The organism is Coprococcus sp. AF99-45 (assembly GCF_027663865.1).
In the GTDB taxonomy this organism is placed as follows: Bacteria; Bacillota; Clostridia; order Lachnospirales; family Lachnospiraceae; genus Allocoprococcus; species Allocoprococcus comes.
The window spans coordinates 1-57,671 of sequence record NZ_JAQDGZ010000018.1; the positions used below are offsets into that span (position 1 = coordinate 1).

A 57,671-nucleotide genomic window follows, 5' to 3' on the forward strand; every position below is an offset into this window, starting at 1 on the left:
GCCAGTGAACCGGCTCCGATCATACCGCTGATTGTTCGTTTCATCGTCATGTTCCTCACCTCGCTTTCTAAAACCTGTGCCAGATATGGCAAATAAATTTGTATATTTGTCAGCAATAGCATAAAAAGGAATCTTCGCCGGATACGGCGGTTTTGTTACTTTTGTCAAAAGTAACGCAAAAGCACTTTCGACAGCGTACCGTCCATCAAAAGTCACCCTTGCGCCCTACCGGGGGCTATTCCTCCCGTTGGTCGGTTCACTCCTGCGTTACTTGTATGGCTGAATTATCCCGGTATCCTTGCCCGGATATATTCCAGATCACCACAATACGGTGTTCCTACAAGATACCATTCTCTTGCAGGATTCATTTCCATTCTAGTCTGAACCCATTCATCATCAAGCAACACTTCCAGGCATTCTCCACAGTGAAATCCTGTATCAATCCATAAGTCTGATGATAATAATCCATATCTTTTGTTATAACTGTTATATCCTAATCTTCCTTCTCGCATTATGCCATTCTCCTTTCATTTAGCGTTTCCGCAGGGACGCCCTGAATCAGGGCTCCCTTTTGAAAATTCTCTTCTCCACCAACAAACTCCCGGCTACATCTTACCAGCTTTCTACTTGTCTGCTATCTACAGGTGCGTGACACGCTCCTGTAATAAAGTAGTCAGAAAGAACCTTTACCATCGAAAGTTCTCCGGTATTCCCCGTCTGTCCAGATATTCCTGCCGGAACTTTTCCCTTTCTTCTTCCGTTGGTGCTGTTTTGGATTTGCTGTATACTTCACGATTCACCATTGCATCCAGTTTTTTCTCCAATCCCAACCGGATTATTTCTTCGCCATCGTAGTTATCCATCAAAAAATATTGCAGGAGTTGAAAAAATAACTCGTATGGAATCTGTATATTTTTATTTTGCATCTGTTCTCCTTTCAAGGTGGCAAGATTCCCTCTTCTTAAGAAATGGTAATCTTGCCATCTTCCATTTTTATTCTGGCAGCATCCAATACCATTGCTTTCCACGTTTTACAGAATCAATTTCAAGTTCCCGTTTGGCATTCCATAACGTTTTACTTTTTATTCCTCTGGTTTCGGCTTCTTCTGCAATTTTCTTTTGAGTCATTCCTCCATTTGCCAGTATTTCAAGGAGAAATTCTTTTGCTTTCCGACTTTTCTGCCCTCTGCCGTCTCCATTAAGAAGTTCATCGGCACTGATATCATATTCTCCAATCCATTCAAAGCCATTATTCTTATCCAGTCTGAATGCAATGGACGTTCCTTCCGGTGCAAGAGAACTCTTCGTATGACATACCACTCTTACTTCTGGTTCATCTTTCACTCGCCCGACAATCAGGACACTTCTTGCAGCAGCCTGAAAATCAATGGAGCCAAGTCCTCGATAAGAAGATTTGCCGTTACTGTTTTTGTTCATATGACCGATTAAAATGACTGCACAGTAATATTTTTCTGCCAGCACTGCGACACGCTTCATCAATGGCCTGATCTCATTTGCCCTGTGCATGTCTACCTCTGCTCCCAGGAATCCCTGAATCGGATCAAGAACAACCATTTTGGCTTTTGTCTGCACGATTGCTTCTTCTAATCTGGCATCTGCCATTGTCAGTGGCTGGTCACTGTCATCAATCACCAGCACCCTCGAACAATCTGCACCTGCAGCAAGTAATCTGGGTTTGATAGTATCTCCTAGACCATCTTCCGCTGTCTGATAAATCACATTTACAGGTGACATAGAAGACTGTTCCTGAATATTATCTTTGGCATCTAGATCTTCATTCTCACTACCGACTTCATCACTTCGTTTTTCTTTTGTTGTATCAGTAACAGGAAGAATCGGCTCTCCTCTGGTCAGTTTTGCAATAATCTGAAGTACCATTGTTGTCTTTCCTTCTCCTGGATCTCCCTGTATAATGGTCACTTTTCCATAAGGAATAAACGGATAAAGTAGCCATTCTACCTGTTCCACCTCTACTGAATCCATATTGATCAGTTTCAGTTTTGGTTCTATTCTGCAATTCTTAATTTTGTTTTTTTCATTCATATTCATTCCATCATCTCCTCCTGCCCTTCCGGGCAAGTCTCTGATGAACAGATATTCGGGAATTGTCGTATTTCTCGATTCGTGATATACTGAATCTGCCAAGATGGTATATCAGTTAATCTGATTATCAGAGAACTTGCTCAGATTATTTATCTGGGCTTTTTCTTTTGCCTTTTCAACATTCATCTCTTTCTTCTCCCAATCCGGTAACTACATTTTCATTATCCAACAGATTTGCAATCTTCCTCTGCTGATTTGGATAAAGATGTCCATAGATGTTCAATGTGATACGAATATCTTTATGACCTAATCTGTCCCGGATCAGTAACGGTTCTACACCTTTCTCAATGAGATAAGCCACATGGCTATGCCTGAGATCATGCACTCGAATTTTCTTCACTCCTGCCAGCTCAATCTGCCGTTTCATCTTATGCTGTACCGCTTCCTGAACAACCGGAAATAATCTTTCGGTATCCGGCATTCCGTAATGGCCATCTACAAATTCCTTAATTTCCTCTTTCAAAAATTCCGGAATTTCGATTGTCCGAAAAGACTGTTTTGTTTTCGGTTCTGTAATAATATCCTGCATTCCTGTCCGGTAATAAGTCTTATTGATACTAAGCTGATTCTTTTCAAAATTGATGTCAGCCTTTGTAAGCGCAAGCAGCTCCCCAATCCTGCATCCAGTCCAGAACAGCATCTCAAACATAAGATAATATCTTGCTCCCGGCTCCATTGTCTGTATAAACTGTTTGTACTCGTCCAGTGTCCAGAAGTTCAAACTTCTCGAATCCGAATTTCCCATTCGTTTCACTTTCTTGCATGGATTAACCGGCAAATCATAGATTTTAGCTGCATGTGTAAACAGACTGGTCAACTGGTTCTGAATCATTCTCAGATAAGAATCTGAATATCCTTTTTTCTGAATTTCATTCTGCCATTGAATAATCTGCGAAGCCTTGATCTCACTCATCATCTGATTTCCAAAATATGGAACTATATGCTGTTGCATCATATATCTTTTATTTTTGATTGTTCGATCTTTCAGTTCATTCTGTTTGTCTGAAAAATAAATCTCAATAAAATCGCTCAGCTTCATATCCATACTTCGCTCATTGCTCAACTTTTTGCTTCGTTCAAACTCCAATGCTTCTCGCTTTGTTTCAAATCCACGCTTTCTGCGTTTTTTCTTCTCACCCATAACATTTGTCTCAAACCACTGGGCTGTCCATTTTTTTGTGTCTTTTTCTCTGTAAGCCATATTGATCCTCCCTAATTTCCTACTATTTCATAGCCATACATCTTTTTTGCCCAAAACGCCTTTGGTATTCTTCCAGCCATCGTAATATATCCCTGTGCAGATAGTTCTTTATTCATAGCTTTCACCAGTTTATAGGCATGAGACTTTGAGCAGTTTAATTCCTGTGCCACTTCATCAGCACTCATCATATAATTGTAACTTGCCATATTGCCTCCTCCTTTCCTCTCCAGATATAGAATACGTTCACTGTATTTCCATGTCTGTACGATTTTCGTAAATTGATAATATCATGTATTTCAATTGTTGTCAATATTTCGTAAACATATTTTTACGAACTTCGTACATAATTTTTTCTTTATTTTATACCACGTCTGTGCTATGATATTTTATAGATTTATGTTTTTCGTAATTTTCTAATATATGAAAAAGGAGGATTCTATGGGTGACGGTAAAAATTTAAAGAAATATCTTGATGAAAAAGGCACAAATGTCCGCAAAATTGCAAAGGCAACCGGAATCAGTGCCACAACCTTATATTCTATTATTCAGAAAGATTCCAATATTCGATTTGATTTTGCATTAAGACTTGCGAATGAATTACAAATTGATGTGAATGAGATATGTTCTGCCAGTCCATTTTCTGGCACAATTAAGGAAGAAGAGATTTATCCTACACTTCCAGACGGTTTAAATGGAGCATTAGATGCAAGCCGTGTAAAGACTTACTTAAAAAATTCCATGTACCCGTTGATGTATCTTTTCGGTAAGAACAGTATGCCTGATGTAGATAATCTGCTTACATCGTTCTATCAGCTTGATGATGAAGCCAGACAGGAAGTTGTGGAAACTATCCGTTTGAAACTGCAATATCATCGTGATCCGGAACGTGCTGAACAGATCAAACAGATCAAAGGCTGGTAAAAAAATTACCCCTGTGAATAGCAAACATTCGCAGGAATTTCTTTTTGGCACCGTTTTGGCACCGCTGGTCTTATTTTTCAATTATAAATTTATCTGTATTTCATCTTGCTGATAAGTGTTTCACTATTACTAACCTGATAAATTTACGAATAATTCTTTTCTTAGAGTACAGAAAAACCCCGGAAACCTTGCGGTTCCGGGGTATCTTACGTTTGGACACAATGTACCTTGCGGTACTCAATATATATTAGTCAGTGATTACTCGATGATTGTAGCAACACGTCCTGATCCTACAGTACGTCCACCTTCACGGATAGCGAAACGAAGTCCCTGTTCCATAGCTACTGGATGGATCAGTTCGATTGTCATTTCTACGTTATCACCAGGCATGCACATTTCTGTTCCTTCTGGAAGTTCGCAAACACCTGTTACGTCTGTTGTACGGAAGTAGAACTGTGGTCTGTAGTTGTTGAAGAATGGAGTATGACGTCCACCTTCATCTTTTGTAAGAACGTATACCTGTGCAGTAAACTTGTGGTGGCAAGTTACTGAACCTGGTTTACAAAGAACCTGTCCTCTTTCGATTTCGTCTCTCTGAACACCACGAAGAAGAGCACCGATGTTGTCACCAGCCTGAGCTTCATCAAGAAGTTTACGGAACATTTCAACACCTGTTACAACTACTTTACGTGTTTCTTCTTTAATACCAACGATTTCTACTTCATCAGATACGTGAAGTACACCACGTTCTACTCTACCAGTAGCAACTGTACCACGTCCTGTGATAGAGAATACGTCTTCTACAGGCATAAGGAATGGTTTGTCTGTATCACGTTCTGGATCCGGAATGTATGAATCAACTGCATCCATAAGTTCCATGATCTTGTCTCCCCATGGTCCGTTCGGATCTTCAAGAGCTTTAAGAGCTGATCCCTGGATGATCGGAGTGTCATCTCCTGGGAATTCATACTCGTCAAGGAGTTCACGGATTTCCATTTCTACTAATTCAAGAAGTTCGTCATCGTCAACCATATCACATTTGTTCATGAATACAACGATGTAAGGAACACCTACCTGACGAGAAAGCAGGATGTGCTCTCTTGTCTGAGCCATAACACCATCAGTAGCAGCTACAACAAGGATAGCACCATCCATCTGAGCAGCACCTGTGATCATGTTCTTAACGTAGTCAGCATGTCCTGGGCAGTCTACGTGAGCGTAGTGACGTTTCTCTGTCTGGTACTCAACGTGAGCTGTAGAAATTGTGATACCACGTTCTCTCTCTTCTGGAGCTTTATCGATATCTTCAAAGTTCTCTGCTGTGTTTCCTGGTACTCTTGCTGCAAGTGTCTTTGTGATAGCAGCTGTAAGAGTTGTTTTACCATGGTCAACGTGACCGATAGTACCGATATTACAATGCGGTTTTGTTCTTTCAAATTTAGCTTTAGCCATTTTGAATATCCTCCTTAAATATACCACCCAATAGGGCATTTTAGTTTACGATGTTTTAACTCGGCTAATACTGATTATATTTCATAAAGTACAGTTTTTCAAGCCTTTTTCGTATTTTTTATGCGTTTTTGTTAGATAAAATCTTTTCCTGAACAGACTTCGGAACTGGCTCATATTTTTCGAAGAACATTGAGTAGTTTCCACGTCCCTGAGTTCTGGAACGAAGGTCTGTAGAGTATCCGAACATTTCTGAAAGCGGAACATATCCTCTAACGATCTTTCCACCGCCGAGGTCATCCATACCTTCGATACGTCCACGACGAGAGTTGATATCACCGATAACATCTCCCATGTACTCTTCCGGCATAGTAACTTCAACTTTCATAATAGGCTCAAGGAGTACCGGGTCAGATTTCTTCATAGCATCTTTGAATGCAAGAGAACCTGCAATGTGGAATGCCATTTCTGAAGAATCGACTTCATGGTAAGAACCATCATATACGGTTGCATGAATACCTACTACAGGGAATCCACCAAGAATACCAGCTTTCATGGCTTCTTCAATACCTTCGCCTACAGCCGGAATGTATTCCTTCGGAATTGCACCACCGACAACAGTAGAATCGAATTTGTATGTTTCTTCACCATTGACATCCATTGGTTCAAATTTAACTTTACAGTGTCCGTACTGTCCACGTCCACCTGACTGTTTAGCATACTTGCTGTCAACATCAACTGCTTTTGTGAAGGACTCTTTGTATGCAACCTGCGGAGCACCTACGTTAGCTTCTACCTTGAATTCACGAAGAAGTCTGTCTACGATGATTTCAAGATGAAGTTCTCCCATTCCGGCGATGATTGTCTGACCTGTTTCCTGATCAGTATGAGCACGGAATGTCGGGTCTTCTTCTGCAAGTTTTGCAAGAGATTCACCAAGTTTACCCTGAGAAGCTTTTGTCTTAGGCTCGATAGCGAGCTCGATAACTGGTTCTGGGAATTCCATAGATTCAAGGATTACCGGATGCTGTTCATCACAGATTGTATCACCTGTAGTTGTGAACTTGAATCCGATCGCTGCTGCGATATCTCCTGAATATACTTTATCCAATTCCATTCTCTTGTTAGCATGCATCTGAAGGATACGTCCAACACGTTCTTTTTTATTCTTTGTAGCGTTCAATACATAAGAACCTGAATTCATAGTTCCTGAATATACACGGAAGTATGCAAGCTTACCTACGAACGGGTCTGTCATGATCTTGAATGCAAGTGCTGAGAAAGGTTCTTCATCTGAAGAATGTCTTACTACTTCATTACCATCTTCGTCAACACCCTGGATTGGCGGGATGTCTGTCGGAGCCGGCATATATTCAACGATTGCATCCAGAAGCTTCTGAACACCCTTGTTTCTGTAAGCAGATCCACAGCAAACCGGTACTGCTGTACATTCACAAGTAGCTTTTCTAAGAACTGCTTTGAGCTGATCTACTGTCGGGATTTCGTCCTCAAGATACATCATCATAAGTTCGTCATCCAATTCACAGATCTTTTCAACCAGTTCTGTATGGTAAAGCTCAGCATCTTCTTTCATGTCATCCGGGATTTCACATACTGTGATGTCATCACCCTTGTCATCATTGTAGATGTAAGCTTCCATTTCCATAAGGTCGATGATTCCCTTGAAATCATCTTCTTTACCGATTGGTAACTGAAGAACGATAGCGTTCTTACCCAATCTTGTCTTAATCTGTTCTACAGCGTTGTAGAAGTTTGCACCTAAGATGTCCATCTTGTTAATGAAGGCCATTCTTGGTACGTTGTATGTGTCTGCCTGACGCCATACGTTTTCTGACTGAGGCTCAACACCACCCTTAGCACAGAATACACCTACAGCACCATCCAGTACACGAAGTGAACGTTCAACCTCTACAGTGAAGTCAACGTGTCCCGGAGTATCAATGATATTGATACGATGCTCAAGAGCACCTTTTTTCGGTTTTGTATGATCTTCAAGTGTCCAATGACATGTTGTAGCTGCTGAAGTGATCGTGATACCTCTTTCCTGCTCCTGTTCCATCCAGTCCATGGTAGCAGTTCCTTCATGAGTATCACCAATCTTATAGTTAACACCGGTATAGTATAAGATACGCTCTGTAAGAGTGGTCTTACCAGCATCAATATGCGCCATAATACCGATATTTCTGGTTCTCTCTAATGGATATTCTCTTCCAGCCAAGATTTTTTCCTCCTATAATTAGAAACGATAGTGAGCAAATGCTTTGTTTGCTTCTGCCATCTTGTGCATGTCTTCTTTCTTCTTTACAGATGCGCCAGTGTTGTTAGCCGCATCAAGAATTTCATTTGCAAGTCTTTCTTCCATTGTCTTCTCGCCTCTGTTACGAGAGTACAGTGTAAGCCAGCGAAGTGCAAGAGCCTGTCTTCTGTCTGCTCTTACCTCGATCGGTACCTGATAAGTAGCTCCACCGATACGTCTTGCCTTTACTTCAAGTACAGGCATGATGTTGTTCATTGCTTCTTCAAATACTTCGATAGCTGGTTTTTCAGCTTTCTCTGCGACTTTGTCAAATGCTCCGTATACAATTTTCTGAGCTACACCTTTCTTACCGTCAAGCATGATGTTGTTGATAAGCTTTGTAACTACCTTGTTGTTGTATAACGGATCCGCTAATACGTCTCTTTTCTGAGTATGTCCTTTACGTGCCACGGTTCTTCCCTCCTTATACATATTGGCAAAGCTTTGCTTTGCGTGAATAATTCATCGGTACTCACATGTGTCTTTCTATGTGTATCGTTGGCGGGACAATCTCCGATGCCTGCCACGTGGCAGGCGATATCTGAATTAAACCCGCAACCAACTATTCTCATAGTTCTGTTTGTGATACGATTTAGTTTCGTTTTACACTAAAATCAAGTGCTTATTTCTTTGCGTCTTTTGGTCTCTTTGCTCCGTATTTAGAACGAGCCTGACGTCTCTTTGCAACACCTGCTGTATCAAGTGTTCCACGAACGATATGGTATCTTGTACCCGGAAGGTCCTTTACTCTTCCTCCACGGATAAGAACAACGCTATGTTCCTGAAGGTTGTGACCTTCTCCTGGGATGTAGCTTGTTACTTCGATTCCGTTTGAAAGACGTACTCTGGCGATCTTTCTAAGAGCTGAGTTCGGTTTCTTCGGTGTAGCTGTCTTAACTGCTGTACACACACCTCTCTTCTGTGGTGCAGATGTGTCTGTAGCTCTTTTCTTCAAAGAATTGTATCCTTTCTGGAGAGCCGGTGCAGTAGATTTCTTTACAGCTGTCTGACGACCTTTTCTTACTAACTGGTTAAATGTTGGCATCTCTTTCACCTCCTATGAAGTAATAATTGGTTACGATTTTAAACAAGTTCTGTTTAAAATGCGCAGAAAAACAGTGCATCGTTTTTCGCACGCTTGTTTATTGTAGTATATCGCAAAAAAAAAGTCAAGGTATTCTGAAAAATATTTTCCAAATCATACCTTGACTTTTTCTTCATTTTTATTCTGTACTTACGGATCCTTCGATTATTTCTCCGTTTTTTACTTTTTTGATCAATCCAATGATCTCAGCCACTGAATTTTCATCCGGATACGTTACATAAAGCTCTTCATCTCCTGAAGAATAGCAGATATCTGTTCCCCCGGTTCCATCCGCTGCCACGGAATAAATATTCCATTTTGCATTGGTTCTGAGCTGAGTCTTGATCAGCGACTGGATCTGGCTGGAAGTAAAGTTCGTATCCACACCATCGCTGACGCTTTCAATAATATCGCTTGCCCCACGGAGCATTGCCGGTGACATCATCTTTTTAATGATTGCAGTGATAACTGCCTGCTGATGGACTCCTCTTCCGTTGTCCCCGTCTGGCAGTGCCTGACGTTCACGGCAAAAAGCAAGTGCACTAATACCATCAAAATGATTCATTCCTTCATTTACATGAATCTCTGCACCCGACTCCCATCCTGTATCAAATTCGAGATCTGATTCAACATCCAGTCCGCCAAGTGCATCAACCACACTGGTCATAGATGTAAAATTAACTCTTCCGAAAAATTCGATATCTGTATCATAAAGTTCTTCCAGCGTCTGCATAGACACATCCACACCATAGATTCCTGCATGTGTCAGTTTGTCGTCCTGTCCTCCGGATACTCCCGGGATTGGTACATAATAATCTCTAGGGGTCGTAATCAGTAATACCTGATGGCTCGTCGGATTGACAACCGCTACGATATTGACATCGCTTCGTCCCTGTTCTGTGATATCACCATTTGTATCAATACCACTCAAATAAACCGCAAATGGCTTTGTAACGCTTTCATCAGATGTATCGCTTTCAATTTCAACAACAATATTGTGCTTATAAATAACCTTTGTATCCTTTGTAAAGGTTGAATACTGTTCCTTGATAATATTACTGTAAGCTGAGTTGTAGATAATCGCATCTACTTCTCCGTCATATAATGCCTGTGCTTCTTCTCCCAGATTACTGTATTCCTGAAGAGTAATGTTCTGTCCCAGTTCCTTTTCAATCTGTTTGACTGCCGACTTCGTCTGGTCTCCACCAGTCGCATACTGAACACCAAATGTATATTCGGCTGCTGCTGATAAAGTATCTGCATTATCATCCGCCTTTACCGCAACTACCATGGAACTTGTTTTCTTATTGCTTCCGGTAATCTTCTGGAATGCATTATTTACTTTTCCTATATAGAAAGAACCCACTCCCAGAATGATGCAGATCAGTATACAGAATATCTTTCCGCCAATTCCTTTTCCTTTTGCCGCTATCTGTGTCAGCAAGGTAATTCCAAGCAGGATCAGCAGCACTCCGATCAGTACCAGGAAATAAGTAGAAGTAAGTACATTGAACAGCATCACATTCACTGCAAGTACTACAGACAGGATAAACTGGATAATTGCAAGTATAATTCCAATCGTTCTGCTTACCCGATTTTTCTTTCTTCCTCTGCGCCGTTTATTTTTACGATTCTTATTATTCTCCGGGTCAGACATCTTTCTTATATTCTGATAGTCTTCTTCCGGTCTTCTTTTCTTCTTATCATTCGAAGATGATTTCTTTTTCGGTCGTTCTCTGTAGTAATCTTCCTCATCATCATAATATCGGGCAGATCTTCGGTCTTCTTCATAAGCATACCGGTTCTTCCCCTTAGCCCGTCTGCTTACTTCTCTGCTGTTATTGATACTTCGCATATTTCTATTAGAAGTTCCATCAGACGATCTTCTCCTTGCTGATTTTCTCTGTTCCATATACACTCACTTTCATTTGTTACATAACTATTACACGATATGACGCTTTAATTACAATTACATCTCTATATAATATCGTTTTTACCTTATATTGTCAATGTTTTCGTGTCAATCCGTATTTTGTGATTCTGCACAATTTTTCTGGAAATTTTTTAATCCGCCAAGGCATATAGTGTTTTTTCACAGAAAGTTCCATCGGAATTTCTCATAAAACAAAAAGAAAACGAAGAACTCTTCTTAAGTCCTTCGCCTTCTTTATTATATTACTACTTTTTATTTATCTTCTACAAGATGGCATGCCACCTTATGTCCAGGAGCAATCTCTTTCATCTGCGGCATTTCCTTAAAGCAGCGTTCTGTCGCATGCTGACATCTCTCAGCGAAACGACAGCAGTTCTTCGGATTGATCGGGCTTGGGATCTCACCCTTGATCGGAATACGCTGGTTCGCTTTTGCTTTATTCGGATCTGCTTCCGGGATTGCAGAAAGCAGTGCCTGTGTATATGGATGCATCGGATGAGCATAAAGTTCATCTGTCTCAGCAGTCTCGACCATTGTTCCGAGGTACATAACAACTACACGGTCAGAAATATATTTTACGACACTAAGGTCATGCGCGATAAACAGGTAAGTCAGTCCTCTTTCTTCCTGCAGTTCTTTCAGCATATTGATAACCTGTGCCTGGATAGACACATCAAGAGCTGAAATCGGCTCATCACAGATGATGAATTCCGGATCAACAGAAAGAGCACGTGCGATACCGATACGCTGTCTCTGTCCACCTGAGAATTCGTGTGGGAAACGTGACATATGATCTTTATTAAGGCCAACTGTAGCAAGCAGCTGCTCTACTTTTGCATCTGCATCCTTTGTTGACATTCCATGCTGTTTCAGACCTTCTCCAACGATATCCTTAACAGTCATACGTGGGTTCAGTGATGAATACGGGTTCTGGAAAATCATCTGTACCTTCTTACAGAATTCTTTCTGCTCTGCATGATTGTATTTGAAAATATCTTTTCCATCATAATATACATTTCCCGAAGTCGGATTGTATAACTTGATCATGGTACGTCCTGTTGTAGATTTACCACAGCCGGACTCACCTACCAGGCTGACTGTCTCGCCTTTATAAATATCAAATGTAAGATCATCAACCGCTTTTAAGGTTTCTTTACGGCTGATTTCAAAATATTTACATAAGTTTTTCACCTGTACGAGAGGCTGTTTTTTTTCTGTATTTTCCATTTTACACCTCTCCTTTCTCAGTTACTTTTCTTCTCATGTCTGTATCCGGTGCATATTCATGCTGCAGCCAGCAACAGGTTTCATGTTCTTTTGAAAGCTCATAAGTCTGTGGCGGCATATCTTTACAGATTTCCATGCAGTATTCACATCTTGCTGCGAACGGACATCCTTTCGGAGGTGCAAACAGATCCGGAGGGGTTCCTTCGATTGGCTGCAATTTGTGGCCTTTTGCTGTATCCAGTTTGGCAATTGAATGCATAAGTCCTTTTGTGTAAGGATGTGCTGTATCATAGAAAATCTCATCTACAGATCCACGTTCTACGATCTTTCCTCCATACATAACCAGTACACGGTCGCAAAGCTTTGCGATAACACCAAGGTCATGTGTAATCAGGATAATAGATGTCCCAAGTGTTTTCTGAAGATTTTTCAGTACATCAAGAATCTGCGCTTCAATTGTAACATCCAAAGAAGTAGTCGGCTCATCGGCAATAACGATGCTCGGGCTTCCTACCAGAGCGATCGCGATCATAACACGCTGTTTCATACCACCTGAAAGTTCATGTGGATACTGTTTGTAACGGCGTTCTCCATCAGAGATACCTACCATTTTAAGGATTTCAAGTGCTTTTGCTTTTTTCTCAGCTGCATTCATACCTTTTCTTCCGACGAATACTTCCTCAATCTGTTTTCCGATACGCATTGTCGGGTTCAATGAGGTCATAGGATCCTGAAAAATATAACTGATCTCTTTTCCACGGAACTGACGAAGTTCTTTTTTGTTCATTTTCAGAACATCTTTTCCTTTATAAAGAATCTCTCCGCCTTCAAAGAATCCAGGCGGTTCCGGATTCAGTCTCATCAGGCACTGAGAGGTAACACTCTTTCCACATCCGGATTCTCCAACTATACCAAGAATTTCTCCCGGACGGACTTCAAAGCTGACATCACGAACAGCTTTTACAACTCCACCGTATGTACGGAAAGAGAATTGCAGATTTTTTACTTCCAATAAATTTTCCATCTTCTATACTCCTTCCTACTCGGTTCCTCTAAGTTTCGGGTCAAATGCATCACGAAGTCCATCACCAAGAAGATTCAGCGCAAGCATTGTTGTACAAATCAGGAATGCCGGTACAAATACCTGGTACGGATGAATTCTCAGCTGTGCGATTCCGTCTTTTGCAAGTACACCCCAGCTGCAGTTCGGTGGTTTGATACCCAGACCGATATAGCTCAGGAATGCCTCCTGGAAAATAGCTCCCGGAATAGCCATTGTCAGGTTTGTAATGATAAGTCCCATGATATTCGGTAAAATATGTTTTACAATGATTACGATATCCGGCACACCAAGGATCTTGGCTGCAGATACGAAATCAGATTCTCTCAGTTTTAATACTTCACCACGAACGAAACGACATCCACCGATCCATCCGACGCAACACATAGCAAGAATCAAACAGTGTACACCGTTACCAACAACTACCATAAGAAGAATGGTAACGATCAGACTTGGGATTCCGTATAATACGTCAACGACACGCTGGATAACCATATCGATCTTGCCACCGTAGAATCCTGAGATACCACCCATGATAGATCCAACGATTGCATTGATGATGCTGGCTGCAAAACCAATTGTCAGAGATACTCTCGCACCAGACCATGCACGAACCCAGAGATCACGTCCAAGAGAGTCTGTTCCAAACCAATGTGCTTTTGAAAAACTCTGGTTCATCTCTGCCACACTCTGTGTTGCAATGTCATATTTGCTGAACATTGGAACAAAGATCGCCATAAGTACATAAAGTCCAATCAGGCACAATGAGAAGAATGCAATCTTATTCTTGCGGATTCGTCTCCATGCATCCTGCCAGTAACCAATATTCGGACGGGAAATAGACTCCATTGTCTTTGTATTTTTTCCTACAACTTTAAACTGTTCTTTTGTAATTTCTGCCATTTCTCGTCACCTACCTTTTTTTACCACTCAGACGGATTCTCGGATCTACAATACCGTATAAGATATCTACAATCAGGATTGACACGATCAGGAATGCTCCGTAGAAGATCGTCATACCAAGAACCAGTGTATAATCTGCCATGTTAATACTGTCTACATAATGTTTTCCCATTCCAGGGATTGCGAAAAGGGCTTCGATTACGAATGTTCCTGTTAATACAGATGCAACTGTCGGTCCCATAATGGTAATGATCGGTGTGATCGCATTACGGATCTGATGTTTAACTGTAATTCGGAAATCCGATAAACCTTTCGCACGTGCTGTCTTTGTATAATCTGAAGATACAACTTCCAGCATACTGGAACGCATCAGACGGGAAATGGATGCCAGTGTATAGAATCCAACCGCGATTGACGGTAAAATTGTGTGCTTAAAGCTTGTGTACTGCGCAACCGGAAGAATCTGCCATTTGATTCCGAAGAAATACTGAAGTACAGATCCCATGATGAAGTCAGGAATCGATGTACCAATGATCGCAATCAAAATACAGACAAAGTCCAGTTTCTTTCCTCGATTCAGTGCTGCTACAATTCCAAGGATCAGTCCGAAGAACAGTGCAAAGCACAGTGAACGGACTCCCAGGTCTGCTGAGTATGGGAATGAGTCAGCAATAATACGGTTAACTGTCTGACTTTCATACTTCATAGAATACCCCAGATCACCATGAAGCACATTCTTCATATAAGTTATATACTGCTCTGCAAGCGGTTTATCCAAACCATAGTAAGCTTCCAGATTCGCTTTGATCTCCGGTGTCATCTTGTCACTTGAGAACGGATCTCCCGGCATCAGACGAACCAGGACGAATACAACACTTGTAAGTACCAAAAGTGTTACGATGGCTAATGCAACTCGTTTAGCTATATATTTTGCCATTCTTTTGTCTCCCTTCATTTTTCTTTATTTGATAGCTTTGATTATTTCACATACTTTCTATTGGCTGATACATACCAAATCTACCCCTCGAAATAATCAAAACCCTCAAATAAGCAGCCGGTGCGGACCAGTAAGTCCGCGCCGACCGCAAGGTATGTTACCATCCAACTGTATTATTCGCTGATGTCTGCATATACCAGATCGAAGTCATATCCGACAAAGTATACATTGAAGTTAGAAATCTTCGGATTGATCAGATACTGGTCTCTACGTAACTGAAGCGGTACAAGAGCGGAATCTTCTCCAAGGAAGATCTGTTCTGCCTGGAAGAGCATATCCTGTCTCGTCTTAGCATCTGTCTCTGTCTGAGAATCTTTAAGAAGCTTGTCGTATTCAGCGTTCGCATATCCAGAGTGGTTATACTGACCATCGCTGATCCACAGTTCCAGATAAGAGTATGCGTCAGAGTAGTCCGGAACCCATCCTGTTACTACCATATCGTAATCTTTTTCAGTTTCCATCTGAAGTCTCTGTTTGTAAGTTACCTGGTTGATTTCTACTTTAATACCAAGGTTCTTCTGATACTGTTCCTGAAGAACTTCAGCCTGCTTCTTAGCACCATCTGTATCAGTTGTAAGAAGAGTAATCTTGATGTCTGCCGGATTAGAAACGCCCATTTCTTTCATTGCTGCATCCAGATATTCTTTTGCTTTATCATTATCATTTTCTGCTGGGAATGGTGTATATGGATAAGCTTCTCCGTATGTCTGGTCATCTGCCGCCTGCACGTTTGGAAGTACAAGTCTCTGTGCAACGTCATATACGTCATTGTTAACCAGCTTGTTGTATTCTGTTCTGTTGATTGCATAGTTCAAAGCAAATCTCAGGTTCTTGTTAGCAAGCGGTCTGTCTTCTGACATGTTGAGCATGATGTAATCATCTGCACCTGTATAGTAAAATTCAGTATTTTCTGTATACTGATCTGTCATTTCAGTAGGTACAATTGTGATATCAACTTCGCCCTGTTCCCACATAGCAACCGCTGTCTTAGCATCTGCAACTGTCTTTACACAGATTTCATCAAGCTTGATGCTGTCTGCATCCCAGTAATTTTCATTCTTAGAAAGGATCATTTCATCGCCGTGTTTCCACTCTGTCATCTTGAACGGTCCGTTATAAACAGATTTTTCCGGATCTGCTGCGTATTCTTTTCCGTATTTTTCTACATAATCCTGTCTTGTAGGACCAAATGTAGCCATAGCTGCCATGCTCAGGAAGTATGTAGCCGGATGTGCCAGTTCGATTACAACTGTCTTATCATCTGGTGCAGATACACCGAGCTGATCAACCGGTACAGAACCATTGTTTACTTCTGCACCGTTTTTGAGGATGTATCCGATGAATGCGTAATCGCTTGCCATTTCTGGATCCATAAGTCTCTGGATACCATAAACATAATCGCCTGCTTTTACATCTTCGCCATCAGACCATTTCAGTCCATCACGAAGGTGGAATGTGTAAGTAAGTCCGTCATCTGAGATATCCCAGCTTTCAGCTGCATCTGGTTTGACTTCGCCTTCCACGTTACGTGTCAGCATCGCATAGGTGCAGATTTCTGCTGTTGCACATGAGATAGAGTTACTGTTCTGTGGATCCATAGAAGGAAGGTCTTCACGAAGTGTGTAAGTAATTCTCTTCTTTCCTGATGAAGCACTGCTGTCATCTTTCTTGGAATCTTTGGATCCCGGTGTACCACAGCCAGCAAACAGTGTTACTGTCATTGCTGTAGCAAGTAAAGCCGCTAATAATTTCTTTTTCATAAATGTTGTCCTCCTTTTTCATTTATAATTCTATTAGCTCATGTGTAGCACTGATCAGGTTTTCATATCCGTCTTTTGTGATGATGCCCTGATCCTCAAGTCTGACACCACCCCAACCCGGAATATAAAGTCCTGGTTCTACTGTCATTATGCTGTTCTCCTGTAAGATATTCTCACAGTTCAGTCCGATATTCGGAAGTTCATGGACGAACAGCCCAACTCCATGACCGATTCCTGTATAATTATACGGAAGGTATTCTGTATCTTTGATTGCTTCAAGTGAAGCTTCATAGCAGGAAGTTCCTGTCACACCGGCTCTTACAGATGCTTCTGTATCTTCTGTCATACGACGGCAGAGATCATACACTTCTCTCTGTTTGGCGTCTGCCTTGCCGACAACTACTGTTCTTGTCATATCTGAAAGATAGCCTTTGTACTGGCATCCATAATCCATCAATACGAAATCTCCGTATTCGATTGGCTTACTGTCAGGAATCCCGTGAAGCAGAGAGCTCTTTGCTCCTGAAATAACGATTCCACCGTACGGTTTGGTATCTGCACCTTCCATTACCATGTAATGTGCAAGTCTGGATGCGATTTCTTTTTCTGTCACACCCGGACGGATGTCTTTTATAATTTTTTCAAATGCTCTGGATGCGATATCGCAGGCAACGGTAAGGTTCTTGATCTCTTCCGGCGTCTTGATCGCGCGGAAGCCTTCGATTACGTTCAGCGTCGGAACCATCTCAGCACTGAGTTCAGCCTGCATAGAGTTCCATTTTTCAAATGTCAGATGATCCTGTTCAAATCCAATTGTTTTAACTCCATCTTTGTCTGCGCAATATGCAACAGCTTTCCCCATGCTGCAGCCAAAATTGATTCGCCAGTTTACAAGTTCGTAATCCGGACATTCATAAGATGCCTGCTCTGTGTATCTTGCATCAGTGATAAAATACTGATTCGCCTTTGTGATAAAAAGGAATGAGTCTTCCCCCGTAAATCCGCTGATACAACGTACATTCGCCGGCTTTGCAATATAAAACGCATCCAGTCTTTCTTTTTCCATGTACTCTCGCAATTGAGTTAATCTGTCCATTTTTGTTCTCCTCTCATGTACTTTTGTTCTTCTGATACGGTATATTTACCAGATATGTCCGTCCCTCTGCGACAATGTAATACTTTACTAGACCACAGTCTAGTAGTGTAAACAAAAGAACGCCATGATTTGCATCATGACGTCCTTGTCTTCTTTCAAAGGTCATAGTTTCACGCTATGACGTCTATGTTTAATTATTAGATTGTCCGTATTGTATGTATAAAATCAGTCTTTATACACTTTCGTAAATAACACTGTCTTCAGAGTTGCGTGAATTTCGAAGAAACTCCGTTTTAACAGTTCAATTTTGTAAATTCACTTAGATGAATATTTATTCATATGTGTAATTTTCCTTATTATAGAACCATACTCTAAGATTGTCAAGAGGAATGCTATTTATTTCACAATTTTATTTTCATTCCTTTCAAACCGTCTTGGTACATCCCGGTGATATACCCATATACTGACACAAGGTTCTTTTCCGGGATTGGAAATACTATGACGCTCTCTGCTCTTTATATATACACTGTCTCCCGGATGTAAACTGCAAATTTTTCCTTCCACCTCTACATTCAGAGTTCCTTTTATCACCATACACATTTCCGAAAAGACATGACGATATTCTTCTTTTTTCGCAGATTCTCCCGGTTCAATCGTAATATATTCAAAAATCGATTCTCCCTGACCAAAGTCTGCAACCTCAACCGTCATATTTTCTTCCGGATAAAGATGCTTACTCATTTCTTCTCTGTGTATAACCGTCTTTCCCGGCATTTCCCCTTCCAGTGCATACTGTATATCAATATCCAGTGCTTCACAAATTCGCGCAAGACTGTCCACATTCGGAGATGTCTTATTCTGTTCCAGCATACTCAGATAGCCCGCTGAAAGTCCTGTATATTCTCCCAAAACCCGGATTGTCATCATTTTCTTTTTTCTGCATTCTCTGATCCGTTCACCAATATGAGCTAAATCCAGCATATCACACCCCCTGATTTTCGATTGATTATTTATATGCTACTGTATTTTTTCATATTTTGCAACCCTTTATTTTTGTAAAGTGTTAAAGAATCGGAATTATTTTTCAAATATTTTTGTTTTTCGTGTCTTTAAAGCAAGAAAAGCAGACACGCCATTCAACGTATCTGCCTCTCTTAGCATATAAAGCCTATTCTTCAACTGTAACTGTTTCGTCAGCATTTTCTTCGGTTTCAACAGTTTCTGCTGTCTCTGCCGATACTTCAGACTCAGTATCATCATCCATATCAAAATCATCAAAACTGATTTCGTCGTCCATATCCATACCAAGACCTGTATCAAGTTTAACGTCACGGTATTTTCTCATACCTGTTCCTGCCGGAATCAGTTTACCGATAATGACGTTCTCTTTCAGACCGATCAGGTGGTCAACCTTACCTTTGATAGCAGCCTCAGTCAGAACCTTGGTTGTCTCCTGGAAAGATGCAGCTGACAGGAAGGAATCTGTTGCCAGGGATGCCTTGGTAATACCAAGCATGATCTGTTCTCCTGTTGCAGGTTCTTTACCTTCTGTTACCATCTGTTCATTTACATCGTTGAACTCAAGGACATCCACCATTGTTCCCGGAAGGAATTCAGTATCCCCTCTTTCTTCGATGCGGATCTTCTTCAGCATCTGACGAACGATAACTTCGATATGCTTATCATTGATTTCTACACCCTGCAAACGGTATACTCTCTGTACTTCCTGAAGCATGTAGTCCTGTGCAGCACGAAGACCTTTGATCTTAAGAAGGTCATGTGGGTTCACGCTACCTTCTGTAAGCTCGTCACCGGCTTCCAGAACAGCTCCATCCTGTACTTTAATACGTGATCCATAAGGAATCAGATAAGTCTTTGTCTCACCTGTCTGCTGATTGGTAACGATGATTTCACGCTTCTTCTTTGTATCGTTCAGGTTTGCAACACCTGCGATTTCTGTGATGATAGCAAGACCTTTCGGCTTTCTTGCTTCAAAAAGTTCTTCGACACGAGGAAGACCCTGTGTGATATCTCCACCGGCTACACCACCACTATGGAAAGTACGCATGGTCAGCTGTGTACCAGGTTCACCGATTGACTGAGCTGCGATAATACCGACAGCTTCACCAACCTGTACCGGTTCACCTGTTGCCATATTGGCACCATAACATTTCGCACAGATACCAATGTGTGATTTACAGGTCAGGATTGTACGGACTTTCACTTTCTTAAGCGGTGAATTTCCATTTTCATCCACACCATATTTCATAATCTTTTCTGCACGTTTTGGTGTGATCATGTGGTTTGCCTTTACAAGAACATTGCCATCTTTGTCACAGATTGTATAGCATGAATATCTTCCTGTAATACGTTCCTGAAGACTTTCGATTTCTTCATTTCCATCCATAAATGCATGCAGATACATTCCCGGAATTTCGGCATCTTTGCTTACACAGTCAACCTCACGGATGATCAGATCCTGTGATACGTCAACAAGACGTCTTGTCAGGTATCCTGAATCGGCTGTACGAAGGGCAGTATCTGACATACCTTTTCGAGCTCCATGCGCAGACATGAAGTATTCCAGTACGTCCAGACCTTCACGGAAGTTTGACTTGATTGGCAGTTCGATCGTATGACCGGTTGTATCCGCCATAAGTCCACGCATACCTGCAAGCTGTTTGATCTGTTTGTCAGATCCACGGGCTCCGGAATCTGCCATCATGAAGATATTGTTGTATTTATCAAGTCCTGTAAGAAGGGCTTCTGTAAGCTCATCATCTGTTTCTTTCCAGGTTTCTACAACCTCTTTGTAACGCTCTTCTTCTGTAATAAGACCACGTTTGAAGTTACGTGTGATCTTATCAACCGTTGACTGTGCTCTTGCGATCAGTTCCGGTTTCTGTGGCGGTACAGTCATATCTGAAATAGATACAGTCATAGCTGCTCTTGTAGAGAGCTTGTATCCCATTGATTTTACATGGTCAAGTACTTCAGCTGTAGCTGACGCACCATGTGTGTTAATAACTTTTTCAAGAATCTGTTTCAGCTGTTTCTTTCCTACATGGAAATCCACTTCAAGAACCAGTTCATTTCCTTCTTTTTCACGATCAACAAAACCAAGATCCTGCGGAATGATTTCGTTGAAAATGAAACGTCCAAGTGTAGACTCTACTGTACCGGTCTTCTTTGTTCCATCCGGCATCGTCTTTGTCACACGTACTTTGATTCTTGAGTGAAGAGTTACAACTCCGTTTTCATAAGCAAGGATCGCTTCATTCACACTCTTGAATACTTTTCCTTCTCCCTTGGCTCCCGGTCTTTCCTGCGTCAGATAGTAGATACCAAGAACCATATCCTGTGAAGGAACAGCTACCGGACCACCATCAGACGGTTTCAGAAGGTTGTTTGGTGAAAGCAGAAGGAAACGGCACTCAGCCTGAGCTTCTACAGAAAGCGGAAGATGAACCGCCATCTGGTCACCATCGAAATCGGCATTGAATGCGGTACATACCAGTGGATGAAGCTTAATTGCTTTACCTTCTACCAGAATCGGTTCAAATGCCTGGATACCAAGACGGTGAAGTGTAGGAGCACGGTTCAGCATAACCGGATGCTCTTTGATTACATCTTCAAGCACATCCCATACTTCCGGCTGAAGACGCTCTACCATTTTCTTAGCATTCTTAATATTGTGAGCAGCTCCGCTCTCAACAAGTTCTTTCATAACAAACGGCTTGAACAGCTCGATTGCCATTTCTTTCGGAAGACCGCACTGATAGATCTTCAATTCCGGTCCTACAACGATAACGGAACGTCCTGAGTAGTCAACACGTTTTCCGAGCAGGTTCTGACGGAAACGTCCTGATTTACCTTTCAGCATATCAGAAAGGGATTTCAGTGCTCTGTTTCCAGGACCTGTTACCGGACGTCCACGACGTCCATTGTCGATCAGAGCATCTACAGCTTCCTGCAGCATTCTCTTTTCGTTTCTAACGATAATGTCCGGAGCTCCCAGTTCAAGGAGTCTTCTCAGACGGTTATTTCTGTTGATAATTCTTCTGTACAGATCATTCAGGTCAGATGTTGCAAAACGTCCACCATCCAACTGTACCATCGGACGCAGATCCGGCGGAATTACCGGGATTGCAGTCATGATCATCCATTCCGGTTTGTTTCCTGATTCGCGGAAAGCTTCTACTACTTCAAGTCTCTTAACGATTCTTGCTCTCTTCTGTCCGGTAGCACCCTCAAGTCCTGCCTGCAGTTCAGCATAATCTTTTTCAAGATCGATCGCTTCAAGAAGTTCTTTGATCGCTTCTGCTCCCATTCCTACGCGGAAGCCATTGCCCCAGTTTTCTCTTGCTTCCTGGTATTCAGCTTCTGAAAGAACCTGCTTGTAAGAGAGATCTGTCTCTCCCTTATCAAGTACGATATAAGAAGCGAAATACAGTACTTTTTCCAGAGTTCTCGGTGAAAGATCCAGGATCAGTCCCATACGGCTCGGAATACCTTTGAAATACCAGATATGAGAAACCGGTGCTGCAAGTGCGATGTGACCCATACGTTCACGTCGCACAGTTGCTTTTGTTACTTCTACACCACAGCGGTCGCATACAACACCTTTATAACGGATCTTTTTGTATTTACCACAGTGGCATTCCCAGTCTTTGCTAGGTCCGAAGATTTTCTCACAGAACAGACCGTCTCTTTCCGGCTTCAGTGTTCTGTAGTTGATTGTCTCCGGCTTTGTAACTTCACCTCTTGACCATTCCAGAATCTTTTCCGGAGATGCCAGACCTATTTTAATCGCATCAAATGAAATCGGTTGATACGTTGGTTCTTTTTTTGTTTCTGTCATTCTCGGCATCCTCCTATTCTAAATCCATGTCGTCATCAAAATCATCGTTCATATCGCCATCAAAATCGTCGAAGCTGTCATCTTCCTCCGGCTCATCTTCTACATCAACCAGTTCTCCTTCTGAGAATTCCTGCTTGCTGTATCCGTGTTTGCCGTAATCTTCGTCGTTATTGTAGCGTCTGTCTCCTTCAATAATGTGATTCAGGTTTGTATCACCGTAATCTACACTTTCCATGATCTGAACTTCTTCATTGTTCTCATCCAGGACACGTACATCCAGACCGAGTGACTGAAGTTCTTTAAGAAGTACCTTGAAGGATTCCGGAATTCCCGGTTCAGGAATATTTTCACCTTTGATGATTGCTTCGTATGTCTTCACACGGCCAACCACATCATCGGATTTAACTGTCAGGATTTCCTGCAGAGTATAAGATGCACCGTAAGCTTCCAGTGCCCAAACCTCCATCTCTCCGAAACGCTGTCCACCGAACTGTGCTTTACCACCAAGTGGCTGCTGTGTTACCAGTGAGTAAGGACCGGTTGAACGTGCATGGATCTTATCATCAACCAGGTGATGCAGTTTCAGATAATGCATGTGTCCGATTGTTACCGGGCTGTCGAAATATTCTCCGGTACGACCGTCTCTCAGTCTTACTTTACCGTCTCTTGAAAGCGGAACGCCTTTCCACAGTGCTCTGTGGTCTCTGTTCTCATACAGATAATCCATAACTTCCGGAAGAAGTTCTTCTTTATGTCTTGCTTCAAATTCTTCCCAGGACAGGTTAACATAATCGTTCGCCAGATCCAGGGTATCCATAATATCAACCTCGTTTGCACCATCAAATACTGGTGTTGCGATGTTGAATCCAAGTGCTTTGGCAGCCAGAGAAAGGTGGATCTCCAGTACCTGTCCGATGTTCATACGTGATGGTACACCCAGTGGGTTCAGCACGATGTCAAGCGGACGTCCGTTCGGAAGGAACGGCATATCTTCTACTGGAAGTACACGGGAAACAACACCCTTGTTACCATGACGTCCGGCCATCTTATCACCTACAGAGATCTTTCTCTTCTGTGCGATGTAGATACGGACTGCCTGGTTAACTCCCGGTGAAAGTTCATCTCCATTTTCTCTTGTAAATACTTTTGCATCTACAACGATACCGTATTCACCATGAGGTACTTTCAGAGAAGTATCTCTTACTTCACGAGCTTTTTCTCCAAAGATTGCACGAAGAAGTCTTTCCTCTGCTGTCAGTTCTGTCTCTCCCTTCGGAGTAACTTTGCCGACAAGAATATCTCCTGCACGAACCTCAGCACCGATACGGATAATACCTCTCTCATCCAGATCTTTCAGTGCATCATCACCTACGCCTGGAATATCACGTGTAATTTCTTCTGGTCCGAGCTTTGTATCACGGGCTTCTGCTTCATATTCTTCGATATGAACAGATGTGTAAACATCATTCTGTACAAGACGTTCACTAAGAAGTACAGCATCCTCGTAGTTGTAACCTTCCCAGGTCATGAATCCGATCAACGGGTTCTTACCAAGAGCCATCTCACCATTGGATGTAGAAGGTCCGTCTGCGATCACCTGTCCCTTTTCCACTCTTTCACCTTTGACAACGATCGGTCTCTGGTTGTAGCAGTTGCTCTGGTTGCTTCGCAGGAATTTGGTCAGCTTATAAGTCTTTTTTGTCTTGTCATCCTGTTTAATTGTGATTTCGGTAGATGTTGATCTCTCAACAATACCTCCTTCTTCTGCAACGACACATACACCTGAGTCGACAGCAGATTTTACTTCCATACCTGTTCCGACTACCGGAGCTTCTGTAGTAAGAAGCGGTACGGCCTGACGCTGCATGTTGGACCCCATCAGCGCACGGTTCGCATCATCGTTCTGCAGGAACGGAATCAGTGCTGTAGCAACAGAGAATACCATCTTCGGAGATACGTCCATGTAATCAAACATTCTTTTCTCGTATTCCTGAGTCTCATCACGGTAACGACCAGATACATTCTTATGAATGAAATGTCCTTCCTCATCCAGAGGCTCATTCGCCTGTGCTACATGATAATTATCTTCTTCATCCGCAGTCATATATACTACCTCTTCGGTTACAACCGGATTCTGCGGATCTGTTTTGTCAATCTTACGGTACGGTGCTTCTATAAATCCGTACTCATTGATTCTTGCATAACATGCGAGAGAGTTGATCAGACCGATGTTCGGTCCTTCAGGTGTCTCGATCGGACACATTCTTCCGTAATGTGAGTAGTGAACGTCACGAACCTCGAATCCGGCACGGTCACGGGAAAGTCCACCAGGACCAAGTGCAGAAAGACGTCTCTTGTGAGTCAGCTCACCAAGCGGGTTATTCTGATCCATGAACTGTGACAGCTGTGATGATCCGAAGAACTCTTTAACAGCAGCAGTTACAGGCTTGATATTGATCAGTGACTGCGGAGAAATGCCCTCCAGATCCTGTGTTGTCATTCTTTCACGAACAACTCTTTCCAGTCTTGAAAGACCGATTCTGTACTGATTCTGGAGAAGTTCTCCAACCGCACGGATACGTCTGTTACCCAAGTGGTCAATATCATCATCTTTACCGATTCCATATTCAAGATGCATATTGTAATTGATAGACGCCATAATGTCTTCTTTTGTAATATGCTTCGGAATCAGTTCATGAATATTCTTATGAATTGCTTCTTTCAGCTCATCGATATCTCCGGCTGTCTCTTCCAGGAGTTCAGCAAGTACCGGATAGTATACCAGTTCAGTTACGCCAACTTCTTCCGGATCGATTCCACATACAGCTTTGAGATCTACCATCATATTAGAAAGTACTTTGATATTACGGTCACTTTCTTCTCTTGCGATCCACACATATGGAACAGCTGCATTCTGGATGGCATCTGCAAGTTCTCTGTCAACGACAGCTCCTGCTTCTGCAATTACTTCACCTGTCATCGGGCTTACTACGTCTTCAGCCAGCGTATGTCCTGTGATACGGTTCTTGAGCATAAGCTTCTTATTAAATTTATAACGTCCAACCTTTGCAAGGTCATAACGTCTCGGGTCAAAGAACATGCTGGTGATCAGACTTTCTGCACTGTCTACAGCAAGCGGTTCACCCGGACGGATCTTCTTATATAATTCGAGAAGACCTTCCTGATAGTTCTCTGAAGTATCCTTTGTGAAACTTGCAAGAATCTTTGGCTCTTCACCAAAAAGATCGATAATCTCAGCATTCGTTCCAATACCAAGTGCACGGATCAGGACTGTGATCGGCACCTTACGGGTTCTGTCCACACGGACATAGAAAACGTCATTGGAGTCCGTCTCATATTCAAGCCATGCACCCCTGTTCGGGATAACGGTGCAAGAGTATAATTCTTTACCAAGTTTATCATGCGCAATTCCATAATAAATACCAGGTGAACGCACCAGCTGGCTGACAATAACACGTTCCGCACCATTGATTACAAAGGTACCGGTTCTTGTCATAATCGGTAAATCACCCATAAAGATCTCATGTTCATTGATCTCATCTGTCTCTTTGTTGTGAAGTCTTACCTTCACTTTAAGCGGTGCAGCATAAGTAGCATCGCGTTCTTTACATTCCTCGATTGTGTACTTGGTTTCATCTGTGCACAATGTAAAGTCGACAAATTCCAGGCTCAGATGTCCGCTGTAATCGGTAATCGGAGAAATATCATCAAATACTTCTTTTAATCCTTCATCCAGGAACCATTTGTAAGAGTCGGTCTGAACTTCGATCAAATTAGGCATTTGGAGTACTTCTTTTTGCCGGGAATAGCTCATGCGCATACTTTTTCCGTTTGTGATGGGACGAATTCTGTTTTTCTCCATTTGACGTTTCACTCCTTATATGATAAATTTTCGGGTTATTTCCGCCTTATTCAGGGCGCACTTATGGCATACGTTTCCACAATAGCGCATTTTTTACTTTACCACAGGTTTTTCCCGATTGTCAAGTCTAACTTTTCAAAGAATTGTATTTTTATTGTATTATATAATGTAAGTGACAAAATTTACTTTCGGTCTCTTTGATACCAGATTGCTCCGTGCTTTGCACTCTCGCAATCCTCATCATCATTGTATGCATACCGCAGAAAAGTACAAAAAATCAAAAGAGCGTATCACTGCAGGAAATCCTGCGCGATACGCTCTTGTCATTCACAGTGCGATAACCAAAATTACTTAAGGTTAACTTCTGCTCCTTCAGCTTCAAGTTTTGTTTTGATTTCTTCAGCTTCAGCTTTAGAAACGCCTTCTTTAACTACCTTCGGTGCTCCGTCAACTAATTCTTTAGCTTCTTTAAGTCCAAGTCCTGTGATTTCACGAACAACTTTGATAACTTTAACTTTAGATGCTCCAGCAGAAACAAGTTCTACGTCGAACTCATCTTTTTCTTCTGCTGCTGCTCCACCTTCTGCAGCTGCTGCTACTACAACACCTGCTGCTGCGGATACACCAAATTCTTCTTCACATGCTTTAACTAAGTCATTTAATTCAAGTACAGATAATTCTTTGATAGCTTCAATAAATTCTGCTGTTGTTAATTTTGCCATTTTATTTTCCTCCATTTGATTTTAATGATTGGCTCTTTCGCCTCTTACTGTTCCCACACTCGGATGGGATTCCGGTACAGCTTACTCTGCTGCCGGTGCTTCTGCTTCAGCTTCTGCCGGAGCATCACCCTGTTCTGCGATCTGATTAAGAACACGAGCAAGGTTTGTAATAGGTGACTGTAAGCTTCCAAGTAATTTGGACAGCAGTACTTCTCTTGACGGAATCTTAGAAAGTTCCTGAATACCAGCTGCATCATATACTGAGCCTTCAACTACACCTGCTTTTACTTCAAGAGCTTCTGCTTTCTTAGCGAAATCGCAGATGATTCTTGCCGGTGCTGTTGCATCTTCTTTAGAAATTGCAATAGCGTTCGGTCCTTCCAGATATTCGTCAAGCTGTGCGAAATCTGTTCCTTCAAAAGCTCTCTTCATCATTGTGTTCTTGCAAACTTTGTAGATAACACCTGCTTCTCTCAGCTGTTTACGAAGTTCAGTATCCTGAGCTACTGTAAGTCCACAGTAGTTAACGATAACTGCTGACTGAGCATCTGTGAGATCTTCAACGATTGCCTGTACGATAGGTTGTTTTAATTCAACTTTTGCCACGAATGGTGCACCTCCTTGTAGTATTTTCAACTGCCAGAAAGTCTCGGTCCCAGCGGGGACTTTCATATCACGCAATCATGCGCTAAAAAACCTCCGCGCCAAAGCACAGAGGTTTACAAATTCAAATCTAATGAATCTTGTCTTCCTCGGTAGGCGTTTTGACCCTTATGCCTTACGGCACCTACTGTCTTCGGCAGTTACTTCGTAAATATAGCATACGTTTACCAGAAAGTCAAGTGTATTTTTTCATTTTTTCAATTTCATCCAGTTTCTTCTATTATAAGTCCAAACCATCCAGAACTTCCTTCAATTCTTTTGCAGATGAAAGCAATTTTTCTTTTTCTTCATCGCTCAGTGGAATCTCAAGAACTTTTTCTGCACCTTTCTGCGAAACTATGGTCGGAACACTGATACAGAGTCCTTCCAGTCCGTATTCTCCCTCCATCAGACTCGTGACAGGAAGAACCGCATTTTCATTCATAACAATGCTTTCTGCAATTCTCGCAACCGCCATTGCCACACCATAATAGGTTGCACCCTTTTTCTGGATAATATCATAAGCACTGTCCCGTACAGTCTTATAAATTCTTTCCATAGATTCCTGATGCTGATAATGTCCGCGAAGTTCGCAGAAATCATTGATTGGAATTCCCGCTACATTTGCCCCGCTCCATACAGCAAGCTCACTGTCTCCATGCTCTCCGATGATATTGGCATGTACGCTCCGGCTCGCAACCTGAAGATGTTCACTTAACAGATAGCGGAATCTTGCAGTATCCAGAACGGTTCCGCTTCCGAATACTCTTTCCTTCGGATATCCGGAAATCTTAAGTGCCGCATAAGTCAGAATATCCACCGGATTTGCTACAACAAGCAGGATTCCTTCAAATCCGCGTTTTGTGATTTCCGGAATAATCGATTTGAAAATTGCTACATTTTTGTGTACCAGATCCAGTCTTGTCTCTCCCGGTTTTTGATTTGCTCCAGCTGTAATGATGATTAGTGAACAATCACTGATATCATCATAAGATCCCGCATATATTTTCATCGGGTGCGCATATGGTCTACCGTGGCTTATGTCCATTGCCTCCCCTTCTGCTTTTTCTTTATTCGCATCGATCAGTACCAGTTCGGAAAAGATCCCTTTCTGAAGTAAACTGAACGCAGAGGACGCTCCTACAAACCCACATCCGATAATTGCTGCCTTTTGAATATTAACCATGACAAAGTGCCTCCTTTTAATTACTTGATATTTTTTTCACAGGCATAGGTTATCATTATTTTCCCCGATTTTCAATGTTTTCATGCATTGTTCGTCAAAAAATGCACAATGTATACAGAATACTGTTTGTTAGATTTCATGCTGCACAAAAAGACACCGTAACGGATCACTCCGCATACGGTGTCTCTATTATTTACATTTATTCAATACTGATTAAGCAAGCTTCATTGGGTTGATTTTTACACCAGGTCCCATTGTAGAAGTAAGTGTCACACTCTTAAGATACTGACCCTTTACTGCTGCCGGTTTAGCTTTGTTAATCGCATCGATAAGCGTCTGGAAGTTGTCAGCAAGCTGTTCTTCAGTGAAAGAAGCTTTTCCTACCGGTACATGGATGATATTTGTCTTGTCCAATCTGTACTCAATCTTACCAGCTTTGATTTCGTTGATAGCTTTTGTAACGTCCATTGTTACTGTACCAGCCTTCGGGTTTGGCATTAAACCTTTTGGTCCAAGTACACGTCCGAGACGTCCAACAACACCCATCATATCCGGTGTAGCTACAACTACATCGAATTCGAACCAGTTTTCATTCTGGATCTTCGGAATGAGTTCATCTCCACCTACGTAATCTGCTCCGGCAGCTTTAGCTTCTTCAGCTTTAGCGTCTTTGGCAAATACAAGGATACGAACCTTTTTACCAGTTCCATGCGGAAGAACTACAGCGCCACGGATCTGCTGATCTGCATGACGTCCGTCACATCCTGTTCTGATATGAGCTTCGATTGTTTCATCAAATTTAGCTGTCGCGCTCTTCTTAACAAGTGCGATCGCTTCATCTCTATCATAGAGAGTTGCTCTGTCGATTAACTTTGCAGCTTCTACGTATTTCTTTCCTCTTTTCATTCTAAATACCTCCTAGTGGTGATTACGGGAATTCCCTCCCACGTATTTTTTCAGTTTCCTTACATTCTGCTTATGCAGTCTGAATTAGTCCTCTACTACAGTTACACCCATGCTGCGGCATGTTCCTTCGATCATGCTCATAGCTGTTTCTACGGATGCAGCGTTCAGGTCTGGCATCTTAAGTTCTGCGATTTCCTTTACCTGAGCTTTTGTAATCTTAGCAACTTTTGTCTTGTTCGGAACACCTGAACCAGATTTAAGGTTGCAGGCTTTCTTAATAAGAACTGCTGCCGGAGGAGTCTTTGTAACGAAGCTGAAACTTCTGTCACTGTAAACTGTAATTACTACAGGAATGATCAGATCTCCCTGATCAGCTGTCTTTGCGTTGAACTGTTTTGTAAATTCAACGATATTTACACCGTGCTGTCCAAGAGCAGGACCAACCGGTGGAGCCGGAGTAGCCTTTCCAGCTGGAATCTGTAATTTGATATAACCTGAAACTTTTTTTGCCATTTTAAAGTACCTCCTTGTGGTATTTGCGGGGATTTCCCTCCCACGTGTTCATTATGCACTGCACATAAAGTTACATTTTTTTGACTTCTGCGAAACTGATTTCTACCGGCGTTTCGCGACCGAATAAATCAACATTGATCGTCAGGCTCTGTTTAGCCATATTGATAGTCTGAATCATGCCGACTGTTCCTTCCCAGGCTCCGCCTGTTACTGTCACAGTATCTCCTTCTTCAAAATCTACCACGATGTCTTCTTTCTGGATACCAAGCGGTGCCATCTCTTCATCTGTAAGCGGAACCGGTTTGGATCCAGGACCTACAAATCCTGTAACACCTCTTGTGTTTCGTACCACATACCAGGTATCATCGTTCATGATCATGTGGATCAGAACATATCCCGGAAACATCTTTTTCTGAGACGCTTTCTGTACGCCGTTCTTCAATTCGACAACTTCCTGCATCGGAACACGGACCTCAAGGATCTCATCTTCCAGATGACGGTTCTCGATCGTTTTGTCAATGTTGGCTTTTACCTTGTTTTCATACCCTGAATAGGTATGCACAACATACCATTTTGCTTCTGCCATAAACTCACCTTTCCTGCATTACCATTTATCAGTATCTTATCTAACTAATAAATCTACCCCGAATTTTACCAGGATATCACAGATCGTGATAATCGCTCCTAAGATAACGGAAACAACTACGACCGCAGCTGTCTGTTTGGTAAGTGTGGTTTTGTCTGGCCAGATAATCTTATTAAACTCAGCTTTCAGACCTTTGAAGAAAGGAGTTTTCTTCTCTTTTGTCTTCGCTTTGTCTTTAGATTCGCCCATAACATTCACTTCCCTTCAACGACTATTTCGTCTCTTTGTGTAATGTGTGTGATTTGCAGAATCTACAGTATTTCTTTGTTTCCATGCGTTCCGGATGAGACTTCTTATCCTTTGTCATGTTGTAGTTACGATGCTTGCATTCTGTACATTCCAGTGTAATTCTTGTACGCACAACTTCCACCTCGCTTTTTATGTTCTAATTTTTAGTTGCATGACAGCTTGCGAGGCTGTCGTGAAAGCTTCACGCCTGAAACTTTCTTTGTTAAAAATAGGCATAAAAAAAAGACCTATACTTCCATTCGCTAGGTTAGTGTACCATACCGAAAGTATAAAGTCAAGAAATTAAATAATTTTTTACGAAAGCCTTTGGACTGTCCAGGTGCATCCGGAATCTGCTCTCATCTAGGCATATTCCCGGCACACAGGCTAAAATTTCAGCCGCAGAATGAAATCCGCGGCTGAAACTTTTTATTTATCTGTCACTTTTTCCAATGTGATATTCTACCTTCATACCACGCATGATAGTTCTTGATGCAATATCTACAAAGTTAAATCCAAATGCAATTGCAACGCAGGTTGCAAAAAGTGTGATCGTCTGTTCCAGGAGCATATGCATATTCCCGCTTACGCATGCGTACATTACATAGTACAGATTCGGTCCAGGAATCAGAGGGAATACAGACGCTGTCAGGAAAATTGTTGATGGTGCTTTATTTATCCGCGACATAATAAATGCATAGAATGCAACGAATGTCGCCGCAATTGTAGTTGCAAGGAAGTTACTTGGACGCGCCTCATAAACAAGTGCATAAATCAGCCATGTAAAAAATGCTCCGATTCCACAGTAAACCACCTGCATGCCCCGGATCTTAAACCACAGTGCAAATCCCACGCAGGCTGCGGTACAGGAAATCAGCTGTACGATCAGATTCGGGGTAAGGATAAATCCTTCCGCCTCTACACCGCCAAAAAGAATCATCGGTATCGCCGTACCAAATGCGATTCCGGAAGCACCAAGCATGGAATTCATGATATTGATCGATCCGGAGATAAAGTCTTTCTGAAGCAGATCACGGATTCCGTTCGTCGTACTCAGTCCACTGATCAGGAGCATGACAATTCCGATCATGATCCGCTCCTCATGATCCGCAAATCCAAATTTAACAGATAACAGAATGATCATCTCTGCAATAAACGATAAGATCAGGTTATATGCCAGCAGGTTCTTCTCACGTTCGGCCAGCCAGTTCCCTGCTGCAACGATCACAATTGATACGATCACCGCAATGATCGCATCCCTTATATCACATCCAAAGAATACCGCAAATCCGGTACCACCTAAAATACCGGCCGCATAATGGGTGTACCACTTCTGTTCCGGTCTTCCCATCACCTCTTCAAACTGTCTTCTCATTTCTTTTGCATCCGGCTTTTCTTTACAGATTTTACGGCACAGATTATTCAGATAATCCAGCTTGTCAAAGTCACATTCCCCTATTTCTACCAGTCGGATCTGTGTAATAATCTGCCCTTCCGGTGTCTCTGCCGTAATCTGGATATTGCTTGGTATAACAAAAATATCATACTTTACAAATCCATAACTTCTGCAAATACGGTACAGACTGTCCTGCAGACGGAAGTTCTCCGCTCCACATCTAATCATAGCTTCCCCAATGTCCAGGATCCCCTGCACAATTCTCTCGTAATCGTATTTCACATTCATTTTCCTTTTCCCAAAACCTCTCTCTTTTGTTCTTCTTACAAAGCCAGTTGTTCCACCCTCCCGAACACTTCAGCCATACGAAGTAATGATATCATGATGTATCAAAAAGTCAACTAAATTCGGAGAATTTCTTCTAATATGTTATTTTTCTCCAGCCTTTTTCAGTCCTTCTTCTTCCCGGAATGCCCCTGGTGTCATCCCATACATTTTCTTAAATATTCTTACAAAATAACTTGTATTATCTATTCCCACATCTGCGGCAACCCGAATAATCGTATCATTCGTCTTACACAATAATTCTTTTGCCCTCTCCAGCCTGTAATCGATCAAATATTTCACCGGAGTCGTCCCTATTCCACGCTTAAAGCATCGAAGGGCTTCACTTTTACTAATGTTCGCTTCCGCTGCCAGCCTTTCCAAAGAAATTCGTTCTTTATAATGGTTTTCTATAAACTGCATCATCTCTCTGAGCCGCGACTGTAAAAGGAGATTCTTATTCCGGGACTCTCTCTGTACAATATCCGGAACTTCTTCAAACAATTCATCCCATAATCTGCTGATCTTGTTCTGTATAATCAGTTCTTTTCTAAGCATTTCCTTTCCGGCATCTTTGTATATCTCATCCAGCAGACTTAATATACCACTATTTTTTTCTTTTTCCAAAATCACATATTCTTTACCATATGTAATTACAGGACTAACATATTTTTGATAAATTGCACTTTCCCGCGCAGCAAGCAGCTCTGGAGCGTGCAGGATATTTGGCATAAGCGCACCACCCGGTGTTTCAAAGCGGTGGATCACTCTGCTGTTTATAAAAATACCCTCCCCCGCTTCAAGGATAATCTTTTCATTTCCAATCCTGCAGATTACTTTTCCAGATTCAACCCATGCCCATTCAATCTCATTATGCCAGTGCCATTCAACATAACCCTGACCAATTTCATCGATATCATCCAGATAATATTCAAAAGGAAACTCCGGCGTTCCGTGTTCACGTATTTCCCTCAGTGTTTCATCTGTTATTATCTCTGTTATTTGCATTTTCATTATACCTTTTGTGTTTTGGAGATATTGTACTATGTTTCTGCGATATTCGTCAAGACATCCACCCCTCCAATATGATATAGTACTATTTTGAAAGGAGCTTTTAAGAAATGAAAAAAAACACAAATTGTATGCAGACCATCTACGCTTGTTTTATTGGTTACATCGTTCAGGCTATCGTAAATAATTTTGTTCCCCTTCTTTTTGTCACTTTCCAAAATAATTACCATATTTCACTAGAACGAATTACCTTTTTGATCACACTCAACTTTATCATTCAGCTGTTTGTCGATCTTCTATCCGCATTCTTCATCGACAGGATCGGATACCGCATTTCGATTTTAATTGCGCATATCCTTTCTGCGGCAGGACTGATATTACTCACCGTTCTTCCGGAAGTTTTTTCCTCCCCTTATACCGGACTTGTAATCGCAGTTATCATTTATGCGATCGGCGGTGGACTTCTCGAAGTACTGGTAAGCCCGATCATCGAAGCCTGCCCTACTGATAACAAAGAAAAAGCAATGAGTCTCCTGCATTCCTTTTACTGTTGGGGGCATGTGGGCGTTGTTCTGTTATCAACCGCATTTTTCTGGTTTTTCGGAATATCGCACTGGAAAATCCTCGCACTTATGTGGGCTGTCATCCCAATATTTAACACTTTCCTCTTCAGAAGTGCACCAATCTACTCCCTTCACAAAGAAGGTGAACAAGGACTTTCTCTCAGAGAATTGTGCACATCTAAAATCTTCTGGATGTTAATGCTTATGATGACCTGTGCCGGTGCCAGCGAACAGGCAGTCAGCCAATGGGCATCCACTTTTGCCGAGACAAGCCTGCACATTTCCAAAACACTCGGCGATCTTGCCGGTCCTCTTACCTTTGCAGCCTGCATGGGGGCTTCCCGGCTGCTTTATGGGAAATACGGAGACAGGATCCGGCTGGATCTGTTCATGAGAGGAAGCTGCATTCTTTGCATCCTTTCCTATTTATGTATTTCCATCCTTCCATTTCCTGCGCTGAACCTTTTTGGATGTGCGCTTTGCGGATTCTCCGTTGGAATTATGTGGCCGGGACTTTTCAGCACTGCATCCGTCTCTATTCCACGTGGCGGCACAACAATGTTTGCCCTCCTTGCACTTGCCGGAGATCTGGGATGTTCCGGTGGCCCGACGCTTGCAGGTCTGGTATCTTCCTACGCCGGCGGCAGTCTGAAAACCGGGATTTTCGCAGCCATTATTTTTCCGGCCGTCCTGCTCCTTGGTCTGATAAAATCAAAAAAATCTGAATAAAAACTAACGGGTTCCTCTTTTCATTGAGTTACCCGTTATTTTTCTTTTTAGTTTATCGTTTTTTCAAATCGGTCCTCTTCCGGAGCTGTATCCTGTCCGAACCATTTTACTCAGTTTCGTAAGTGTTCCGTCTTCTTTCAATTCTTTTTACACATTCTTTACAGGCAGAATAAAAAGATGAGCACCTTTTACAGCACTCATCTTCCCCACTACTTCAACAATTTTTCTTCCCATTCTTTTTCTTTAAACCCGGTCAGTACAAATCCGTCCCCAACTACAAACGGTCTTTTCACCAACATACCATCTGTCGCCAACAGCTTTATCTGCTCATCTTCCGTCATCGTCGGAAGCTTGTCTTTCAGCTGCATCTGCTTATAAAGCATCCCACTTGTATTAAAAAACTTTTTCAGCGGGCCCCCACTCATCGCATGCCATTCCTTCAGCTCTTCATAGGTTGGATTTTCCTCCACGATTGCCCGTTCCTCAAATGCAATCTCATGCGCCTCCAGCCATTTCAGCGCCTTCTGACAGGTGCTGCATTTTCTGTATACCAATACTTTCATCTATCTGATCCACTCCTTTTTTATTCTCCAGAGTCCTGCTTGTACATCCCTTACAAGCTCTGTATTTCCATGTACCAATTCTTCATGATACCGTGTCAGACGTTGCCAGCTTTTCAGGATCTGCTGCTTCTGTAACGGATAAAAATTACTCAACACCGCATCCATCTCTTTGATCCCATACATCTCCAGCTGCTCCTGGAACTGCTCCTCATCTTTTTCATCTTCCCCAATATATTTGAGACAGAGAATCTTATTCCAGTCATACATATCAAAAAGCAGAACTTCATCCAATGGTACTTCCAGTGTCAGGAAGTTGCCGCCCATCGACTGATCCACATTATAGGCTTCACGGAATGCCCAGTACGGATACTCCGCACCATCCGGCTTCTTCACATATTTCTCCATCTCACGCACAAACCAGGAATAGGCTGTTGTGAAAATCTTTGCACTCTCCTGATATTTTTTCCGCACATACGCCTCTTTGGAATAGCACACGCCATTCCGCTCAATTGCTTCGATTACCGGGTCTGCCTGTGATGCATATAAGGTTATTGTATTACATTTTTCACCCATTCTCTTCGCACCTCCCAGATGTTTCCATAACATCCATCACTTCCGATCTGGATGTCATCATCAAAAAGCCTCTTCCAGCTCTCCCGGATCTCCCGTTTGATCTCCGGATAGAACTGCGACATATACGCCTGCGTGTCGCTGACTCCATAGGCTTCCAGAAGCTCTTTGTGCCGCTTTTCATCCGCCTTGTCTGCCGGAATATAGGAATAGTTGAGGATCATTCCCCATTTTGTGAAATTCACTCTGGTAATCAGGGATTCTTCGATCTCCAGTTCCAAGATCACTCTTCCTTTTTCCGGAAGCATCGTTGCATCCTGCCTGAAGGATACCCATACCGGAAATTCCACATCCGCCGGTTTATTCCCGTAGTCCGGTCCGTTCTTGACCAGCCATTCATAAGTATCCAGAACCAGCTCCGAATGTTCTTTGAGATCCTTTATGATATACTCTCGCTTTACCGTATATCGTCCGGTCTCCTGAAGAACTTTCCAGACATTTTCATGCTGCTTTGACCACACTGTAATCTTTGCCATTCCATCACCTCACTAATGGTAAAATATAAGTACTCCAAAGATAACTAACCGGCATCACCATACTTACATTTACTATAACACCGATTGGCATTTTTTGTCCTCTTTTCCCTTTATTCTCTCATTACTTCGTATCAAATCTGGTCACTGCCATGTGGATCAGATATGGAATAAGGATTACCGGAATCGCCAGATACGCCAGCACACTATACGCCTTCTGGATCAGTGTCAGAAGCCCGAACTGTGCGATTCCAAAATCTACAACACAGCAGATAAATGCTGCCACAATTTCCTTTGTACCAATTTTACTTTTTTTACCCGTTTCCGTCTCTTTCTTCACTTTATTAAGACCACTGCAGATTCTCTTGACCATTGCAGCCACCATATTAACCGCCGTAGATACCGCTCCAAGAATGATCAAAACAGAAATCAGCGGCATCATAAATCCTTTTCCAACACCGCACTGCACCATAAAAAGTGTCGGGACGCTCGCCTCGCTCATCTCCGGCTTGGTACAAACAGTCATAATCCCAAGCACAACCATGATCATCATAAGTGCATTGATGATCCATCCGATTCCCATACTTTGCACCGCGTCATCCGGCTTTTCAAAGCTCTTGGCATGCTGCACAAAAACAGCCACATTTGCCAGCTGGAATGTTCCGTAAATAAATGCTGAATAGAGTGCTTTCCCAAAGGATCCGCCATTTGCAGTCATCCGTGAAGCTGTATCTGCAATCTGCCCTGCACCTGCGATGATATTCGGAATATACACGATCAGAAGACCTGCGATAATGCAGACAGACAGGACAGAAGCCACCTTACGCACCAGGTCTGTTCCAAATACTGCCACAACGAAGATAAATATGCCGATAATCAACGTACACAGCAGATACGGAAGTCCGGTCAGGGTACTTAAGGTCGCTCCGCCTGTCGCAAATGCAACTGCGGGAGCCACGCACATCACACAAATATACAGTACTTCAAACAAATTGGAAAATACCGGCGCAAAATTCCCGTAAAACGCATTGTTATAAGACCGATAATCATATACCTCATGCTTTCTCGCAAACCGGAGGCAGTATGCGAAAAATACAGCATTATATCCCATGGCCAAAACCGGCATCAGAAGACACCAGATTCCATAACGCACATAATAACTGTAGATCTGCGCACCCGAGGCAAATCCACCTCCGAAATGTGTTGTAAACCAGACAAACGCTACCCCAAGAATCATAGAGGAAGTTGCGGATTTCTTATTCTTCATGGCTCTGATCCTTTCTGACTCTTTTTTTCAGTTTCTGCATTGCATCTTCCAGCATTTCCCGGGTTACCTTATATGGGTAATGTGCTACATCCGACATTTCCGAAATACGTCCCATACTTTCTTTCCATTCATCCTCTGTAATCTCAATTTCTTTCAAGGACACCGGAAGACCTATCTCGCGATTCAGCTGATATATTTTCTCAAATTCTTCTTCCTGTCCATCTACAAGAAGTGCCAGAAGCACACCAAATCCAACTACTTCCCCGTGCAGATGCCGCTGCTCGATCACCGGATACTTCGTCAGAGCATAAAAAATTGCATGTGCAAGTCCACTGTTATAATCCGGTGTGAAATCTTTTGTAAGGAAAATGGATGCAATTCCGGTTGTCACAACGATCGCCAGAACCACCTGCTCTACATCGTATGTACACAGTCCCTTTTTATGGTCTGCAAATGCCTTCGGTCCATATTCCAGAAGCGGATTCCTGCACATCAGACTGACTGCTACACCAAGTGAGGTAAAATGTTCCAGTCTTTCATCCCTTGATGAGATTGTTGCTTCATAGTATTTTGCATAGGTATCACCAATTCCTGCCCACATATACTGACTCGGTGCTTTTGCTATGATTTCTGTATCGATAAATGCATGCATGACCGGACGCACGAAGAAATTCGGTTTCAGAAATGTACCATCCTCGTTATACATGATCGACACCGATGTACATGCCGAACAGTTGGATGCGATTGTCGGGAAGCTGAACACCGGCTTATCATCTGTGATACACAGACATTTTACCGTATCCAGTGCTTTGCCCCCTCCTACTCCAAATACCATATCTGCTTTCTGATAAACCGACATCCGGCGAAGCTTTTCTACCGTCTGATAGGTACAGTCTTTCCCATAAAGTTCTTTTCCAATAATCTCCAGATTCGTCTGGTCGACCGCCGCTTTGATCTTATCAAAAGCCGCATCAAGTGCCCTTTTTCCGCCGATCACAAGTACCGTTTTTCCATAAGATTCGCAGACCGGTCCGATTTTATCGTAAATTACATCTCCGATGGAATAATTCGGGAGATGCACCTCGTAATTTTCTAATTTCATATTCACACTCTTTCCCTTATAAAGATAACTCAAAAAGCCGGTACGGATACTTAAAATCCGCACCGACTCTGGTCTCTTTCATTAATTCTGATTAGATATCTAAAAGATCACTGTATACTTTCAGTGCTCCGTCTGTCTCATGGGCAAGTACACGTTTGGCAAGTACTTTCCCAAGCTGAACACCTTCCTGGTCGAAGCTGTTCACATTCCATACAAATCCCTGGAACATAACCTTATTCTCAAAATGTGCAAGAAGTGCACCGAGTGTCTCTGGTGTCAGTTCTTTACCGATGATAATACTTGACGGACGTCCACCTTCAAAATTCTTGTTGCGGTTCTCGTCTGATTTACCGCATGCAAATGCTACGATCTGTGCAGCTACGTTTGCGCAGAGCTTCTGCTGGCTTGTGCTGTCCTGGATCACAACATCGGTTCCGATCTGGCTGTTTTTGAAGCCGATGAACTGGAGCGGTATGATGTTGGTTCCCTGGTGGAGAAGCTGATAGAAGGAATGCTGTCCGTTTGTTCCTGGTTCTCCGAAGATCACCGGACCTGTCGGGTAATCTACTGGCTCGCCAAAGCGGTTAACTGATTTACCATTGGATTCCATATCCAGCTGCTGCAGATGTGCCGGGAAACGGCTCAGTGCCTGTGAATATGGGAGAACGGCTGTTGCCGGATATCCGAGTACATTACGCTCGTATACACCGATCATCGCATCCAGCATTGCCGGGTTCTTCAATAAATCTTCATTCTTGGAAACTTCATCTACCTTTGCTGCTCCTGCAAGGAACTGTGCAAATACTTCCGGTCCGAATGCCAGCGAAAGTACGGCACCGCCGACTGCTGAAGTAGATGAGTAACGTCCTCCGATATAATCATCCATGAAGAATGCTGCAAGATAATCATCGCTCTTTGCAAGTGGTGATGTCTCGCTTGTAACAGCGATCATATGCTTGGAAGCATCCAGACCTGCATTCTTCAGGGCATCTTTTACAAATGACTCATTGGTAAGAGTCTCAAGAGTTGTTCCTGACTTTGATACCAGAACAAAAATAGAATGTGCTACATCAATTGAATTCAGTACTGCTGCTGCATCATCCGGGTCAACATTGCTGATGAATTTGGCTTCCATCTTGAATGTGCCGTTCTTCTTAGCCCAGTTCTCAAGTGCAAGATACATTGCGCGAGGGCCAAGGTCACTTCCACCGATACCGATCTGTACGACTGTTGTGAATTTCTCACCTGCTGCATTTGTGATCTCGCCGGCATGTACTTTATTGGCAAAATCTGCGATCCTCTGCTGCTGCTTAACATAGAATTCTCGCTTGTCTACTCCGTCAGCTTCTACTTTATCTCCAAGCTGTCCACGGGTGAGCTGATGAAGAACCAGTCTCTTTTCTCCTGTGTTGATCACTTCTCCATTGTAGAGTGCTGCGTACTTTTCTGTCAGCTGCGCTTCTTTTGCAAGCTTTGCAAGTGCTGCAAGTACTTTATCATCTACTGCTTTTGCAGCGTAATTGTAAGTAAGATCCTCTGTCATCGGAACGCTGTAATCCTTAACACGTTCTGCTCCGTTCTCACCGGACATCACTTCTGCAAGATTGACACGTTCTACTTCCGAAAGTTCTTTAAATGATGTAAGTGTATCCAAATTGTTCCAATTAATCATAGTGGATTCCTCCTTATTCCTTTTATGATAGTAGGATTGTATCAGCCCTTTTGATACGCACGGATCTTTTTCTCCGTTCCTTGTATCATATAATAATCCAAGAAAATTATACTATGATGTGGTTATGATTTCAAGCCTGACGGTTGGAAACCTTTGCTCGTCTTTACAATAATCTTGTCAAATACCATGAATAAGGACGGAAGGATCAGCACAACAACCACCATACTGATCAGTGCACCTCTCGCCATCAGGATACACAGTGAACTGATCATATCGATATTGGAATAAAGTCCGACACCGATCGTTGCAGCAAAAAAGCTGAGCGCACTGACGATGATCGACTGTGCAGAGAACTTATGCGCTGTTGTGATCGCGTCAAATTTGCCTGCGCCGCGGCTTCTCTCTCTCTGATATCTGGTGGTCATCAGGATCGCATAATCCACAGTCGCGCCAAGCTGGATCGTACCGATTACGATTGATGCCACAAACGGCAGCTTTGTTCCAGTGTAAAACGGAATACCCATATTCACAAAGATCGCAAATTCGATCACACCGACCAGGATCACCGGAATAGTAACTGATTTGAACAGAAGCAGAATAATCACAAATACGATTCCAATAGACACTGCACTTACACGCTTAAAGTCCGTGTCTGTAATGTTGATCAAATCTTTTGTCAATGGTCCTTCTCCTACCAGCATTGCACCCTTATCATATTTATCCATGATCTTATCAATCTGCTCAATCTGTTTGTTTACTTTATCCGTTGCTACTTTGTACGTAGAATTTACCATCAGCAGCTGGTACTTGTCATTTTTCAGCATACCGGTGACAGATTCCGGGAGCATATCTGCCGGGACACCTGAGCCGACCAGATTATCCAGTCCAAGTACCCATTTAACACCATCTACTTTTTCAATCTCCTGTGACATCTTCTTGACATCAGAACCTGCAACCGAGCTGTCCACCAGGATCATATGTGTGGTGTTCATATTGTAATCTTCTTTTAATTTCGTGTTCGCAATGACACTCGGAAGATCCTTTGGCAGCGATTCGTCCAGATTGTAGTAAACACCTGTGTGATTGTTTCCGTAAATTGCCGGAAACAGAAGGATCACAAATGCTACTACATAAATCACGTAACGCTTTGTCACCTTATCTGAAATCCTTCCAATATCCGGAAGCAGCGGTTTGTGTTTCGTCTTCTCGATCAGCTTGTCACAGCACAGGATCATGGACGGAAGAACGGTTACACAGACCAGAACTCCGAAGATAACACCTTTTGCCATAACGATACCGATATCTTTTCCAAGCGTAAAGCTCATAAAGCAGAGTGCGATAAATCCGGCAACCGTCGTAACTGAACTTCCGATTACGGATGAAAAGGTCTGGGAAATCGCGTGTGCCATCGCCCGCTCTTTATCTCCGTTATAGCGCACCTGCTGCTCCTGATAACTGTGCATCAGGAAAATAGAATAGTCCATAGTAACACCGAGCTGAAGTACCGCTGCCAGTGCCTTCGTGATATAAGAAATCTCTCCAAAAAATACATTCGTTCCAAGATTATATACGATTGCGATTCCGATACTCAAAAGGAACAATACTGGAACAAAAATCGATTCCATCGTAATTGCCAGAACCAGTGCAGAAAGTGCGACTGCGATCAGTACATAAAGTGGTGTTTCCTTTTCGGCAAGCTCTTTGGTGTCCTCTACAATCGCAGACATTCCACTTAAGAAGCACTGCTCTCCGGTGATCTTACGGATCTCGGTAATTGCCTTCATGGTTTCATCGGATGAAGTTCCGTCTTTGAAAAATACCGCCATCATTGTTCCGTCTTCTGTGTTGTACTCGTCATAGAGCTTTGACGGAAGCATGCTCTGCGGAACCGAAATATCCGCCAGTGAATCATACCAGAGTACATTCTCTACTCCGTCTACCTTCTCTACCTTTTCTTTCAGCTTCACAATCTCTTTATCTTCCATGCCGTCTACCATCAGCATCGAAAATGCCCCGATCCCAAAATCATTCGTCATGATCTCTTGTCCCTGCATTGTCTCAATGTCTTCCGGAAGATAAGTCAGCACATCATAGTTGATCCTGGTGTTCACATACCCCCACACAGCCGGAATCAAAAGGATAATACTGAGTATCAGTATCGGTACTCTGAATTTAACAATCTTTTTGCCAACCTTTACCATACTTTATTCCTCTTTTCTTTTTTATTTTTTCTCCTTCAATGACTATTGGTCATTTATTTCACAAAACCAATATACAACAAAACTGACCATAAGTCAATTTATTTATTGACTTATGGTCAGTTTTTTTAATAATATTGTTTAGACTGATAACCTTATGCGTAATCCTGCTCCATAATATAACAACGGGCAGACTCTGTTCCCCGAATCTGCCCGTTCATTTACACTATTCATTTATGCATTTTCTGCCGCTTCTTCACGATTTTTGCAAAGCACCTGTCCAGCCACATAGCAGACCGCTGCAACTGCCATACCATTGATCGAAGCAATTCCCCATGACACAAGATTTGCTACCACTGCACCTGCGATTACACCGATCACGGCAAACCAGTTCACAGTTTTGATTTCTACTTTATCACTGTCGTACTCCTTCTTATTTATGAAGTACGAGAGCACCAGGATGATCCCTACCGGCGGAAGGGTACAGTTCAGTACGTTCAGCCAGTTACAGAAATTGTAATACAGCCATACAGAAAGAAGTGTTCCGATAATTCCTGAAATCAGAACCATCGGTTTCTTCTTCTGCCGGAAAAAATTTGCCAGTCCAAGACCTGCTGAATACAGCGCATTGTCGTTGGTGGTCCAGATATTGAGTCCCAGAACCAGAATCGCCATATAGAACAGATTCAGACGGATCATAACCTCAAAGATATCATTTCCGCCAACGAAAATATAGGCAATCGCCCCAAAAAAGAACATCAGTGAATTTCCGATAAAGAATGCTACAACCGTTGCAATTGTACCTGATTTGGCATCCTTTGCAAATCTTGCAAAGTTCGGAGTTGCCGTTCCGCCTGATACGAAGGAACCGACTACCATACCCGCTCCACCGATCACGGTCACAGATCCACTGGATACTGCAAACTGGTCAACGATTGTTCCATTTCCCTGACGAACTGCCATCACCATTGCTACCGTTCCAAGAATCGCAACGAGCGGAACTGCAATATAGCTTACCACCGTAAGGGAATCAATTCCGAAATATGCAGAAGCGGTCATACAGCCTCCTGCAACCAATACCAGAGCCCACATCGCAGCCTTACTTCCACCGAGAAGTTCTCCTGATACCGGGATTGCAAACATCGCAACACCCACACCGAACCATCCGATCTGAGTGAAGCTGATCATTGCAGAAGAAAGATAAGATCCTTTTTCTCCAAACGCTCTTTTTGCCAGAAGATCCATGCTAAGTCCGGTCTTTGCACCTACATATCCCAGAAGTCCTGTATACATACCAAGGATCGCTCCTCCAAGGAGAAGGGACTTGATAAATCCCCAGAAATCAAGTCCTGCTGCCATCTGCTGCCCAACCCACATACTTGCCGAGAAAAATGTAAATCCCAGCATGATCATAAACATGGTCAGGAAACCTTTTCTGCCCTCTTTCGGGACTGCCTGGTCCGCATAGTCAATATCAACAGTTGTATTTTTCGTGTTTTTGCTCATTTTTTACCTCATTCCATTCTCTGTGATCAACAAGTTCATTCTTTTTATAGCATATATTTCTTCAAAGAATCGGTAAATTCGGTAATTCTCTGATCTGCCAGTTCTTTTAATGTAATATTTTTCATACTCTCGATATATCCCTGTTCCTGACGGTACAGCCACTTGGTGTCTGCCGGACGGATCTTCTCATAGTGGTTCTTCTCGATCCAGTCCTCATAACTGATCGGTGTCGGGTATCCAATCTTTTCATCAAGCAGTTCTTTAAAATCGATCTTATCTGCTCTCTCTTTGATTCCTTCCCAGAATTCCAGAACTTCCTCTACATGCTCATGAATCTCATAGCGTCTTGCCCCGCCATCGTAGATGATACATTTTTCAAAAAGCGGACTGCACATGGAAAGTGTCTCTCTTCTGAACTCCGGCGCGATGATTCCGCCCTTCCAGTAGAAGTCCACATCCGGAAGGTTGATTCCTGACACACCTTTATCCTGATAAGTACTGAAAATTCCTTCATAATACACGGTAATGAACCCTTCAAATTCCGGCCAGAACTCACGGATCTCTCTGGTAAGATTCTCAAGAATCTCAATTCCCTTTGTCCCACCAATTGTGAAAATGATAATATTACGAAGCTTTGCTCCGTTCTTCCTGTAAAAATCTGTCACATAGCGCAGGCAGTGGATCAGAGTCTCCCCACTTGCAATGATATCTCCGATCATCAGTGTGCTGTCCGGAACCATGGTAAGCTTACTATATTTGATTTCAAGCCCTGCAATCTCTTCATCCGCAAATACACGTTCACTGGATAAGAAACTGATATCGTGTACACGGATGTGCTCTCTGTAGCAGCTTTCCTCCAACGGATAGTTCAACGCTCCTCTCAAGATAGAAAGAATATTTGCAGTTGTCACTTTCTTCTGTTCCTTAAAATAGTAAAGCATCTGAGATGTAGAAGGAATCAGGCAGTCATATACCTCATATCCGACGATCTCCGGTGTATTCAGAAGCTTTCTTGTCTCTGCTTCCGATACAACATAATATTCATTTACATAGTTCCCACCGGCCAGTTTATAACAGGCTACACCCTGTTCATTAAATTCCGGCACCAGCTTAACCTGATTCCAATTTTTCATCTGTGATTTTCCCCTTTTCTGTAAGTCCACTTTTCATAACAATAAACATTCTACAAAATGTTATGCTGAAAGTGGGGGAATGTCAAGTGGAAATTTGAAAAGTCGCCAACATTTTCATTTCATATAGAAATCTCCGCGATTTTATATGCTTTCCATATATTTGTAACATTTTTCCACCTTTATCTATACCTGTTTGCCACATTTTTCTTTGTTTTTCAAATAGTATTTGTAACATTTTTCTTATAAATATAAAATTTCAAACCAGACTACATATTTACAACGCCGTATAAATCTTCTCTTTTGCATAAAAGGAGAACGATATCTCATAAAAAATACCGTTCCCCTTTGCTTTTCTTATCTCACCTGATCAATATAGAATTTAAATTTATCTGTTCGATAATAGCATTTAAAATTCTCGATCGGAATTTCTCTTCCATTCACAATGCCATATGTAATACAACGAAACAGAATAATCGGTGTTCCTTCCTCGATGTCCAAATACTCGGCAATTTCATCCTGTGCCCCGATCGCCTCAATCGTTCTTCTTGCCTTTGTTATCTTAACACCATAAACTTCTGTTATGATCTGATAAAGGGATTCCTTTTTCAAATCATACTTTGATAAACTCGGAAAAATCTTTTCCGGCAGAAAAGTCAGCGTATAGTTTAGCGGCTCTTTATCTGCATATAAGATTCTTCCTATCATATAAACATTATCACTGGTTGTAATCTCAAGTGCTTTTGCTCTCTTTACATTCGCATCAACCAGCTCTGAAACAACAACTTTTTTACTTGGTGTCAGTCCCAGCTTTAATACATCTTCCGTACAACTCGTAATTGAAAAAAGATTGTTACTTCCTTCATCCGTCTTTACATAGGTTCCTTTTCCCTGGACTTTGTACAAATATCCTTCTGTGACCAATTCATCAATCGCTTTCCGGATCGTAATTCTGCTGACCTGATAAGTCTCCATCAATTCTCTTTCGCTCGGAATCGGCTCCTTTGAATCGTAAACTTCATTATCAATATTCTCTACGATTGCCTTCTTCACAAGATAATATTTAGGTAACTTTTCGTCGAACATCTCCTTCACCCCATCTCACCTTTTTTGATCACAGAATATTCCAAGTGTTAACACATAGCTTTAAATTCCCTGATCTTTTCTTTCATTGCAGGAATATTTTCATGAAGTTTTAGAATTGTACTGCCAACGAACGCTGCATCCCCGCCTGCCTCTCTTACTAGTCTTACATCTTCTGGTGCATGAACGCCTACCCCACAATAAATAGGTCTTTCAATTCCACAGCTTCTTAAATACTCTACACAATCTTTTAATGTAGGATATTCCTCATTTTTTTGCTGTGTATCATACGGCTTCGCCTGTAAATATACAAATCCATTTGATTGTTTTGCCATTTCCACTTCTTCTTTCGGTAAATGGAACTGTACATAACAAGATACCTGAAGCCCCGCTGCAATTATCTTATTTTTAATAATATCATCTTTTAAGCCAACAAGCAAAATATCTTTTAAATTATTTGTCAGGCAGAACTCAATAAATCTGTCTACACCAATCTCTTCAACTGTATTTTCATATGCCAGAACCAGAATCTTCACATCTGGAAGTCTCTTCTGAATGGCAACAATTGAATCCATATATTTTTCATAATCATCGCAAGCCTCCAGTGCTTTTTTCATTCTTCCTGCAATATAATCACTCTCCAGGTATGGATTTCTGGATGGAAAATCCACTTCCATCATTCTGCATCCTGCATCTGCATATTCTACTGCCATATTATAACTTGCTTCAATTGTAGGATATCCATTTGATAAATAACAAATAATCTCCATTTTTATTCTCCTCTGTACACCTTGATAAATAATTCTTTAAATTCGTCAATTTCCGGAATAACCGGATTTGTTTTTGTGCATCCATCAGCTTTTGCAAGCGGAGCCATCTCATCCAGTTTTGCCATATATTTTTCTTCATCCGGAATGATCTCTTTAAAGCATTTTGGAATATTTAACTTTTCATTTAACGCTTCTACTGCTTCATGAAGATTTTCTGCTCCGATTCTCTTTGCAAATTTTGCATAAACTTCTTTCGCAGTTTCATTCTGCTCATTATATCTGATGATGTACGGCAAAATAATGGCGTCTGCCAGACCATGTGATACATGGAAAATACCACCGATTGTATGCGCCATAGAATGTACAATTCCAAGCGATACATTGGTAAATGCAATTCCAGCTACCATAGATGCCTGTACCATAGTCTCTCTTGCTTTTATATCATTGCCATTCTCATATGCAGTCGGTAAAGTTTCCATAATATCCTGGGCTGCCTGGCTTGCAAGAATATCTGACAGATAATTTGCACGGTTTGAAGCAAGTGCTTCCAGTGCATGGGTAAGCGCATCCATTCCTGTCTCTGCGGTAATCTTAGCCGGCATAGACATTGTTACTTCCGGATCACAGATTGCGATATCCGGCATCATTTCCATATTTCCAACACCATGCTTTAATCCTTTTTCATTATCTGAAATTACGATAGAACGTGAAACTTCACTTGCTGTTCCACTTGTTGAAGGAATACAACACATTCTTGCTTTACCTCGTAATTTCGGAAATTCATTCGGCGGAAGAATATCTTCCATCTGAGTCAGTTCCGGATGTTCATAAAAGATCCACATTGCTTTTGCAGCATCCATTGCTGATCCACCGCCAAGTCCGACAATCAGATCTGGTTCAAATTCCAGCATTTCATTTCTTCCTCTGAGTACAGTTTCAAAAGACGGATCTGGTTCTACGCCTCTGATAACCATTGTTTCAGCACCGGTTTCTTTAAAATATCCTTCTACCTTTGCCAGCATTCCACTCTTTTCCATGCTATGTCCGCCAATAACAATACTGACTTTTTTTGCTTTAATTGTCTTAATATATGCAAGACTTCCTTCTCCAAACATCAATTCTGATCCTGCAAGTTTCATTGGTCGCATCATTTTTATCTTCCTGCCTTTCTCTATTTCAATCCGTCTAATACTTTCTTAACCAGTTCATAAGAGATTGGATTTGTTAAAATTCCTCCCTCTTTCAAGCTGGAACCGATAATCGCACCATCTGCTGTCTGAAGCTGATCATGAATATTTTCTGCATTTACACCACTTCCTGCAAACACCGGAAGATTTACAACATTTTTCACTCTCTTAATCAGATCCAGTGGTGTCTCTTCTCCAACCTGTGTACCTGTAACAATAATTCCGTCTGCTCCGTTTGATGCAGCATCTTTTGCTGACTGCTCAATCGTAATATGTTCTCTTAACATATGCGCATGTTTTACCTGCACATCGGCAAGAATTTTAACATTTTCCTGTCCCATCATCTTGCGATATTCCATACATTTCTTTGCACATGGCTGAATAATTCCATCTGTAAACAATACTGTATCCACAAATACTGGAACTCTGATAAAGGATGCTCCTACCATTGCAGCAATCGCAATATCTGCTTCACAGTCATTAAACGCTGCGTCAAGTCCTACTGGAATCTGAACTGCCTGTTTCACAGCATATGCTGCAGCTGTAAGTGCCGCTACCTGTGCTTTATTTAAAAAAGCGGAAAAAGGTGTATCCCCCATATTTTCTACAATAACAGCATCTACCCCTGCTTTTTCAAGCGTAACTGCATCCTGAACTGCACGATCAATAATTCGCTGATAATCTCCATCAAATCCTGCTGTCGTCGGAAGAGGAAGACAATGCACCATTCCGATTACTGTCTGTGAATTTAAGGTAAGTATTTCTTTACTCATTTTTACCATCCTCTCTTTTTATATGATAATTATAAATTCCTTCCAATGCTGTTCTGCAAAGCAGATCCTCTGCATCCACCCGATCCTGTCCTTTTAAAGTTTCCTTCAAATTTTCAAGCACTGTAACAACTGTTAAAATACAGGTCTTAACTCCCATCAAACGTCCCAGCGTCAAAATACAGGAGGATTCCATGTCAATTCCTGTTACTCCAAGTTTCTTAACCTCTTCAAATGTCTTTGACATATCCCGTCCACATTCCAGAGAAAACTTGGAATCATGCATGCAACTGTAGAAACCATCCATCGTACAGTTCAATCCATTCAGATAACGTTTTCCCATCTGCTGAACTGTTTCATTCATCACATTAACAAGCTCAACATCTGCGACTGCAGGATAACTCAAATCTACATAACTCTGACTGGTTCCTTCTCGCCTCATTGCGGCAATCGGAATCATAAAATGTCCCAGCATATCATCCTGCATAGACATTACTGTCCCCATTCTTACAGCGACCTGCATTCCAGACTCATACATCTCTTCCATCGCAATCGCTGCGGACGGTGCCCCGATTCCCGTCGACGTTACTGTAATCTCTACTCCTTTATAGGTTCCTGTATATGTATTGAACTCTCTCATGAATGCAACTTTTTTGGGGTTATCCAAATACTTTTTTACAACTTCTACTCTCCATGGATCTCCCGAAAAAAGTACATATTTCGCAACCGTTTCTTCGCTTGCTCCCATATATAATGTACTCATCTGCATTTCCCCTTTCAGCGTAATGTTTCAAATTTCTGTAATAATTCCTGTTCTGTTGGCGCATTTGTACAGCACCCTTCTGCCTGTAAAACAAAGTAAGATAATACACTTCCAAGCCTACAGCAGTCTGCCGGAGAATATCCATGTAAATATCCATAAACAAATCCTGCCATGTAAGCATCTCCCGATCCAGTTGCATCTACTACCTGTTCCACTTGACAAATTCCAATCTCTTCTTTCCGTATTTTTCCGTCTTCCCGCACATAACAAATGCTTCCGTCTTTTCCCAGAGTTGTCACAATAATATCTGCTTTTCCAATTTTAAACAGCTCTGTAATCGTATTTAGTCCGAAAAGCTTTTCAATAATTTCACATTCTACTTCATTTGTGAAAATGATTTTGCTTTCTGTTAACAACTGTTTCAAAAATGGTTCTGGAAATGCATCAAAATCATCTTTCATTCCAAAAACTACCGGTACATGATGCTTTTTACATTTTGCAAAAAACTCTTCATTGTCTGGTCTTGATGCAACGGTTATCACTCCCAGCTTTGCCGTTTCAAACAAGCTGTCTTTCATTTTCTGTGCATATCTTCCATCCATTGCTCCAGGATAAAATATGGTAATATGATCGTTATTATTATCCTGTAACAAATAACATACACTGGTTGCTTCCTCTGCTATTTGTGTAATCCCATCCTGTGGTACATTTCCTTCTTCCAGAAACTTTTTAAAACCATTACTTTCATAATCTCCGCCTACTCTTAAAACTGGCATTGCCTTCATTCCAAGCCGGCAAAGTGCATAGGCAATATTTACAGAACAGCCTCCGTAAAAAATTTTTGAATTGGATTTATTTGTAACCAGTGATGTAAATCCCACTTTGGCAGGTGTTGCTATTTTTATAATGTGATCCATACTTACATAGCCGCTTGTCAGAACATCTACTTTCATTATCCGTGCCTCCTACAACTGTCCCTCTTCCAGCATCTTGCTGAATGTATTCATATCGATGACTTTTCCCAGATACTTATCAATATCTGTCAGATGAACTTCATTAACTGTTTCTGAATTCGTTGCCACACATTCCCGGATAACATATGGGTTGTAATTCAGATAAAATGCATCTGTCACCGTTGCCCGAATGCAGCAGTTTGTTTTCGTTCCAACAACGACTACATTTTCCACTTCATTTTCCCGCAATACCAGATCCAGGTCTGTGCCGAAGAATCCACTGTACCTTCTCTTTCGGATGACATAATCTTTCTTTTCATCAACTTCCAACATTGGATCAATTTCAATTCCAAAAGTCCCTTCTATACAATTTGGTCTCATGGACTGTGCTTTTTTATCTACTTTATCTTTTCTGTTACAGTGCTGTAAAAAAACAATCAGCAGTTCATGTTTCCGGCTTTCATCCAGAACCTTTTTAATCCGTGGAAGAATCTTTTGATTCTCAGGATAAAATACCAGACCTTCCGGATCCGTAAAATCGCGAACCATGTCCACAATAATCAATGCTGTCTTTGCCATTTTCCTCCCCCTTAGTCGAACTTGTATCCTCTTACCTTAACATCCTTAAATTTCATAAATGAAACAACTGCAAGCACCGCTACCATGATGATATATGGAATTGTATCGAACATTCCTGCTGCCGGTCCTGCATATACACTTAAATTGACTGCAAGTGATCTTGCAACACCGAATAAGATTGCATAGAGTGAAGACTGTACCGGTTTCCCCTGTCCACAATAAATTGCTGCAATTGCAATAAAGCCTCGTCCTGCTGTCATATCACTTGTAAACATTGCCATTCTCTCCATTGATAAATTGATTCCGGCTAATGCACAGCAAAATGCTCCAATCAGAACAGCAATATATTTGTATTTCTGTGTTTTCAGTCCAAGACTGATCGCTGAATCTTCATTTTCACCAACAACTCTGACATAGATTCCAAATTTTGTTTTGTACATCAGAATAGCTGCTGCCGCAATTCCAATAAATGCCAGATATGTAATAACCGGATGACCACTTACGATTCCACCAATCAGCGGAATACTCTTGATGCCCGGTATATTGATCTTAAAATCTGCAACTCCTACATCTTGAAGACTGATATTAGCAAGCTCCATAACTTTCAGTACAAATTTTGCAATCGCTGGAACAATCAAGTTAATTCCAAGACCGATAACAATAACATTACCATTACAAGTAATTCCTAAAAATGAAAATACAAGTCCCCACAATAAAGTCGTTACGATTGCGGCAATCACTGCCAGAGCCACACTTCCTGTCAGATACTCGACTAACACTGAAATAAATGCTCCATTCAGCATCATTCCTTCCAGTGCGATATTCAATACATTTGCTTTATATGCAAATATTCCACCGATCACGCATAGAATAATAGGAGCACTATGGTATACTGTGTCATACAAAATACTATTTAATAATTCCATTATGCATCCTCCTTTTTCGCCTTTTTAAAACGACTAAATACGCTTGTTTTATCACCAATAAACTTAACTGCCAGGAACAGAATGATCATTCCCTGAATAATTGCAACGATTTCTTTCGGAACTGCAGTATACATATTGATGCTGTCACTACCGGTTTTTAATGCAGCATAAAAGATTGCCGCGATCAAAATTCCAATTGGCGAATGTCCACCGAGCAGAGCAATCAGCATACCATCCCATCCAAGACCAGGGTTTGCAGAAAATGTCAGTGTATATTTAAACTGATCACTTAACATCCATCCTGCTCCAGCCACACCGGAAAGTGCACCACTTATCAACATCATAATAATGATTTTCTTTCCGACATTCATACCTGTTGCTTCTGCAAATTCCGGATTTTTTCCAATAGCTGTAATTTCATATCCCAGTTTTGATTTCTTCATAACAAAATACATAATTACCAGAATAATCATTGCAATCACAAAAAACATGGTCATTCTTGATGCTCCAAATCTTTTGAACATCACATTCTCTTTAATCGTAGGTGTAGCCACATAACCTGCACTCTTATCTTTGAATACACCAGTTGTTAAAAATTCCAGAGTCTTTGAAACTGCATAGTTTAACATCAAAGTCACAACCATCTCATTTACATTACATTTCGCTTTTAAAATTGCCGGAATCAGCGCAAATAACATTCCACAGACAATTGCAACTAAAAAGCAGATCAGTTTGCTTATAAATGGATTGGAAATATTAAGATATGCTCCAGTGATTCCTGCAAAGAATCCTCCTAAAAGCATCTGGCCTTCCACACCCATGTTATACAGATTTGCTTTGAATGTAATTGCAATTGCAAGCCCTGTCAGAATGAGAGGTGATGCATAATGCAATGTATTCATAAATCCTTTCTCTGTTAAAAGTGATTTTCTGATCAGTACCCCGTATGTTTCCAGCGGACTTTCCCCGATCGCCGCAATAATAATTGCTCCAAATGCAAATGCAAGAATTACCGGAAGTACAGAATTGACGATTCCTTTTATAATACTATCTTTCTTTTTCATGATCCTGTTCCTCCTTTCCAATTCCAGCCATCAAAAGTCCCATGGCAGCCATAGACACTTCTTTCGGTGATACTTCACCTGAAATCTTACCTTTATACATAACAATTACCCGATCAGATAAACTCATAATTTCTGAAAGCTCACTTGAAATCAGGATAACAGTATTTCCTGCATCCCTGAATTTCAGAATCTGTTTATGTATGAATTCAATAGATCCGATATCAACGCCTCGCGTTGGCTGGCAGGCAATCAGAAGTTTGGGATTTGCAGAAAGCTCTCTTGCAATGATAACTTTCTGTGCATTTCCTCCTGACAAATTGCCTATATTGCCATTCACATCACCAAGACGGATATCAAATTCTTTAATATATTTATCTCTTTTGGCATTGATTATTTTCTTATTAAAAAGTCCGCGTTTACAAACATCTTTTTCTCCGTGATATCCTGCTATACAGTTATCGGAAACCGTCATTTCCCGGCACAATCCCTGTGCATATCTGTCCTCAGGAATAATTCCAATTCCTGCTTTTCTTAATTTTTCCGGCCACCAGTTTGTAATATCTTTACCGTCAAAAAATACTGTTCCTCTCGTCGATTCCATCAAACCAGTCATAAGCTTTACAAGCTCTGACTGTCCGTTTCCTTCAACACCGGCTATTCCAAGGATCTCACCTTTATGCACTTCAAATGACATATCTGATACAACTTCTTTTCCATAGTCATTCACCGTCGTAAGATTTTCTGCTTTGTACATAATCTCTGATTCAACTTGTTGTTTTCGTGCATTATTTACAGTAAGAACAACATCTCTTCCGACCATCATCTGTGCCAGTTCTCGTTCACTTGTGTCCTTCTTTAATACATTTCCAACAACTTTTCCCTGTTTTATTACAGTAATACTGTCTGCCAGTTCCATTACTTCCCTTAATTTGTGTGTAATAACAATGATTGTTTTTCCTTGCTCTTTTAGATTTTTGAGCGTTGCAATCAATTCATCAACTTCCTGTGGTGTAAGTACGGCTGTCGGCTCATCCAGAATCAATATGTCTACATTTCTGTATAACATCTTCAGAATTTCTACTCTCTGACGTCCACCGACAGATATATCTTCAATCTTATCTGTTGCATTTAATTCCAGATGATTTTCCTGAATCAGTTTCTCAACTCTTTTAATTTCCTCTTTCTGATCGATAAACGGAGTTTTCATTCCGCCTTTTTTCTGTGTAATTTCCGCACCCAACAGTATATTTTCATATACGGTAAGAGACGGCACCAGCTTAAAATGCTGGTGCACCATCCCTATCCCGTTTGCAATCGCATCAACCGGGCTGTTCAGTGTAACTTCTTTCCCCCGGATCAGGATTTTTCCGCTTGTTGGCTGCAACAATCCGTAGAGCATATTCATCATTGTAGATTTTCCTGCACCGTTTTCACCTACAATACATTTAATCTCCTGTTCTTTTACATCCAGATTAATATGATCATTTGCGACAAAATCGTTAAACTTTTTGGTCAGATCAACCGTCTGTATCATGCTGTTCATATTGCTGCTTCCTTTCTGTCAAAACAACTATTTTACTGTAACATTCGGGCATTTAGAAGCATCGAATTCTTCTCCACTCTGCGCATCCGTTACTACAATTGTTCCATCTGAAATCTTGTCTTCTACATCTTTGATTTCAGTTTTGATTTCTTCCCATTTGTCTTTTCCGCTATCCTGTATATGTTTGCTGATTTCTGAAAGATCTGTAATAGAAGCTGCGCCTGATGCTAATGAATATGTCTGTGCACGATCCATCTTATCAATCTTTCCATTTACTGCTTCTTTTACAATGTCATATACAGGTACTTCTGTATTTTTAATAACACTTGTCAGAACATATCCTGGCTGCTGATCATCTTTGTTAGCATCTACCTGAATTGCAAGCTTTCCTTCTTCTTTTGCCTTTGATGCAACACCATCACCTACAGAACCAGCTACTGAGAATACAATATTTGCTCCCTGATTATAATATGTTCCTGCTACTGTACTTCCTGTTGCAGAATCAGCAAATCCTGCATCATATTTTGCATAGTAATCATAATTTACACCCAGCTTTTCAGCTTCATAGTTGATACCTTCGATATATCCATAAGAGAATACCGTGATACCATTTGAATTAGTTCCTCCGATAAATCCTACGGATCGTCCGCCATTATCTGCAGGTGTGAAATTATAACCATCTGTACCAAATAAAGTTTCTGCATTTTCATTTACCAATGTAGTAAGTGCACCTGCTACGAAAGATGCCTGATGTACGTCAAACAGAACACTGATTACATTATCATGAATTGTATTTCCGTCTTCATCCTGATTCGGATTATCATTTACACATACAAATGTTGTATCTGGATACATTTCTGCAATTGGTTGCGCTCCACCGGTTCCCTGGATCAAAGCTTCAAAGTCATATTCCAGATTGAAAATTACATTGTATCCATCATCAGCTAATGATTCCAGTGCCTGTGGTACACCTGTTGTCGGCTCAACAACCTTATATTCAATACCAAATTCGTCAGCAGCTTTTTTTGCGCCTTCTACTGCGGATTGATTATATCCATTATCATTCTGTCCAGCAGCTGAACATATAATTGCGACCTTTACATCGCTTCCTGCTTTTTTTTCTGCTTTTTTCTCAGATTTTCCTCCGCATGCTGTCAGACTTCCTACTACCATCGTCATTGCAAGTATACATCCCAATGCCTGTACTACTCTTTTTTTCATTTTTCTTCCTCCTTTGTTATGATGTCATGTCGTCATGACCAGTTCCTTTTCCTATAATATACAACCTGGTTTTTTAAATGTAAATACCATTATTTATTTTTGTCATATTTAGCAATTTAACACTGTATTTTTTGTATGTTTTTAACAATTTCATTCTTTTTTATCACTTTTCCTTTTAAATTATCTATGTAACATTTTCCTTAGTTTTTATTTATATCCATATAATTCTTTCCTAAAACCAACTATTTTTAGGTATAAAAAAAGAACATCCCCATCCCCAGGAACATTCTTTCTCATCTCTACTACTATATATTTATGCTTAATTCCTTTACATCACCATCTGGAACACCAGTACCATCAAAGGCATCGTCACAATCGCTCCAAGTGTAGTCAGCACACTGATCGTACTGGCATATCTGGAATCATTGTCATATACCTGGCACATCTGTGTAACAGTTGAAGCAACCGGCGAAATTACCGCCATAAATACGATCAAAAGGATTTCTTCTCCTTCTTTATTCCATCCCACAAGACCACTTACCTTCAGGATAAGCAACGCAATAAGCGGAATCACGATCAGTCGCATAAA

52 protein-coding genes and 1 other annotated feature (1 of these 53 running past the window's edge) are annotated in these 57,671 nt (G+C 41.6%); of the genes, 2 read left to right on the forward strand and 50 right to left on the reverse strand.

What is annotated here, in order from left to right; genetic code table 11:
- Positions 1 to 284: 284 nt before the first annotated feature.
- From PGR14_RS11940 to PGR14_RS11960, 5 genes are all read right to left on the reverse strand, one after another.
- Positions 285 to 512 (reverse strand): DUF5348 domain-containing protein, encoded by a 228-nt coding sequence (locus PGR14_RS11940; protein WP_055258605.1) that lies wholly within the window; start codon positions 510 to 512, stop codon positions 285 to 287.
- A 174-nt stretch (positions 513 to 686) separates the two neighbouring features.
- Entirely contained in the window at positions 687 to 926 is a 240-nt protein-coding gene (locus tag PGR14_RS11945) for a complexin-2 (RefSeq protein WP_270223471.1), read from the reverse strand.
- Between the two features lie 67 nt (positions 927 to 993).
- Positions 994 to 2,070, reverse strand: a complete 1,077-nt coding sequence (locus PGR14_RS11950; RefSeq protein WP_270223472.1) for an AAA family ATPase — start codon at positions 2,068 to 2,070, stop codon at positions 994 to 996.
- A gap of 169 nt (positions 2,071 to 2,239) precedes the next feature.
- On the reverse strand, positions 2,240 to 3,325 hold the full coding sequence (locus tag PGR14_RS11955) for a site-specific integrase (RefSeq protein WP_270223473.1): 1,086 nt from the start codon (positions 3,323 to 3,325) through the stop codon (positions 2,240 to 2,242).
- Positions 3,326 to 3,336: 11 nt separating this feature from the next.
- Positions 3,337 to 3,531, reverse strand: a complete 195-nt coding sequence (locus PGR14_RS11960; RefSeq protein ID WP_270223474.1) for a DNA-binding protein — start codon at positions 3,529 to 3,531, stop codon at positions 3,337 to 3,339.
- 232 nt (positions 3,532 to 3,763) lie between these two features.
- On the opposite strand from PGR14_RS11960, the gene PGR14_RS11965 reads away from it, so the two are divergent.
- A complete protein-coding gene (locus tag PGR14_RS11965) occupies positions 3,764 to 4,246 on the forward strand; it encodes a helix-turn-helix domain-containing protein (RefSeq protein WP_015541737.1) in 483 nt (160 codons plus the stop codon).
- Positions 4,247 to 4,504: 258 nt separating this feature from the next.
- Here PGR14_RS11965 and tuf read toward each other — a convergent pair whose 3' ends face one another.
- The 24 genes from tuf to PGR14_RS12085 form a co-directional block, all read right to left on the reverse strand.
- Positions 4,505 to 5,698, reverse strand: a complete 1,194-nt coding sequence (tuf, locus tag PGR14_RS11970; protein WP_044999124.1) for an elongation factor Tu — start codon at positions 5,696 to 5,698, stop codon at positions 4,505 to 4,507.
- Positions 5,699 to 5,816: 118 nt separating this feature from the next.
- A complete protein-coding gene (gene fusA, locus PGR14_RS11975) occupies positions 5,817 to 7,934 on the reverse strand; it encodes an elongation factor G (RefSeq protein ID WP_044999122.1) in 2,118 nt (705 codons plus the stop codon).
- 18 nt (positions 7,935 to 7,952) lie between these two features.
- Positions 7,953 to 8,423 (reverse strand): 30S ribosomal protein S7, encoded by a 471-nt coding sequence (rpsG, locus tag PGR14_RS11980; protein WP_207642082.1) that lies wholly within the window; start codon positions 8,421 to 8,423, stop codon positions 7,953 to 7,955.
- Between the two features lie 211 nt (positions 8,424 to 8,634).
- Positions 8,635 to 9,057 carry a 30S ribosomal protein S12 gene (gene rpsL, locus PGR14_RS11985; protein WP_008373516.1) on the reverse strand — a complete coding sequence of 141 codons (423 nt, stop codon included), beginning with the start codon at positions 9,055 to 9,057 and terminating at the stop codon, positions 8,635 to 8,637.
- A gap of 178 nt (positions 9,058 to 9,235) precedes the next feature.
- Positions 9,236 to 11,008 (reverse strand): LCP family protein, encoded by a 1,773-nt coding sequence (locus tag PGR14_RS11990; protein WP_270223475.1) that lies wholly within the window; start codon positions 11,006 to 11,008, stop codon positions 9,236 to 9,238.
- Between the two features lie 273 nt (positions 11,009 to 11,281).
- Positions 11,282 to 12,256, reverse strand: a complete 975-nt coding sequence (locus tag PGR14_RS11995) for an ABC transporter ATP-binding protein (protein ID WP_008373513.1) — start codon at positions 12,254 to 12,256, stop codon at positions 11,282 to 11,284.
- 1 nt (position 12,257) lies between these two features.
- Positions 12,258 to 13,280 (reverse strand): ABC transporter ATP-binding protein, encoded by a 1,023-nt coding sequence (locus tag PGR14_RS12000; RefSeq protein WP_270223476.1) that lies wholly within the window; start codon positions 13,278 to 13,280, stop codon positions 12,258 to 12,260.
- A 15-nt stretch (positions 13,281 to 13,295) separates the two neighbouring features.
- The gene (locus tag PGR14_RS12005; protein WP_008373509.1) at positions 13,296 to 14,219 is read right to left on the reverse strand and encodes an ABC transporter permease; all 924 of its coding nucleotides are present in this window, start codon (positions 14,217 to 14,219) and stop codon (positions 13,296 to 13,298) included.
- Between the two features lie 10 nt (positions 14,220 to 14,229).
- The gene (locus tag PGR14_RS12010) at positions 14,230 to 15,156 is read right to left on the reverse strand and encodes an ABC transporter permease (protein ID WP_178413867.1); all 927 of its coding nucleotides are present in this window, start codon (positions 15,154 to 15,156) and stop codon (positions 14,230 to 14,232) included.
- A 173-nt stretch (positions 15,157 to 15,329) separates the two neighbouring features.
- The gene (locus tag PGR14_RS12015) at positions 15,330 to 16,976 is read right to left on the reverse strand and encodes a peptide ABC transporter substrate-binding protein (protein ID WP_270223477.1); all 1,647 of its coding nucleotides are present in this window, start codon (positions 16,974 to 16,976) and stop codon (positions 15,330 to 15,332) included.
- A gap of 22 nt (positions 16,977 to 16,998) precedes the next feature.
- Positions 16,999 to 18,072: a M24 family metallopeptidase gene (locus PGR14_RS12020; RefSeq protein ID WP_055155424.1), complete on the reverse strand. Its 1,074-nt coding sequence runs from the start codon at positions 18,070 to 18,072 to the stop codon at positions 16,999 to 17,001.
- 396 nt (positions 18,073 to 18,468) lie between these two features.
- Entirely contained in the window at positions 18,469 to 19,053 is a 585-nt protein-coding gene (locus PGR14_RS12025) for a helix-turn-helix domain-containing protein (protein ID WP_008373502.1), read from the reverse strand.
- A 187-nt stretch (positions 19,054 to 19,240) separates the two neighbouring features.
- Complete coding sequence (gene rpoC, locus PGR14_RS12030) at positions 19,241 to 22,933, reverse strand: DNA-directed RNA polymerase subunit beta' (protein WP_044999120.1); 3,693 nt, start codon at positions 22,931 to 22,933, stop codon at positions 19,241 to 19,243.
- A 13-nt stretch (positions 22,934 to 22,946) separates the two neighbouring features.
- Positions 22,947 to 26,816 carry a DNA-directed RNA polymerase subunit beta gene (gene rpoB / locus PGR14_RS12035; protein ID WP_022220336.1) on the reverse strand — a complete coding sequence of 1,290 codons (3,870 nt, stop codon included), beginning with the start codon at positions 26,814 to 26,816 and terminating at the stop codon, positions 22,947 to 22,949.
- Positions 26,817 to 27,163: 347 nt separating this feature from the next.
- The gene (gene rplL / locus PGR14_RS12040) at positions 27,164 to 27,538 is read right to left on the reverse strand and encodes a 50S ribosomal protein L7/L12 (protein ID WP_022220337.1); all 375 of its coding nucleotides are present in this window, start codon (positions 27,536 to 27,538) and stop codon (positions 27,164 to 27,166) included.
- Positions 27,539 to 27,619: 81 nt separating this feature from the next.
- The gene (gene rplJ, locus PGR14_RS12045; RefSeq protein ID WP_055247518.1) at positions 27,620 to 28,144 is read right to left on the reverse strand and encodes a 50S ribosomal protein L10; all 525 of its coding nucleotides are present in this window, start codon (positions 28,142 to 28,144) and stop codon (positions 27,620 to 27,622) included.
- Between the two features lie 75 nt (positions 28,145 to 28,219).
- Positions 28,220 to 28,356, reverse strand: a sequence feature (ribosomal protein L10 leader region).
- A 65-nt stretch (positions 28,357 to 28,421) separates the two neighbouring features.
- Positions 28,422 to 29,366: an L-lactate dehydrogenase gene (locus PGR14_RS12050; RefSeq protein WP_008373488.1), complete on the reverse strand. Its 945-nt coding sequence runs from the start codon at positions 29,364 to 29,366 to the stop codon at positions 28,422 to 28,424.
- A 213-nt stretch (positions 29,367 to 29,579) separates the two neighbouring features.
- The gene (rplA, locus tag PGR14_RS12055) at positions 29,580 to 30,272 is read right to left on the reverse strand and encodes a 50S ribosomal protein L1 (protein WP_008373486.1); all 693 of its coding nucleotides are present in this window, start codon (positions 30,270 to 30,272) and stop codon (positions 29,580 to 29,582) included.
- Positions 30,273 to 30,356: 84 nt separating this feature from the next.
- Complete coding sequence (rplK, locus tag PGR14_RS12060; protein ID WP_008373484.1) at positions 30,357 to 30,785, reverse strand: 50S ribosomal protein L11; 429 nt, start codon at positions 30,783 to 30,785, stop codon at positions 30,357 to 30,359.
- 70 nt (positions 30,786 to 30,855) lie between these two features.
- A complete protein-coding gene (gene nusG, locus PGR14_RS12065) occupies positions 30,856 to 31,371 on the reverse strand; it encodes a transcription termination/antitermination protein NusG (protein ID WP_008373482.1) in 516 nt (171 codons plus the stop codon).
- 36 nt (positions 31,372 to 31,407) lie between these two features.
- Positions 31,408 to 31,620 carry a preprotein translocase subunit SecE gene (gene secE / locus PGR14_RS12070; RefSeq protein ID WP_008373480.1) on the reverse strand — a complete coding sequence of 71 codons (213 nt, stop codon included), beginning with the start codon at positions 31,618 to 31,620 and terminating at the stop codon, positions 31,408 to 31,410.
- Between the two features lie 22 nt (positions 31,621 to 31,642).
- Positions 31,643 to 31,792, reverse strand: a complete 150-nt coding sequence (gene rpmG, locus PGR14_RS12075; protein ID WP_081445272.1) for a 50S ribosomal protein L33 — start codon at positions 31,790 to 31,792, stop codon at positions 31,643 to 31,645.
- Between the two features lie 300 nt (positions 31,793 to 32,092).
- Positions 32,093 to 33,343: a threonine/serine ThrE exporter family protein gene (locus PGR14_RS12080; RefSeq protein WP_055296484.1), complete on the reverse strand. Its 1,251-nt coding sequence runs from the start codon at positions 33,341 to 33,343 to the stop codon at positions 32,093 to 32,095.
- Between the two features lie 141 nt (positions 33,344 to 33,484).
- Positions 33,485 to 34,393, reverse strand: a complete 909-nt coding sequence (locus PGR14_RS12085; protein WP_055296486.1) for an AraC family transcriptional regulator — start codon at positions 34,391 to 34,393, stop codon at positions 33,485 to 33,487.
- Positions 34,394 to 34,500: 107 nt separating this feature from the next.
- Here PGR14_RS12085 and PGR14_RS12090 point away from each other — a divergent pair, with 107 nt between their 5' ends.
- Positions 34,501 to 35,682 carry an MFS transporter gene (locus PGR14_RS12090; protein WP_055296488.1) on the forward strand — a complete coding sequence of 394 codons (1,182 nt, stop codon included), beginning with the start codon at positions 34,501 to 34,503 and terminating at the stop codon, positions 35,680 to 35,682.
- Between the two features lie 209 nt (positions 35,683 to 35,891).
- On the opposite strand, the gene PGR14_RS12095 is transcribed toward PGR14_RS12090, so the two are convergent.
- The 21 genes from PGR14_RS12095 to PGR14_RS12195 form a co-directional block, all read right to left on the reverse strand.
- The gene (locus PGR14_RS12095; protein WP_055260930.1) at positions 35,892 to 36,245 is read right to left on the reverse strand and encodes an arsenate reductase family protein; all 354 of its coding nucleotides are present in this window, start codon (positions 36,243 to 36,245) and stop codon (positions 35,892 to 35,894) included.
- Positions 36,246 to 36,818, reverse strand: coding sequence for a DUF3841 domain-containing protein (locus tag PGR14_RS12100; RefSeq protein ID WP_055296491.1), 573 nt, complete (start codon positions 36,816 to 36,818; stop codon positions 36,246 to 36,248).
- Positions 36,794 to 37,351 (reverse strand): DUF3841 domain-containing protein, encoded by a 558-nt coding sequence (locus PGR14_RS12105; protein ID WP_008373458.1) that lies wholly within the window; start codon positions 37,349 to 37,351, stop codon positions 36,794 to 36,796. Before PGR14_RS12105 ends, PGR14_RS12100 begins: the two co-directional genes overlap by 25 nt.
- Positions 37,352 to 37,472: 121 nt before the next feature.
- Positions 37,473 to 38,615: a YkvI family membrane protein gene (locus tag PGR14_RS12110; protein ID WP_055296493.1), complete on the reverse strand. Its 1,143-nt coding sequence runs from the start codon at positions 38,613 to 38,615 to the stop codon at positions 37,473 to 37,475.
- Positions 38,605 to 39,717, reverse strand: a complete 1,113-nt coding sequence (locus PGR14_RS12115) for an iron-containing alcohol dehydrogenase family protein (RefSeq protein ID WP_270223479.1) — start codon at positions 39,715 to 39,717, stop codon at positions 38,605 to 38,607. The genes PGR14_RS12110 and PGR14_RS12115 overlap by 11 nt, the downstream gene beginning before the upstream one ends.
- A 91-nt stretch (positions 39,718 to 39,808) precedes the next feature.
- The gene (locus PGR14_RS12120) at positions 39,809 to 41,389 is read right to left on the reverse strand and encodes a glucose-6-phosphate isomerase (RefSeq protein WP_008373449.1); all 1,581 of its coding nucleotides are present in this window, start codon (positions 41,387 to 41,389) and stop codon (positions 39,809 to 39,811) included.
- Positions 41,390 to 41,511: 122 nt separating this feature from the next.
- Positions 41,512 to 43,590, reverse strand: a complete 2,079-nt coding sequence (locus PGR14_RS12125; protein ID WP_270223480.1) for an efflux RND transporter permease subunit — start codon at positions 43,588 to 43,590, stop codon at positions 41,512 to 41,514.
- Positions 43,591 to 43,821: 231 nt separating this feature from the next.
- Positions 43,822 to 45,093, reverse strand: coding sequence for a cytosine permease (gene codB, locus PGR14_RS12130; protein ID WP_270223481.1), 1,272 nt, complete (start codon positions 45,091 to 45,093; stop codon positions 43,822 to 43,824).
- Between the two features lie 44 nt (positions 45,094 to 45,137).
- Positions 45,138 to 46,226 carry a hypothetical protein gene (locus PGR14_RS12135; RefSeq protein WP_270223482.1) on the reverse strand — a complete coding sequence of 363 codons (1,089 nt, stop codon included), beginning with the start codon at positions 46,224 to 46,226 and terminating at the stop codon, positions 45,138 to 45,140.
- A gap of 354 nt (positions 46,227 to 46,580) precedes the next feature.
- On the reverse strand, positions 46,581 to 47,309 hold the full coding sequence (locus tag PGR14_RS12140; RefSeq protein ID WP_173686941.1) for a GntR family transcriptional regulator: 729 nt from the start codon (positions 47,307 to 47,309) through the stop codon (positions 46,581 to 46,583).
- Between the two features lie 47 nt (positions 47,310 to 47,356).
- Positions 47,357 to 48,076 carry a tryptophan synthase subunit alpha gene (locus PGR14_RS12145; RefSeq protein ID WP_022219924.1) on the reverse strand — a complete coding sequence of 240 codons (720 nt, stop codon included), beginning with the start codon at positions 48,074 to 48,076 and terminating at the stop codon, positions 47,357 to 47,359.
- A gap of 2 nt (positions 48,077 to 48,078) precedes the next feature.
- The gene (locus tag PGR14_RS12150; protein WP_055247497.1) at positions 48,079 to 49,227 is read right to left on the reverse strand and encodes an iron-containing alcohol dehydrogenase; all 1,149 of its coding nucleotides are present in this window, start codon (positions 49,225 to 49,227) and stop codon (positions 48,079 to 48,081) included.
- A 20-nt stretch (positions 49,228 to 49,247) separates the two neighbouring features.
- Entirely contained in the window at positions 49,248 to 50,036 is a 789-nt protein-coding gene (locus PGR14_RS12155; RefSeq protein WP_022219925.1) for a BtpA/SgcQ family protein, read from the reverse strand.
- Positions 50,029 to 50,796 (reverse strand): nucleoside phosphorylase, encoded by a 768-nt coding sequence (locus PGR14_RS12160; RefSeq protein WP_022219926.1) that lies wholly within the window; start codon positions 50,794 to 50,796, stop codon positions 50,029 to 50,031. The genes PGR14_RS12155 and PGR14_RS12160 overlap by 8 nt, the downstream gene beginning before the upstream one ends.
- Positions 50,797 to 50,810: 14 nt before the next feature.
- Positions 50,811 to 51,749, reverse strand: a complete 939-nt coding sequence (locus tag PGR14_RS12165; protein ID WP_008373430.1) for a carbohydrate kinase family protein — start codon at positions 51,747 to 51,749, stop codon at positions 50,811 to 50,813.
- 12 nt (positions 51,750 to 51,761) lie between these two features.
- Positions 51,762 to 52,328, reverse strand: coding sequence for a cysteine hydrolase family protein (locus tag PGR14_RS12170; protein ID WP_022219927.1), 567 nt, complete (start codon positions 52,326 to 52,328; stop codon positions 51,762 to 51,764).
- Between the two features lie 11 nt (positions 52,329 to 52,339).
- A complete protein-coding gene (locus PGR14_RS12175; protein WP_008373427.1) occupies positions 52,340 to 53,254 on the reverse strand; it encodes an ABC transporter permease in 915 nt (304 codons plus the stop codon).
- Positions 53,254 to 54,318, reverse strand: coding sequence for an ABC transporter permease (locus PGR14_RS12180; protein ID WP_022219928.1), 1,065 nt, complete (start codon positions 54,316 to 54,318; stop codon positions 53,254 to 53,256). The genes PGR14_RS12175 and PGR14_RS12180 overlap by 1 nt, the downstream gene beginning before the upstream one ends.
- Positions 54,302 to 55,861, reverse strand: a complete 1,560-nt coding sequence (locus PGR14_RS12185; protein ID WP_008373424.1) for an ABC transporter ATP-binding protein — start codon at positions 55,859 to 55,861, stop codon at positions 54,302 to 54,304. The genes PGR14_RS12180 and PGR14_RS12185 overlap by 17 nt, the downstream gene beginning before the upstream one ends.
- A gap of 27 nt (positions 55,862 to 55,888) precedes the next feature.
- Entirely contained in the window at positions 55,889 to 57,082 is a 1,194-nt protein-coding gene (locus tag PGR14_RS12190; protein WP_008373422.1) for a BMP family lipoprotein, read from the reverse strand.
- A gap of 328 nt (positions 57,083 to 57,410) precedes the next feature.
- Positions 57,411 to 57,671 carry the final stretch of an AEC family transporter gene (locus PGR14_RS12195; protein ID WP_022219929.1) on the reverse strand. The gene runs 672 nt beyond the window's last position, so only the last 261 of its 933 coding nucleotides appear in the window; its start codon lies off the right edge, out of view; the stop codon is at positions 57,411 to 57,413.

What these genes read in the sequence shown, in the direction of transcription:
- PGR14_RS11940 (WP_055258605.1), bottom strand. Translation starts at nt 512, where the DNA reads ATGCGAGAAGGAAGATTAGGATATAACAGTTATAACAAAAGATATGGA.
- PGR14_RS11945 (WP_270223471.1), bottom strand. Translation starts at nt 926, where the DNA reads ATGCAAAATAAAAATATACAGATTCCATACGAGTTATTTTTTCAACTC.
- PGR14_RS11950 (WP_270223472.1), bottom strand. Translation starts at nt 2,070, where the DNA reads ATGAATATGAATGAAAAAAACAAAATTAAGAATTGCAGAATAGAACCA.
- PGR14_RS11955 (WP_270223473.1), bottom strand. Translation starts at nt 3,325, where the DNA reads ATGGCTTACAGAGAAAAAGACACAAAAAAATGGACAGCCCAGTGGTTT.
- PGR14_RS11960 (WP_270223474.1), bottom strand. Translation starts at nt 3,531, where the DNA reads ATGGCAAGTTACAATTATATGATGAGTGCTGATGAAGTGGCACAGGAA.
- PGR14_RS11965 (WP_015541737.1), top strand. Translation starts at nt 3,764, where the DNA reads ATGGGTGACGGTAAAAATTTAAAGAAATATCTTGATGAAAAAGGCACA.
- tuf (WP_044999124.1), bottom strand. Translation starts at nt 5,698, where the DNA reads ATGGCTAAAGCTAAATTTGAAAGAACAAAACCGCATTGTAATATCGGT.
- rpsL (WP_008373516.1), bottom strand. Translation starts at nt 9,057, where the DNA reads ATGCCAACATTTAACCAGTTAGTAAGAAAAGGTCGTCAGACAGCTGTA.
- PGR14_RS11990 (WP_270223475.1), bottom strand. Translation starts at nt 11,008, where the DNA reads ATGGAACAGAGAAAATCAGCAAGGAGAAGATCGTCTGATGGAACTTCT.
- PGR14_RS11995 (WP_008373513.1), bottom strand. Translation starts at nt 12,256, where the DNA reads ATGGAAAATACAGAAAAAAAACAGCCTCTCGTACAGGTGAAAAACTTA.
- PGR14_RS12000 (WP_270223476.1), bottom strand. Translation starts at nt 13,280, where the DNA reads ATGGAAAATTTATTGGAAGTAAAAAATCTGCAATTCTCTTTCCGTACA.
- PGR14_RS12005 (WP_008373509.1), bottom strand. Translation starts at nt 14,219, where the DNA reads ATGGCAGAAATTACAAAAGAACAGTTTAAAGTTGTAGGAAAAAATACA.
- PGR14_RS12010 (WP_178413867.1), bottom strand. Translation starts at nt 15,156, where the DNA reads ATGGCAAAATATATAGCTAAACGAGTTGCATTAGCCATCGTAACACTT.
- PGR14_RS12015 (WP_270223477.1), bottom strand. Translation starts at nt 16,976, where the DNA reads ATGAAAAAGAAATTATTAGCGGCTTTACTTGCTACAGCAATGACAGTA.
- PGR14_RS12020 (WP_055155424.1), bottom strand. Translation starts at nt 18,072, where the DNA reads ATGGACAGATTAACTCAATTGCGAGAGTACATGGAAAAAGAAAGACTG.
- PGR14_RS12025 (WP_008373502.1), bottom strand. Translation starts at nt 19,053, where the DNA reads ATGCTGGATTTAGCTCATATTGGTGAACGGATCAGAGAATGCAGAAAA.
- rpoC (WP_044999120.1), bottom strand. Translation starts at nt 22,933, where the DNA reads ATGACAGAAACAAAAAAAGAACCAACGTATCAACCGATTTCATTTGAT.
- rpoB (WP_022220336.1), bottom strand. Translation starts at nt 26,816, where the DNA reads ATGGAGAAAAACAGAATTCGTCCCATCACAAACGGAAAAAGTATGCGC.
- rplL (WP_022220337.1), bottom strand. Translation starts at nt 27,538, where the DNA reads ATGGCAAAATTAACAACAGCAGAATTTATTGAAGCTATCAAAGAATTA.
- PGR14_RS12050 (WP_008373488.1), bottom strand. Translation starts at nt 29,366, where the DNA reads ATGGTTAATATTCAAAAGGCAGCAATTATCGGATGTGGGTTTGTAGGA.
- rplA (WP_008373486.1), bottom strand. Translation starts at nt 30,272, where the DNA reads ATGAAAAGAGGAAAGAAATACGTAGAAGCTGCAAAGTTAATCGACAGA.
- rplK (WP_008373484.1), bottom strand. Translation starts at nt 30,785, where the DNA reads ATGGCAAAAAAAGTTTCAGGTTATATCAAATTACAGATTCCAGCTGGA.
- nusG (WP_008373482.1), bottom strand. Translation starts at nt 31,371, where the DNA reads ATGGCAGAAGCAAAATGGTATGTTGTGCATACCTATTCAGGGTATGAA.
- secE (WP_008373480.1), bottom strand. Translation starts at nt 31,620, where the DNA reads ATGGGCGAATCTAAAGACAAAGCGAAGACAAAAGAGAAGAAAACTCCT.
- PGR14_RS12080 (WP_055296484.1), bottom strand. Translation starts at nt 33,343, where the DNA reads ATGAATGTGAAATACGATTACGAGAGAATTGTGCAGGGGATCCTGGAC.
- PGR14_RS12085 (WP_055296486.1), bottom strand. Translation starts at nt 34,393, where the DNA reads ATGAAAATGCAAATAACAGAGATAATAACAGATGAAACACTGAGGGAA.
- PGR14_RS12090 (WP_055296488.1), top strand. Translation starts at nt 34,501, where the DNA reads ATGAAAAAAAACACAAATTGTATGCAGACCATCTACGCTTGTTTTATT.
- PGR14_RS12095 (WP_055260930.1), bottom strand. Translation starts at nt 36,245, where the DNA reads ATGAAAGTATTGGTATACAGAAAATGCAGCACCTGTCAGAAGGCGCTG.
- PGR14_RS12100 (WP_055296491.1), bottom strand. Translation starts at nt 36,818, where the DNA reads ATGGGTGAAAAATGTAATACAATAACCTTATATGCATCACAGGCAGAC.
- PGR14_RS12105 (WP_008373458.1), bottom strand. Translation starts at nt 37,351, where the DNA reads ATGGCAAAGATTACAGTGTGGTCAAAGCAGCATGAAAATGTCTGGAAA.
- PGR14_RS12110 (WP_055296493.1), bottom strand. Translation starts at nt 38,615, where the DNA reads ATGAAGAATAAGAAATCCGCAACTTCCTCTATGATTCTTGGGGTAGCG.
- PGR14_RS12115 (WP_270223479.1), bottom strand. Translation starts at nt 39,717, where the DNA reads ATGAAATTAGAAAATTACGAGGTGCATCTCCCGAATTATTCCATCGGA.
- PGR14_RS12120 (WP_008373449.1), bottom strand. Translation starts at nt 41,389, where the DNA reads ATGATTAATTGGAACAATTTGGATACACTTACATCATTTAAAGAACTT.
- PGR14_RS12125 (WP_270223480.1), bottom strand. Translation starts at nt 43,590, where the DNA reads ATGGTAAAGGTTGGCAAAAAGATTGTTAAATTCAGAGTACCGATACTG.
- codB (WP_270223481.1), bottom strand. Translation starts at nt 45,093, where the DNA reads ATGAGCAAAAACACGAAAAATACAACTGTTGATATTGACTATGCGGAC.
- PGR14_RS12135 (WP_270223482.1), bottom strand. Translation starts at nt 46,226, where the DNA reads ATGAAAAATTGGAATCAGGTTAAGCTGGTGCCGGAATTTAATGAACAG.
- PGR14_RS12140 (WP_173686941.1), bottom strand. Translation starts at nt 47,309, where the DNA reads ATGTTCGACGAAAAGTTACCTAAATATTATCTTGTGAAGAAGGCAATC.
- PGR14_RS12145 (WP_022219924.1), bottom strand. Translation starts at nt 48,076, where the DNA reads ATGGAGATTATTTGTTATTTATCAAATGGATATCCTACAATTGAAGCA.
- PGR14_RS12150 (WP_055247497.1), bottom strand. Translation starts at nt 49,227, where the DNA reads ATGATGCGACCAATGAAACTTGCAGGATCAGAATTGATGTTTGGAGAA.
- PGR14_RS12155 (WP_022219925.1), bottom strand. Translation starts at nt 50,036, where the DNA reads ATGAGTAAAGAAATACTTACCTTAAATTCACAGACAGTAATCGGAATG.
- PGR14_RS12160 (WP_022219926.1), bottom strand. Translation starts at nt 50,796, where the DNA reads ATGAGTACATTATATATGGGAGCAAGCGAAGAAACGGTTGCGAAATAT.
- PGR14_RS12165 (WP_008373430.1), bottom strand. Translation starts at nt 51,749, where the DNA reads ATGAAAGTAGATGTTCTGACAAGCGGCTATGTAAGTATGGATCACATT.
- PGR14_RS12170 (WP_022219927.1), bottom strand. Translation starts at nt 52,328, where the DNA reads ATGGCAAAGACAGCATTGATTATTGTGGACATGGTTCGCGATTTTACG.
- PGR14_RS12175 (WP_008373427.1), bottom strand. Translation starts at nt 53,254, where the DNA reads ATGGAATTATTAAATAGTATTTTGTATGACACAGTATACCATAGTGCT.
- PGR14_RS12180 (WP_022219928.1), bottom strand. Translation starts at nt 54,318, where the DNA reads ATGAAAAAGAAAGATAGTATTATAAAAGGAATCGTCAATTCTGTACTT.
- PGR14_RS12185 (WP_008373424.1), bottom strand. Translation starts at nt 55,861, where the DNA reads ATGAACAGCATGATACAGACGGTTGATCTGACCAAAAAGTTTAACGAT.
- PGR14_RS12190 (WP_008373422.1), bottom strand. Translation starts at nt 57,082, where the DNA reads ATGAAAAAAAGAGTAGTACAGGCATTGGGATGTATACTTGCAATGACG.